General features: G+C 64.2%; 52 protein-coding genes (2 of these 52 running past the window's edge). 27 read left to right on the plus strand and 25 right to left on the minus strand.

All coding sequences use genetic code 11. From position 1 onward, the window contains the following. On the minus strand, positions 1 to 1,276 hold the 5' portion of the coding sequence (locus tag AB4Y34_RS00255; protein ID WP_368714874.1) for a bifunctional sugar phosphate isomerase/epimerase/4-hydroxyphenylpyruvate dioxygenase family protein. Its footprint begins 614 nt before the window's first position; the window shows 1,276 of its 1,890 coding nt (coding positions 1–1,276); it begins with the start codon at positions 1,274 to 1,276; its stop codon lies beyond the left edge, outside the window. 318 nt (positions 1,277 to 1,594) lie between these two features. Between AB4Y34_RS00255 and aroQ the strand changes: the two genes are divergently transcribed. The 3 genes from aroQ to AB4Y34_RS00270 are packed head-to-tail and all read left to right on the plus strand — an operon-like array spanning position 1,595 to position 4,427. Continuing rightward, the gene (gene aroQ, locus AB4Y34_RS00260; protein ID WP_176106530.1) at positions 1,595 to 2,050 is read left to right on the plus strand and encodes a type II 3-dehydroquinate dehydratase; all 456 of its coding nucleotides are present in this window, start codon (positions 1,595 to 1,597) and stop codon (positions 2,048 to 2,050) included. Next, positions 2,047 to 3,009 carry a shikimate dehydrogenase gene (locus AB4Y34_RS00265; RefSeq protein WP_368714875.1) on the plus strand — a complete coding sequence of 321 codons (963 nt, stop codon included), beginning with the start codon at positions 2,047 to 2,049 and terminating at the stop codon, positions 3,007 to 3,009. The genes aroQ and AB4Y34_RS00265 overlap by 4 nt, the downstream gene beginning before the upstream one ends. 50 nt (positions 3,010 to 3,059) lie before the next feature. Continuing rightward, positions 3,060 to 4,427: an MFS transporter gene (locus AB4Y34_RS00270; RefSeq protein ID WP_368591288.1), complete on the plus strand. Its 1,368-nt coding sequence runs from the start codon at positions 3,060 to 3,062 to the stop codon at positions 4,425 to 4,427. Between the two features lie 111 nt (positions 4,428 to 4,538). Here the strand turns inward: AB4Y34_RS00270 and AB4Y34_RS00275 are convergent, their stop codons facing one another. The 3 genes from AB4Y34_RS00275 to AB4Y34_RS00285 form a co-directional block, all read right to left on the minus strand. Then, positions 4,539 to 5,294: a TetR/AcrR family transcriptional regulator gene (locus tag AB4Y34_RS00275; RefSeq protein ID WP_176379355.1), complete on the minus strand. Its 756-nt coding sequence runs from the start codon at positions 5,292 to 5,294 to the stop codon at positions 4,539 to 4,541. Positions 5,295 to 5,399: 105 nt separating this feature from the next. Continuing rightward, complete coding sequence (locus AB4Y34_RS00280; protein WP_176379356.1) at positions 5,400 to 6,689, minus strand: FAD-binding oxidoreductase; 1,290 nt, start codon at positions 6,687 to 6,689, stop codon at positions 5,400 to 5,402. Positions 6,690 to 6,804: 115 nt separating this feature from the next. Continuing rightward, a complete protein-coding gene (locus AB4Y34_RS00285; RefSeq protein WP_176379358.1) occupies positions 6,805 to 7,737 on the minus strand; it encodes a dihydrodipicolinate synthase family protein in 933 nt (310 codons plus the stop codon). 159 nt (positions 7,738 to 7,896) lie between these two features. Here AB4Y34_RS00285 and AB4Y34_RS00290 point away from each other — a divergent pair, with 159 nt between their 5' ends. Next, positions 7,897 to 8,850, plus strand: a complete 954-nt coding sequence (locus tag AB4Y34_RS00290) for a LysR family transcriptional regulator (protein ID WP_176379359.1) — start codon at positions 7,897 to 7,899, stop codon at positions 8,848 to 8,850. 309 nt (positions 8,851 to 9,159) lie between these two features. Then, entirely contained in the window at positions 9,160 to 12,273 is a 3,114-nt protein-coding gene (locus AB4Y34_RS00295) for a transglycosylase domain-containing protein (protein ID WP_368714876.1), read from the plus strand. Positions 12,274 to 12,278: 5 nt separating this feature from the next. On the opposite strand, the gene AB4Y34_RS00300 is transcribed toward AB4Y34_RS00295, so the two are convergent. The 4 genes from AB4Y34_RS00300 to AB4Y34_RS00315 all read right to left on the minus strand — a co-directional run bounded on the left by AB4Y34_RS00300 (position 12,279) and on the right by AB4Y34_RS00315 (position 16,478). After that, positions 12,279 to 13,523, minus strand: a complete 1,245-nt coding sequence (locus AB4Y34_RS00300) for an ROK family transcriptional regulator (protein ID WP_176120224.1) — start codon at positions 13,521 to 13,523, stop codon at positions 12,279 to 12,281. A 42-nt stretch (positions 13,524 to 13,565) separates the two neighbouring features. Further along, complete coding sequence (locus tag AB4Y34_RS00305; RefSeq protein ID WP_176379565.1) at positions 13,566 to 14,333, minus strand: ATP-binding cassette domain-containing protein; 768 nt, start codon at positions 14,331 to 14,333, stop codon at positions 13,566 to 13,568. Between the two features lie 56 nt (positions 14,334 to 14,389). Further along, positions 14,390 to 15,379, minus strand: a complete 990-nt coding sequence (locus AB4Y34_RS00310) for an ABC transporter permease (protein ID WP_176106521.1) — start codon at positions 15,377 to 15,379, stop codon at positions 14,390 to 14,392. Between the two features lie 97 nt (positions 15,380 to 15,476). After that, positions 15,477 to 16,478 carry a sugar ABC transporter substrate-binding protein gene (locus tag AB4Y34_RS00315; RefSeq protein ID WP_176379362.1) on the minus strand — a complete coding sequence of 334 codons (1,002 nt, stop codon included), beginning with the start codon at positions 16,476 to 16,478 and terminating at the stop codon, positions 15,477 to 15,479. Positions 16,479 to 16,927: 449 nt separating this feature from the next. On the opposite strand from AB4Y34_RS00315, the gene AB4Y34_RS00320 reads away from it, so the two are divergent. After that, positions 16,928 to 18,136, plus strand: a complete 1,209-nt coding sequence (locus AB4Y34_RS00320; RefSeq protein ID WP_176379363.1) for an MFS transporter — start codon at positions 16,928 to 16,930, stop codon at positions 18,134 to 18,136. 61 nt (positions 18,137 to 18,197) lie between these two features. Here the strand turns inward: AB4Y34_RS00320 and AB4Y34_RS00325 are convergent, their stop codons facing one another. Next, entirely contained in the window at positions 18,198 to 19,241 is a 1,044-nt protein-coding gene (locus AB4Y34_RS00325) for a LacI family DNA-binding transcriptional regulator (RefSeq protein WP_176379365.1), read from the minus strand. A 194-nt stretch (positions 19,242 to 19,435) separates the two neighbouring features. Between AB4Y34_RS00325 and AB4Y34_RS00330 the strand changes: the two genes are divergently transcribed. The 11 genes from AB4Y34_RS00330 (at position 19,436) to AB4Y34_RS00380 (ending at position 29,379) form a co-directional block, all read left to right on the plus strand. Then, on the plus strand, positions 19,436 to 20,587 hold the full coding sequence (locus AB4Y34_RS00330; RefSeq protein ID WP_176379366.1) for an ABC transporter ATP-binding protein: 1,152 nt from the start codon (positions 19,436 to 19,438) through the stop codon (positions 20,585 to 20,587). Between the two features lie 20 nt (positions 20,588 to 20,607). Further along, the gene (locus AB4Y34_RS00335) at positions 20,608 to 22,584 is read left to right on the plus strand and encodes a beta-galactosidase (protein ID WP_368714877.1); all 1,977 of its coding nucleotides are present in this window, start codon (positions 20,608 to 20,610) and stop codon (positions 22,582 to 22,584) included. An 88-nt stretch (positions 22,585 to 22,672) separates the two neighbouring features. Continuing rightward, on the plus strand, positions 22,673 to 23,926 hold the full coding sequence (locus AB4Y34_RS00340) for an ABC transporter substrate-binding protein (protein ID WP_368714878.1): 1,254 nt from the start codon (positions 22,673 to 22,675) through the stop codon (positions 23,924 to 23,926). 61 nt (positions 23,927 to 23,987) lie between these two features. Continuing rightward, positions 23,988 to 24,968: a carbohydrate ABC transporter permease gene (locus tag AB4Y34_RS00345; protein WP_176379369.1), complete on the plus strand. Its 981-nt coding sequence runs from the start codon at positions 23,988 to 23,990 to the stop codon at positions 24,966 to 24,968. Between the two features lie 10 nt (positions 24,969 to 24,978). After that, entirely contained in the window at positions 24,979 to 25,830 is an 852-nt protein-coding gene (locus AB4Y34_RS00350) for a carbohydrate ABC transporter permease (RefSeq protein WP_368714879.1), read from the plus strand. A gap of 320 nt (positions 25,831 to 26,150) precedes the next feature. After that, positions 26,151 to 26,483, plus strand: a complete 333-nt coding sequence (locus AB4Y34_RS00355) for a DUF2322 family protein (RefSeq protein ID WP_176379372.1) — start codon at positions 26,151 to 26,153, stop codon at positions 26,481 to 26,483. A 246-nt stretch (positions 26,484 to 26,729) separates the two neighbouring features. Next, positions 26,730 to 27,020 (plus strand): hypothetical protein, encoded by a 291-nt coding sequence (locus AB4Y34_RS00360; protein WP_176120235.1) that lies wholly within the window; start codon positions 26,730 to 26,732, stop codon positions 27,018 to 27,020. A 59-nt stretch (positions 27,021 to 27,079) separates the two neighbouring features. Continuing rightward, complete coding sequence (locus AB4Y34_RS00365; RefSeq protein ID WP_368714880.1) at positions 27,080 to 27,223, plus strand: hypothetical protein; 144 nt, start codon at positions 27,080 to 27,082, stop codon at positions 27,221 to 27,223. A 96-nt stretch (positions 27,224 to 27,319) separates the two neighbouring features. Next, a complete protein-coding gene (locus AB4Y34_RS00370) occupies positions 27,320 to 27,547 on the plus strand; it encodes a hypothetical protein (protein ID WP_176106509.1) in 228 nt (75 codons plus the stop codon). A gap of 42 nt (positions 27,548 to 27,589) precedes the next feature. Further along, positions 27,590 to 27,799 (plus strand): hypothetical protein, encoded by a 210-nt coding sequence (locus AB4Y34_RS00375; RefSeq protein ID WP_368714881.1) that lies wholly within the window; start codon positions 27,590 to 27,592, stop codon positions 27,797 to 27,799. Between the two features lie 713 nt (positions 27,800 to 28,512). After that, entirely contained in the window at positions 28,513 to 29,379 is an 867-nt protein-coding gene (locus AB4Y34_RS00380) for a sterol desaturase family protein (RefSeq protein ID WP_368714882.1), read from the plus strand. Positions 29,380 to 29,385: 6 nt separating this feature from the next. Here the strand turns inward: AB4Y34_RS00380 and AB4Y34_RS00385 are convergent, their stop codons facing one another. The 8 genes from AB4Y34_RS00385 to AB4Y34_RS00420 all read right to left on the minus strand — a co-directional run bounded on the left by AB4Y34_RS00385 (position 29,386) and on the right by AB4Y34_RS00420 (position 39,028). Next, positions 29,386 to 30,531, minus strand: coding sequence for an MFS transporter (locus AB4Y34_RS00385; RefSeq protein WP_368714883.1), 1,146 nt, complete (start codon positions 30,529 to 30,531; stop codon positions 29,386 to 29,388). Continuing rightward, complete coding sequence (locus AB4Y34_RS00390; protein ID WP_368714884.1) at positions 30,528 to 31,322, minus strand: DeoR/GlpR family DNA-binding transcription regulator; 795 nt, start codon at positions 31,320 to 31,322, stop codon at positions 30,528 to 30,530. Before AB4Y34_RS00390 ends, AB4Y34_RS00385 begins: the two co-directional genes overlap by 4 nt. 101 nt (positions 31,323 to 31,423) lie before the next feature. Next, entirely contained in the window at positions 31,424 to 32,929 is a 1,506-nt protein-coding gene (locus AB4Y34_RS00395; protein ID WP_368714885.1) for a PepSY-associated TM helix domain-containing protein, read from the minus strand. Positions 32,930 to 32,964: 35 nt separating this feature from the next. Beyond that, positions 32,965 to 35,334 (minus strand): TonB-dependent receptor, encoded by a 2,370-nt coding sequence (locus AB4Y34_RS00400; RefSeq protein WP_368714886.1) that lies wholly within the window; start codon positions 35,332 to 35,334, stop codon positions 32,965 to 32,967. A gap of 82 nt (positions 35,335 to 35,416) precedes the next feature. Beyond that, positions 35,417 to 35,827: a DUF2946 domain-containing protein gene (locus tag AB4Y34_RS00405; protein WP_176120241.1), complete on the minus strand. Its 411-nt coding sequence runs from the start codon at positions 35,825 to 35,827 to the stop codon at positions 35,417 to 35,419. Between the two features lie 182 nt (positions 35,828 to 36,009). Then, positions 36,010 to 36,606 (minus strand): molybdopterin-dependent oxidoreductase, encoded by a 597-nt coding sequence (locus tag AB4Y34_RS00410; RefSeq protein ID WP_368714887.1) that lies wholly within the window; start codon positions 36,604 to 36,606, stop codon positions 36,010 to 36,012. Between the two features lie 416 nt (positions 36,607 to 37,022). Beyond that, positions 37,023 to 38,330, minus strand: coding sequence for a LysR family transcriptional regulator (locus tag AB4Y34_RS00415; RefSeq protein ID WP_176106503.1), 1,308 nt, complete (start codon positions 38,328 to 38,330; stop codon positions 37,023 to 37,025). Next, positions 38,327 to 39,028, minus strand: coding sequence for a GntR family transcriptional regulator (locus tag AB4Y34_RS00420; protein WP_368714888.1), 702 nt, complete (start codon positions 39,026 to 39,028; stop codon positions 38,327 to 38,329). The genes AB4Y34_RS00415 and AB4Y34_RS00420 overlap by 4 nt, the downstream gene beginning before the upstream one ends. A gap of 391 nt (positions 39,029 to 39,419) precedes the next feature. Between AB4Y34_RS00420 and AB4Y34_RS00425 the strand changes: the two genes are divergently transcribed. The 4 genes from AB4Y34_RS00425 (at position 39,420) to AB4Y34_RS00440 (ending at position 42,383) form a co-directional block, all read left to right on the plus strand. Continuing rightward, positions 39,420 to 40,262: a gallate dioxygenase gene (locus AB4Y34_RS00425; protein ID WP_176106501.1), complete on the plus strand. Its 843-nt coding sequence runs from the start codon at positions 39,420 to 39,422 to the stop codon at positions 40,260 to 40,262. After that, complete coding sequence (locus tag AB4Y34_RS00430; RefSeq protein WP_176379385.1) at positions 40,262 to 40,621, plus strand: protocatechuate 3,4-dioxygenase; 360 nt, start codon at positions 40,262 to 40,264, stop codon at positions 40,619 to 40,621. Before AB4Y34_RS00425 ends, AB4Y34_RS00430 begins: the two co-directional genes overlap by 1 nt. A gap of 94 nt (positions 40,622 to 40,715) precedes the next feature. Further along, positions 40,716 to 41,258, plus strand: a complete 543-nt coding sequence (locus tag AB4Y34_RS00435) for a hypothetical protein (RefSeq protein ID WP_176379386.1) — start codon at positions 40,716 to 40,718, stop codon at positions 41,256 to 41,258. A gap of 132 nt (positions 41,259 to 41,390) precedes the next feature. After that, positions 41,391 to 42,383 (plus strand): GNAT family N-acetyltransferase, encoded by a 993-nt coding sequence (locus tag AB4Y34_RS00440; RefSeq protein ID WP_368714889.1) that lies wholly within the window; start codon positions 41,391 to 41,393, stop codon positions 42,381 to 42,383. 30 nt (positions 42,384 to 42,413) lie between these two features. Here the strand turns inward: AB4Y34_RS00440 and AB4Y34_RS00445 are convergent, their stop codons facing one another. The 4 genes from AB4Y34_RS00445 to AB4Y34_RS00460 all read right to left on the minus strand — a co-directional run bounded on the left by AB4Y34_RS00445 (position 42,414) and on the right by AB4Y34_RS00460 (position 46,840). Further along, a complete protein-coding gene (locus AB4Y34_RS00445; RefSeq protein WP_368714890.1) occupies positions 42,414 to 43,049 on the minus strand; it encodes a membrane integrity-associated transporter subunit PqiC in 636 nt (211 codons plus the stop codon). After that, a complete protein-coding gene (locus AB4Y34_RS00450; protein ID WP_368714891.1) occupies positions 43,046 to 44,341 on the minus strand; it encodes an MlaD family protein in 1,296 nt (431 codons plus the stop codon). The genes AB4Y34_RS00445 and AB4Y34_RS00450 overlap by 4 nt, the downstream gene beginning before the upstream one ends. Continuing rightward, positions 44,338 to 45,543 (minus strand): paraquat-inducible protein A, encoded by a 1,206-nt coding sequence (locus tag AB4Y34_RS00455; protein ID WP_176379390.1) that lies wholly within the window; start codon positions 45,541 to 45,543, stop codon positions 44,338 to 44,340. Before AB4Y34_RS00455 ends, AB4Y34_RS00450 begins: the two co-directional genes overlap by 4 nt. Positions 45,544 to 45,718: 175 nt before the next feature. Next, positions 45,719 to 46,840 (minus strand): L-dopachrome tautomerase-related protein, encoded by a 1,122-nt coding sequence (locus tag AB4Y34_RS00460; protein ID WP_368714892.1) that lies wholly within the window; start codon positions 46,838 to 46,840, stop codon positions 45,719 to 45,721. Positions 46,841 to 47,361: 521 nt separating this feature from the next. Here AB4Y34_RS00460 and AB4Y34_RS00465 point away from each other — a divergent pair. Next, on the plus strand, positions 47,362 to 48,144 hold the full coding sequence (locus AB4Y34_RS00465; RefSeq protein ID WP_176379392.1) for a hypothetical protein: 783 nt from the start codon (positions 47,362 to 47,364) through the stop codon (positions 48,142 to 48,144). 102 nt (positions 48,145 to 48,246) lie between these two features. Here AB4Y34_RS00465 and AB4Y34_RS00470 read toward each other — a convergent pair whose 3' ends face one another. Together AB4Y34_RS00470 and AB4Y34_RS00475 are read right to left on the minus strand one after the other, a co-directional pair. Beyond that, positions 48,247 to 48,633 (minus strand): BON domain-containing protein, encoded by a 387-nt coding sequence (locus tag AB4Y34_RS00470; RefSeq protein WP_176120253.1) that lies wholly within the window; start codon positions 48,631 to 48,633, stop codon positions 48,247 to 48,249. Positions 48,634 to 48,674: 41 nt separating this feature from the next. Further along, a complete protein-coding gene (locus AB4Y34_RS00475; protein WP_368714893.1) occupies positions 48,675 to 49,250 on the minus strand; it encodes a cysteine hydrolase family protein in 576 nt (191 codons plus the stop codon). A 193-nt stretch (positions 49,251 to 49,443) separates the two neighbouring features. Here AB4Y34_RS00475 and AB4Y34_RS00480 point away from each other — a divergent pair, with 193 nt between their 5' ends. Further along, positions 49,444 to 49,764 (plus strand): pyrimidine/purine nucleoside phosphorylase, encoded by a 321-nt coding sequence (locus AB4Y34_RS00480; RefSeq protein ID WP_368714894.1) that lies wholly within the window; start codon positions 49,444 to 49,446, stop codon positions 49,762 to 49,764. A 52-nt stretch (positions 49,765 to 49,816) separates the two neighbouring features. Here AB4Y34_RS00480 and AB4Y34_RS00485 read toward each other — a convergent pair whose 3' ends face one another. Together AB4Y34_RS00485 and AB4Y34_RS00490 are read right to left on the minus strand one after the other, a co-directional pair. Further along, positions 49,817 to 50,299, minus strand: coding sequence for a CPBP family glutamic-type intramembrane protease (locus AB4Y34_RS00485; protein WP_368714895.1), 483 nt, complete (start codon positions 50,297 to 50,299; stop codon positions 49,817 to 49,819). A 29-nt stretch (positions 50,300 to 50,328) separates the two neighbouring features. Beyond that, entirely contained in the window at positions 50,329 to 50,976 is a 648-nt protein-coding gene (locus AB4Y34_RS00490; protein ID WP_368714896.1) for a DsbA family oxidoreductase, read from the minus strand. 213 nt (positions 50,977 to 51,189) lie between these two features. On the opposite strand from AB4Y34_RS00490, the gene AB4Y34_RS00495 reads away from it, so the two are divergent. The 4 genes from AB4Y34_RS00495 to AB4Y34_RS00510 form a co-directional block, all read left to right on the plus strand. Beyond that, complete coding sequence (locus AB4Y34_RS00495) at positions 51,190 to 51,918, plus strand: 2OG-Fe(II) oxygenase (protein WP_368714897.1); 729 nt, start codon at positions 51,190 to 51,192, stop codon at positions 51,916 to 51,918. 104 nt (positions 51,919 to 52,022) lie between these two features. Next, the gene (locus AB4Y34_RS00500) at positions 52,023 to 52,925 is read left to right on the plus strand and encodes a LysR family transcriptional regulator (RefSeq protein ID WP_368621680.1); all 903 of its coding nucleotides are present in this window, start codon (positions 52,023 to 52,025) and stop codon (positions 52,923 to 52,925) included. Between the two features lie 132 nt (positions 52,926 to 53,057). Next, positions 53,058 to 55,013 (plus strand): aconitase family protein, encoded by a 1,956-nt coding sequence (locus AB4Y34_RS00505; RefSeq protein ID WP_368714898.1) that lies wholly within the window; start codon positions 53,058 to 53,060, stop codon positions 55,011 to 55,013. 134 nt (positions 55,014 to 55,147) lie between these two features. Then, on the plus strand, positions 55,148 to 56,154 hold the 5' portion of the coding sequence (locus AB4Y34_RS00510) for an MFS transporter (RefSeq protein ID WP_368714899.1). It continues 484 nt past the right edge of the window; the window shows 1,007 of its 1,491 coding nt (coding positions 1–1,007); the start codon lies at positions 55,148 to 55,150; its stop codon lies beyond the right edge, outside the window.

Below are 56,154 nucleotides of genomic sequence, written 5' to 3' on the forward strand. Positions count from 1 at the left end.
AATCAGCCTCGAACAGCGTGGGCTGATCCGGCGTTTCGTCGACGAAATAGTTGAGGCTGCCGTCCGGTGCCTGCACGGCCGGCAGCACGCGCTCGTTCGGCCCGATCTGGCCGGAGAACGGCGAGTAGCCAAAGCCGGCAGCGCGCTCGAACGCCTGGCTCGCGTCGTCGACGCGAAACGCCGATGCGCACAGCGACAAGCCATGCTGCTGAAAAAACGCGTTCGCGAACGAATCCGGCTCCGCGTTCAGCACGATCGATGCCGCGCCGTGCTGATACAGCGTCACGTCCTTGGAACGATGCTGGCCGGCCTGGCGAAAGCGCAGCTTGCCGAGCCAGTCGGCGAGTTGCGCGCGGGTGGCGTGATCGACCGCGAATTCGAGGAACTGGTAGCCGACGTGCGCGGGTGCGGCGGGCGAGCGGTACAGCTCGCCCGTCGTTTTCTGCGGCGGCTGCTCTTCGAGCAGCGCGCGAGTTTGCTCTTCGAGGAACAACAGCGAGCGATGGCCATCGGCGGCCGTAATCGTGGTGGGGGCGGCGCGAAAGCCGTCGTTGAAGATTTCCAGCGAGAGCGGGCCCTTGTAGCCGGCTTTGACGACCTGCGCGGTGAAATTCGCGAGGTCGAAGTCGCCCTGGCCGGGGAAGCAGCGGTAGTGGCGGCTCCATTCGAGCACGTCCATCGCGAGCTTCGGCGCGTCCGCGATCTGCACGAACGCGATGCGCTCGCCGGGGATGTCGGCGATCGCGTCGGGCGCGTCGTTCAGCGAAAGCGTATGAAAGCTGTCGAGCACGAGCCCGAGGCTCGGATGGTTCACGGCGTCGACGAGCTTCCACGCGTGGCGGTAGGTCTTCACGTGCTTGCCCCAGGCGAGCGCCTCGTAACCGGCGATCACGCCGGCCGCTTCGGCCGCGCGCGCCAGCGCGCCCAACTGGTCGATCATCAATGAGTCGTCGCAGATCGTCTCGGGCGACACGTTGCTGCACACGAGGATGCGGTCCGTGCCGAGCTCATGCATCACGTCGAACTTGCGCTTCGCGCGGTCGAGATTGCGCTCGAGCCGCTCGGGACTGACGCCGTCGAAATCGCGAAACGGCTGGAACAGCATGATCTTCAGGCCGAGGTCGTCGGCGATGCGGCGCACGTCGGCCGGCGAGCCGTCGAAATACAGCAGGTCGTTCTCGAAGATTTCGACACCTTCGAAGCCCGCCGCGCGGATCGCGCTCAGCTTCTCGATGAGGGTGCCGCTAATCGACACGGTGGCTATCGAACGTTGCATGAACGGCTCCTGCAAAGACGGACAAACGAAGGGGAAACAAGGAGACAAACCACTGCGGCGCGCCTATGGACGCTTCTTCCCGGGCTTGCTGCAATGCGCAAAATGAGCTACTTCGTTACGCACTGTAGCAAGACGCGGACCAGAATGCCCCACGCTAGCTGGGAGTTTCGACAGTCTATACAAACTAACTAGATGGTACAAATTCGTAGAAACCCCGAATGACGCTGACGGCCGATGAGCGCACACTTCGCCATGCGTCGAAGAACCGTCGCGAGTGCCGCGGTTCGAGTCGCGCTTTATTTTCTGGGAGTCGTTGTCATGAGCTTTGCCTCCGTACTGGTCCTGAACGGACCGAACCTCAATCTGCTGGGCACGCGCGAGCCGGCCATCTATGGCTCGGAAACGCTCGACGACGTCGCGAAGCTGTGCCGCGACGCGGGCGAACGCCTCGACCTCGCGATCGACTTCTGCCAGTCGAACGCCGAGCATCAACTGATCGACTGGCTGCACGCGGCGCGCACCAAGGTCGACGGCATCGTGATCAATCCGGCCGCGTACACGCACACGTCGGTCGCGATCGCCGACGCGCTGACGGCGATCGAAAAGCCCGTCGTCGAGGTGCATATTTCGAACGTGCATCGGCGCGAAGCGTTCCGGCATCACTCGTACGTGTCGGCGGTGGCGGACGCGATCATCGTCGGGTGCGGCACGCAGGGCTATGTGCTCGCGCTGGAACGGATGGCGACGATTCTTAAGAATAGGGCGGCCAAATGAACACTCAAGCGAACACTCAAGCGAACACCCAAGCGAACACTCAGGAAAAGCCCCGGACCGACGCGCAGATCGCCGCGTTGGCCAATGCGCAGGCGAGTTTGCGGGCCACGCCCCAGTCCTTTCTGGTCGGACTGATCGGCTCGGGCATCAGCGGTTCGCTCACGCCCGCAATGCACGAGGAAGAGGGCAGCAAACTCGGTCTGCATTACGTGTACCGACGCATCGATCTCGATGCGCAGAAGCTCGATACCGCCGCGCTGCCGGAGCTGCTGACTGCGGCCGAACGGATGGGTTACAACGGCCTGAACATCACCTATCCGTGCAAGCAGGCGGTGATTCCGCTGCTCGATGAACTGTCCGACGACGCCCGCGCGCTCGGCGCGGTCAACACCGTGCTGTTCAAGGACGGCAAGCGTATCGGTCACAACACCGACTGGTCCGGTTTCGCGCGCGCGTTTCAGCGCGGCCTGCCGGACGTATCGCTGGAACGCGTCGTGCAACTGGGCGCCGGCGGCGCCGGCGCGGCGGTCGCGCACGCGGCGCTGAACATGGGCGCGCAGTCGCTGACGCTGTTCGACGTCGATGCCGCCCGCGCGCAATCGCTCGCCGACGAATTGCAGGCGCGTTTCCCGAAAGCCAAGGTCAGCGCGGGCACCTCGCTCGAAGAATCGCTCGCCGCCGCCCAAGGGCTGATTCACGCGACGCCGACCGGCATGGCTAAAATGCCCGGCCTGCCGCTGCCGGCCGAATTGCTGCACCGCGACCTGTGGGTTGCCGACATCGTCTATTTCCCGATTCGCACGGCGCTGCTGCAGGCAGCCGAGGCGCTCGGCTGCCGCACGCTGAGCGGCGGCGGCATGGCGGTCTACCAGGCGGTCGACGCGATGCGCATTTTTACGGGGCTCGAGCCGGACGCCGAGCGCGTCTACACCCATTTTCAATCGCTGTTGCAACGCTAACCGGCCGCGTAGAGACCGGCATCCAAGCTGATCGAGGAGACCAGTACGACATGACGCAATCGTTCCAATCCAGTTCCGCGGGCTCGCCCGCGCAGAGCAAGTCGGCCAGCCCCGCGCGCCGTTCGAAAGCCCGTTATCAGATCCTCGGACTGCTCGCAGTCGGCACGATGATCAACTATCTCGACCGCACCGTTCTGGGCATCGCGGCGCCGCAGTTGACGAAGGAGCTTGGCATCAACGCCGCGCTGATGGGCCTGCTGTTCTCCGTGTTTTCATGGAGCTACGTGGCTTCGCAGATTCCGGGCGGCCTGTTTCTCGACCGCTTCGGCAGCAAGCTCACGTACTTCCTGTCGATGACGTTCTGGTCCCTGTGCACGCTCGCGCAGGGGCTCGTGGGTGGCATCGCCGGCTTGTTCGCGTTCCGTCTCGGCCTTGGCGTTTCGGAAGCACCGTGCTTCCCGACCAATAGCCGCGTGGTCGCCACGTGGTTTCCCCAAAGCGAACGCGCGATGGCGACCGGCACCTACACGGTCGGCGAATATATCGGCCTCGCGTTTTTCAGCCCGTTCCTGTTCATGCTGATGGGCGCGTTCGGTTGGCGCTCGCTGTTCCTCGTGGTCGGCGGCGTCGGTATCGCGTTTGGCGTGGTGTGGTGGCTGATGTATCGCGAGCCGCGCGATCATCCGTCGGCGAATCAGGAAGAGCTCGACTATATCGAGGCGGGCGGCGGTCTCACGCAACGCCACAAGGATGTCGCGGGTGCGGCCGATACGGCGGCATCGAAGACGAGCGGCTTTCAATGGCGCACGATCGGCCAGCTGCTCAAGCATCGTCAGCTGACCGGCATCTGCCTCGGCCAGTTCGCGGGCAATTCGACGCTGGTATTTTTCCTCACCTGGTTCCCGACCTATCTCGCCACCGAGCGTCACATGGCGTGGCTGAAGATCGGCTTCTTCGCGATCATGCCGTTCATTGCGGCGTCGATCGGCGTGATGTTCGGCGGTGTGTTTTCCGACTGGCTGCTGCGTCGCGGCAAATCGCCGAACGTCGCGCGCAAGCTGCCGATCATCGCCGGTTTGCTGCTCGCATCGACGATCATTCTCGCCAACTATGTCGAGAGCAACGTGGTCGTGATCGCGATTCTGTCGGTGGCGTTCTTCGCGCAAGGTATGGCCGCGCTCGGCTGGACGCTGGTGTCGGATATCGCGCCCGAAGGCCTGCTCGGCGTGACCGGCGGCATCTTCAACTTCGCCGCGAATCTGGCGGGTATCGTGACGCCGTTGGTCGTCGGCCTGATCGTCGCGGCGACCGGTTCGTTCGTCGGTGCGCTGGTGTTCATCGGTGTGATCGCGTTGATCGGCGCGCTGTCGTATATCTTCATCGTCGGCGATATCAAGCGGATCGTGCTGGCGGATTAGGCTTCCTGTTGAGACGTCGCTTCAGGTGACGGGTGTCGAAGCGAAAAAAACGGGATGTGGTGAAAGCCACATCCCGTTTTTCATTTTCAGCCGGTCGCTACGCAACCGGCGTCAATCGTCCTTCTTCACGAACCGCAAGATCGCATCGACGATCATCGCCCGATGCCGCGCGCGCAATCGAGGATGCGACGGATCGCGCCCGAACGCGGTGCCGAACGTATGGCGGTTGCCCACGCGATGAAAGCACAGCGAACTGATCATCAGATGCAGATCGATCGGATCGATGTCGCTGCGGAACTGGCCGGCCGCGATGCCGCGCGCGAGCAGATCTTCGATCGTGTGAATCACAGTGACGTTGCGTCCTTTGAACGTCTTGACCTGCTCGACGTACTTCGCGCCGTGAATGTTTTCGATCGTCACGAGGCGCACGAAGTCGCGCTGCCGGTCGTGGTAGTCGAACGTGAATTCGACCAGCGCGCGCATGCCTTCGACCGGATCGAGTTCGCTGATGTGCAGATCCTGTTCGAGCGCGCGAATGTCTCCATACACCTTTTCCAGCACCGCCTGGTACAACCCTTCCTTGCTGCCGAAGTAGTAGTACAGCATGCGCTTGGTGGTGTTCGTGCGCTCCGCGATCGCGTCGACGCGTGCGCCCGTCAGTCCCATCGCGGAGAACTCCTGGGTCGCGACGTCGAGGATGTTGCGCTTCGTCTGCTCGGGATCGTATTTGCGTGGGGCGTCCGCACGCCGGGCTTCAACACGCCGGGCGTCGGCTCGCTTGGTGTCGGTACGTCGCGCGTCGGCGTGCGGTGCGCCGGACACGATGCCGTTGGTATCAGGCTCGGCGGCCTTGCTTCCCTTTTTCATTGTGGTTTCGAGCGGCAGTGACGGCGCATTCTAGCATGGCGAAATGGGCCTCTGGCGCGGGTCTCGGGCATCGGTGCAGGTATTTCGGAGGGGCCTGGGTGGCGCTTACGCGACCGGTCGCGCGGGCCGGCGGCGCGCGGCGAGGGCGTCGCGTGTTTGCATCGCGGTGTACGTGAGCTGCGCGGCCGCGAGACCGAGCGCGCCGTATGTGCGCGTGAGGCCGAAGCTCGCGAATGCATCGGGCACTGGCCGTTCACCGCAGATCGCCGCGGCCAGCAATTCGCCCGACACCGTGGTCGGCGCCATGCCGTGTCCGCCGAAACCGACCGCGTACCAGACGCCGTCCGTGCTCTGGCCGATCTGCGGCATCTTGTGCCGCGCGTAGCTCATCAGCCCGCCCCACGCATGCCCGATGCGTACGTCGCGCAGCTGCGGATAGACCTTCAGCAGGTCCTGCCGCAGCAGATGCGCGATCGCTTCGGGCTCGCGATTACGCACCGAGATGCGGCCGCCCCACAGGATGCGCGTATCGGGCAGCGGCCGGTAGTAGTCGAATGCGAAGCGGGTGTCGTAGACCGCGGCGCGCGTCGCGATCGCGTCGTGCAAGCGGTCGCCGAGCGGCTCGGTCGCCATCACGTAGGTGGCGATCGGCAGCACCGCGCGCTCGACGCGCGCGTACACGTTGCGCGCATAGCCGCCGCCCGCCATCACGACATGACGCGCGTCGAGCGCGCCTTGCGGTGTTTCTACGACGAAGCCCGCGCCGTCGTGCCGCAAGCCGACGACCGGCGAGCGCTCGTGGATCGTCACGCCCGCTTGCGCGGCCGCCGCGGCGACGCCGAGGACGTACTTGAGCGGATGAAAATGGAACGCGTTGCGCTCGAACAGTCCGCCGTGATAGCGGTTCGTTTTCAGTTGTGCGGCGAGTTCGTCGGCAGCGATGGGTTCCCAGTCGACGCCGAACGAATCGCGCATCAGACGCCGTTGCGCTTCGAGACGTGCTGGTTCGTCGAACCAGTTCGCGAGGATCACCCCGGCATCGGTTGCGTCGCAATCGATCCGATAGCGCGCAATGCGTTTGCGCATCAGCTCGACCGCGTCGGTGGTCAGCGCGTAGAGTTCGCGCGCGCGTGTGGGCCCAAGCGTCTTCAGCAGGTCGGCGCAATCGAGGCTATAGCCGCCGAACACGAAGCCGCCGTTGCGTCCCGATGCGCCAAAGCCGACCTGCTGCGCTTCGAGCACGACGACGTCTTCGACGCCGCGCTCGGCGAGTCCCAACGCAGTGGAGAGCCCCGCGAGTCCGCCGCCGATGATGCAGACGTGCGCGCTGCGTCGGCCGTTGAGGGGCGCATAGGCGGAGGAGCGGGTGACGGTGGCTTCGTAGAAACTTTGCATGGGGCGCGAGCTCGTGGACACGCCCTAGGTTAGCGGCAATCGCGTGTCGCCGTCCAGCCCGCGGAAGCCCGCACGTCGGCGGGCATCCCGCTGCATTTCAACATTTCAACGTGTGTTATCGACCCCAGCGCAACACCAGCGGATCGAGCCGGCGCGCGATCTTCAACAGCCCTTCGCGCGTCGCCGGATGCATCTGCGGCAGCGGATGACGCACCGCGTCCGAAGCGATCACGCCGCCTTCCTTCATCAGCGCCTTGCACGATGCGAGGCCGCCCTGGCGGTTCTCGTAGTTGATCAGCGGCAGCCACTGCTGATAGTGCGCGGCGGCGGCCTCGGTATCGCCTGCCGCATAGGCATCGATGATCAGGCGGATGCCATCCGCATAACCGCCGCCCGTCATCGAGCCAGTCGCGCCAGCATCGAGATCGGCCATCAACGTGATTGCTTCCTCGCCGTCCCACGGACCAACGATCGCGTCGCCGCCCAGTTCGATCAGCTCGCGCAGCTTGTTGGCGGCCTGCGGCGTCTCGATCTTGAAGTACGACACGTTGTCGATCTCGCGCGCCATGCGGGCGAGGAACGGCGCCGGCAACGGCGTGCCGCTGACCGGCGCATCCTGGATCATGATCGGAATCTGGATCGCATCGGACACCGTGCGATAGAACTCGTAGATGCCGCGTTCGCCGATGCGGATCGTCGCGCCGTGATACGGCGGCATCACCATCACCATCGCGGCGCCCGCGGCCTGCGCGGCGCGGCTGCGCTCCGCGCACTGGTACGAACTGAAGTGCGTGGTCGTGACGATCACCGGCACACGGCCCGCGACATGTTCGAGCGAGAGGTGCATCAGTGTGCTGCGCTCGTCGTCGGACAGCGCGAACTGCTCGGAGAAGTTCGCGAGAATGCACAAACCGTTCGATCCGGCGTCGATCATGAAATCGAGGCAGCGCTTCTGGCCTTCGAGGTCGAGGCGGCCGGCGTCGTCGAAGATCGTCGGTACGACGGGGAAGACGCCGCGCAGGGCGGGGGAGTTTGACGCTTGGCTCATGGCGATGTGGTCCGTGCTGGGATGGAAGGATTGCGCTCGAGCCCGCGAACGAGCGGCGCAACTGGATGAATGTCTCCTGCGGCGACTATACGGCGCTTGGCCTCGCAGGTATATTGAATTGTTTCCATATCGTGATCGCTTTTGCGACTCACCCGCCCAATGAAAGACACGCTCAACCTCCTGCTGTCGAAGCTGCGCATGAAGCAGCTGCATCTGCTGATCGCGCTCGACGATCACAAATCGCTGCACAAGGCGGCCGGCGTGATGTCGATGACGCAATCGGCGGCGAGCAAGGCGCTGCAGGAGCTCGAATCGATGCTCGACGCCCCGCTTTTCGAGCGCTCGAAAAGCGGCATGATCCCGAACCAGCTCGGCCATTGCGTGATCCGCTATGCGCGCGTCGTGACGTCGGACCTCACCGCGCTCTGCCAGGACGTCGCGGAAATACGTTCGGGGCGTGGCGGGCGGCTCGCGCTCGGCGCGATCATGGGCGCGATTCCCGACTGCGTGGTGCCCGCGCTGAACCAGTTGCATGCGGCGCAACCGGGTCTGTCGATCGAGGTGGTTGAAGACACCAGCGCGCGGATGCTCGCGCAGCTCGACGACGGCCGGCTCGATCTGGTGGTCGGCCGCGCGGCGGTCGCGGCCGATCCGTCGAAGTATCAGTATCGCCCGCTCGGCGACGAGCCGTTGGCGGTGGTGGTCGGGTATCAGCATGCGCCGTTGCCGCGTCGCGAGATGACGTTGAGCGAGCTCGGCGGGCATCGCTGGGTCATGTATCCGTCACATATGCCGCTGCATGCGCTGCTCGAACGCGAGTTGGATCTCGCCGGCCTCGACATGCCCGACAATCCGATTTCGACGGCTTCCACTTTCGTGACAGTCGCGCTGCTGCAAAGCAGTGCCGAACTCGTTTCGCTGCTGCCGAGCGCGATTGCCGGGCCGTTCGTGCGGCACAAGATGCTGCGCGTCGTGCCGGTCAGGCTCAAATCGCCATCGCAGACTTTCGGCATCGTCACGCGCAAGGGCGGCGTGCTGTCGCCGCCGGCGGAGCGGTTCATCGCGCTGTTGCGCGCGCAGACACAACGGACGCAGACGAAAGCACGAGCTTAGCCGCACCGCCACCGGCTTGCTCGGCCGTTCGCCCGGTCGCCGGTAAGAATGCCAGCCAAAAAGCGACTTTATTTCGGCAAGGGCCGCCAGAAACGGCAAAACCGCCCGAAAAGGCGGTTTGGTATTCGGGTGAAAAGACCTTCAATATCTCATGCCGCTTCGCGTTTTGTCATTCGACGCCAGCGGGTGTTGTAGCCGCGACACTGTCGCGTCAATCTGAGCCGATGACGGTTTCTCGTTCCGAGCTACACTGGTTTATATGAACTGAGCCAGGCTGGACATCCTGGCCATCGCTCGGGGAGAGCAGCCATGAATCGGCCACCGCTTCGGTTTCCGCTTCGCGCGACCAGCACCGTGACCGTGCGGAGTTGGCGTTGGCTCAAATGGGGCCTGGCCGCGTTTTTCCTGCTCGCGATGGCGCTGATTGCGCGGCTCGTGCAGATCGAGATCGAGACCTCGCGGCTGCAGGCGCGCTACCTTTCCGAGCTGACCCGCGACGTCGGTTTCTCGGTCGCCGAGGGTCCCAGTCATTCCATCCGCTTTCCGCAAGCCGACAAGGGCCCGTACGATGCGCGCCTCGGCTACGCGCTGTTGCCTGCCATTCAGCAGCGCCTGTTGGAGCATGGCTTCGAAATCAGCTCGCAGGCGCGCGATTCAGAACGCATGCTGTCGCTGGCCGATGACGGCCTGTTCCTGCCTTACGACGAAAAAGACACGGCAGGCCTGCAATTGTTCGACGGCACTGGCGTGCCGCTATACAGCGCTCAGTTTCCGGGCCGCGTGTACGACAGCTTCGACGCGATTCCGCCGCTCGTCGTGAACTCGCTGCTGTTCATCGAAGACCGCTATCTGCTCGATCCGGGTCAGCCGAACCGCAATCCGGCGATCGACTGGGGGCGCTTCAGCCGCGCGCTCGTCGACCAGGGCGCGCGCGTTTTCAATCGTCATCAGCAGACGCCGGGCGGCAGCACGCTCGCGACGCAGATCGAAAAATTCCGTCACTCGGCGGGCGGCCGCACCGCGACGCCGCCGGAGAAGCTGCGGCAAATCGCGTCTGCGTCGGTGCGCGCGTATCTGAATGGACCGCAAACACTGCCCGCGCGCGAACAGATCGTCGTGCACTATCTGAACTCGGTGCCGCTCGCCGCGCAGCCCGGCGTCGGCGAAATCAACGGGATCGGCGATGGTCTCGCCGCCTGGTATGGGCGCGATTTCCGCGAGACCAACCGTCTGCTGAAGGCGCCGTCGACCGACGCGAATCTGCCCGACCAGGGCCTGGCGTTTCGCGAAGTGCTGTCGCTGATGATTGCGCAGCGCGCGCCGTCGTTTTTCCTGCAGCGCGGCTATCCCGAGCTCGAACGGCTGACCGACAGCTATCTGCGGCTGCTCGCGAGTGGCGGCGTGATCACCGCGCAGTTGCGCGACGCGGCGTTGGCGGCGCATGTCGAACTGCATCGCGCGCCGCGCAGCACGCCGGATCTCGGTTCGTTCGTGTCGCGCAAGGCCTTGACGTCGATGCGCTCGCATCTGCTCGCCGCGCTCGGCGTGCGCAGCTTCTATGAACTGGACCGCCTCGACGTGCAGGCGACGGGCACGCTGAACAATGACGTGCAACAGGCCGTCGCCGAGCGCCTCGCCGCCGCCGCGACCAAGGACGGCGCGAAGGCCGCGGGGCTCGTCGGCTACGAAATGCTGCGCGGGTCCGACGATCCGACGCATATCGCCTACAGCTTCACGCTTTTCGAACGGCACGGCGACGCGAACCTCGTGCGCGTGCAGACCGATAGCGTGAACCAGCCGTTCGACATCAATTCGGGCGCGCGCCTGAACCTGGGTTCGACCGCGAAACTGCGCACCGTCATCACGTATCTGCAGATCGTCACCGATCTGCACACCCGTTACGCCTCGCTGAGCAATGCCGAGCTGAAAGCAGTCACGCCCGATCCGAACGATCGGCTGACGCGCTGGGCGATCGACTATCTGCTGCACACGCGCGATCACTCGCTGCAGCCGATGCTCGACGCCGCCGTCGAGCGTAAATACTCGGCGAGCCCCGGCGAAACGTTCTTTACGGGCGGCGGCGCGCAGACCTTCACGAACTTCGAGTCCGACGACAACAGCCGCATCCTGACCGTGCATCGTGCGTTCCAGCATTCGGTGAACCTCGTGTTCGTGCGCCTGATGCGCGATATCGTGCACTATGAAATGGTGCAGACCACCGGGCCGTCATCGGAATGGCTCGGCGATACAGCGACCCGCAAGATGTATTTGACGCGTTTCGCCGATCAGGAAAGCCGCGTGTATATGAAGCGTTTCTACACGAAGTATCACGGCAAGACGCCCGATCAGCAGATCACGCTGTTGCTGCTCGGCGTACGCAAATCGCCGCCGAAAGTGGCGACCGCTCTGCGCAGCGTCGCGCCGGATCAATCGAACGCCTGGTTCAACAAGATGATGTACGCGGCGCTGAAGAACACGCCGTCGGCTTCGATGCTCGACGACGAAGACCTCGCGAATCTGTACGACAAGTACGGCATCAACCGTTTCAATCTGAACGACCGCGGCTATATCTCCAGCGTGCATCCGCTCGAACTGTGGACGCTGAACTATCTGCGCAAGCATCCCGATGCGACGCTCGCGCAGATCGAAACCGCAAGCCAGGACGTGCGACTGTCCACCTACTCGTGGCTCTTCAAGACGCGCTATCACGCGACTCAGGATCGCCGCATCAAGCGCATGGTCGAGCTGCGCGCGTTCGACGCGATCGGCAAATCGTGGCAGGCGCTCGGTTATCCGTTCGCGTCGTTGACGCCGTCGTATGCTGCGGCGATCGGCGCGTCGGGCGATCGTCCGGCGGCGCTCGCGCAACTGATCGGCGTGATCGCGAACGGCGGCAACAAGGTGCCGACCGAAACGCTGACGCAAATCGACTTCGCGAAGGATACGCCGTACGAAACGCATTTCAGGCGCGCGGTGATCGCGCCGCAGCAGCAGGTGTCGCCGGAGATCGCGAGCGAGGTACGGATGCTGTTGCGTGATGTCGTGACGGGGGGTACCGCGAGGCGCCTCGCGCAAGGTATGACGTTCCCGAACGGCGAAACGCTCGAAGTCTATGGCAAGACCGGCACCGGCGATCAGCGCTTGAACGTGTATGCGAAGGGCGCGCGCTTGATCGAGTCGCGCAAGGTGAATCGCAGCGCGACTTTCGTGTTCGCGCTCGGCGACCGCTTCTACGGCACGCTGACCGCGTGGGTGCACGAGCCCTACGCCGCGCGTTACGACTTCACGAGTGCGCTGGCGGTGCAGTTGCTGAAGTCGATGGCTCCGGCGTTGCAGCCGTTGCTCGATAAGCCGGTTCAGAAAACCGTGACGACGGTGCCGGCGCAAGCGCCGCCAGCAGCGACGAAAGTTGCCGCGCACTGAACCGCTTACCGCTCGTCAAAACCCGCCTCCGACGCCGCCGGCTTCAGAAACAGCTCATGGACCGGTGCGAAATGCCCATAGAGCGGCAGAATCGCACCGCCCATCGCGCGGGCGTCGGCGCCGATCGCGCCTTCCAGCAATTGCGGCCGCACCATCCCTTCCCATTCGAAACGATCGAGCACGCGCTCGGTGCGTCGAATGATCTCGCGCAGCAATAGCCGGTCGAATTCGCCGTCGATCACGACGGCTTCGAGATCGAGCAGAGCGGCCGCGTTGGTTAGCGCGTTTGCGATCGCCGGGCACGCGCTATCGAGCCATTGCTCGGTATGCCGCCACAACTCGGGCGACAGCGCGCGATGATCGTGCGCCGCGGCGGCGGGCGCGCCCGCATCGCTGAACAGTTGTTCGAGCACGAAGCCCGATGCCGCGTGCAGCAACTGCCGCGCGGGTTTGCGTGCGCTGCCCTCGCGCAGCGGGATCGAACCGACCGCGCCGGCGTTGTCGTGCGGACCGCCGTGCAGACGGCCGTCGATCACGAGTCCGCCGCCGATGAACGTGCCGACGAACAGATACAGAAAGTTGTGGATGCCGCGGCCCTGGCCCATCACGAGTTCGGCCGCGCACGCGGCCGTGGTGTCTTTGGCGAACTCGACGGGCAGGCCGGTTATCGTCGCGATGCGCGCGCGCAGATCGATGTCGTTCCAGGCTTCGAGCGCGCCGGGCGGCGCGCCGAGAAAGTCGCGCCAGCCGCCGAGCCACAACGGCGCCGCGACGCCGACGCCAACCACTTTGCCGGCCTTCGCACCGAGCGTCTGGTTCACGCGCGCGAGTTTGCTTTCGAGCGCGGGGAACAGCGTTCGCGGGTCGGGATACGCATACTCGAACACGTCGCGGCACACGATGCGCCCGGCGAAGTCCATCGCGAGCACGTCGAGACTGCGGCGTCCGACCTTGATGCCGATCGTGTACGCGCCGTCCGCGCGCAACGCGATCGGCACCGACGGCTGGCCGATCTTGCCGCGCACGCGCGCCTGTTTTTCGAGCAGGCCGTCGGCGATCAGCCGATCGACGATCATCGACACCGTCTGCATCGAAAGACGCGTGAGGCGGCCGACCTCGGCCTTCGGCAGGGGGCCATGCAAGCGGATCGTTTGCAGCACGATCCGCTCGTTGAATTGCCGCATGCCGACCTGATTCGAGCCGACCGTGCGTTTGACCGGCGAACGCGGGCTGGTGCTGGAAGTGTCCATCGTCGTGTATCGGCCTCGTGGCTCAGCGGGTTGAGCGGCGCGTCACGCGATTGCCTTCACGTCGGCTTCCTTCGCGCCGGTCATGATCGCGACCGCTTCCGACATGTGCACGTCCTTCGTATTGACGAGCGCCGCGCGCCGGCCGAGCCGCTGAATATGGATGCGATCGGCGATCTCGAACACGTGCGGCATGTTGTGGCTGATCAGGATCACCGGCAAACCACGATCGCGCACGCGCCGGATCAGTTCGAGCACCATGTTGCCTTCCTTCACGCCGAGCGCGGCGGTGGGCTCGTCGAGAATCACGACGTGACGCGCGAACGCCGCGCTGCGTGCCACCGCGACGCCCTGGCGCTGACCGCCGGACAGCGTTTCGACCGCCTGGCGCATCGAGCGGATGCCGATTTGCAAGTCTTTCATGGCCGCGGTCGCTTCGTCGAGCATGCGGCGCTTGTCGATCATCTTGAACAGCGAGCCGCGCCAGCCTGGCTTCAGCAATTCGCGCGCGAGAAACAGGTTTTCGGCGATGCTCATCGCCGGTGCGACCGCGAGTTCCTGGTACACGGTCTCGATTCCTTGAGCGCGTGCATCGAGGGGACTGCGGAACTTGACCGGTTTGCCGTCGAGCAGAATCTCGCCTTCGTCGGGCACCGTGGCGCCGGAAAGCGCCTTGATCAGCGACGATTTGCCCGCGCCGTTGTCGCCGATCACCGCGAGGATTTCGCCCGGCAGCACTTCGAAATCGCAACCGTCGAGCGCGGTCACGTTGCCATATCGTTTGACGAGCCCGCGTGCTTGCAGAACCGGCATGCCGGCGGACGTGGAAGGGGAGGTGGAGGTCAGCATGACAAGGCTCCTGTGCGGGATCAACGGCCGCGGTGCGAGAGTTTATCGGCGGCGACCGCGAGAATCACGAGGATGCCGGTGATCAAGACCTGGTACACCGAGGACACACCGATCAGCGTCAGGCCGTTACGGAACACGCCGACGATCAGCGCTCCGAGCAAGGTGCCGACGATCGATCCGCGTCCGCCGAACAGACTCGTGCCGCCGAGCACGACCGCGGTGATGCTGTCGAGGTTCTCGGTTTGCCCGGCCTGCGGGTCGCCGACGCCGGTGCGCGCTACCGACAGCAGCGCGGCGATGCCATAGATCGCGCCGGCGAGCGTGTAGACGATCAGCAGAATCCGCTGCGACGACAGGCCCATCAGCCGCGCGGCCTCGGCGTTGTTGCCGAGCGCGTACAGATGCCTGCCGGGCACTGTGTCGCGCAGCACGAACCACGTGGCCAGATACATCAGCAGCGTCAGCACGGTGCCGTACGTGACTTCCGCCGGTCCGAGCCTGAACGTGCTGCCGAAGAACATGATCGCGTCGGGCAGGTTCGACACGCTTTCCGCGTTCGAGTAGATCTGCGTGAGCGCAAACGCGATGTTCAGCGTACCCAGCGTGACGATGAACGCGGGAAGTTTGATGCGTGTGATCAACAGACCGTTCAGTAAGCCGAACAATGTGCTGGCGCCGATGCCGCATAGGATTGCGAGAATGGGTGGCACGCCGAGCACGACCGCGAACTTGGTCATGATGATCGAGCCGAAGGCCATCACCATGCCGCAGGACAGATCGATGCCACCGGTCAGGACGATCAGCGTCTGGCCGATCGCGATGACCGCGACGACCATCGTCTGTTGCAGGATCAGCGACAGGTTCTGGAACGATAGAAAGCGGCTGCTCTGCGAAATAAAGAATGCACAGGCCAGCACCAGCGCGATCAACGGTCCGATTTCGGTCAGCGATGGCAGATGCTCAGAGAAAGACGGGCGCGGGCGGCCGGCGGGCGCGGAAGGGGTCGACATGATGGCAGTCCTCGGTACATGAGCGTGACCTGAAGGTCACGCGGCGAATCAGATGGCGGCCCGCTACGACGCGCAACGGGCCGCTGTGCAATGCGCGTTACTTGCCCCAGCAGTTATCGAGGCCGAACTTCGTGTCCTTGCTATCGACGCCGGACATCGGTCTATCGGTGATCAGCGTGACGCCGGTGTCCTGATACCCGGAGACCTTCTTGCCGGTCTTCGCGTAATCGACGCCGGCGCTGACGCCGAGCGAGGCCATCTTCAGCGGATACTGCTGCGAGGTCGCCGCGATCGCGCCGGCCTTCACATTGCGCACGCCTTCGCAGCCGCCGTCGATCGACACGATCATCACGCCCTTGTCCTTGCCCGCCGCCTTCAGCGCGCGATACGCGCCGGCCGCGGCCGGTTCGTTGATCGTGTAGACCACGTTGATATCGGGTGCCTTCTGCAGGCAGTTTTCCATCGCGGTCTGGCCTTTCGCCTGATCGCCGCGCGTGTCCTGGCTGCAGACGATCGACGCATCGCCTTCCTTGACACCGAAGCCTTCGAGGAAGCCGTTGTGACGCAGCACGCCGACCGACACGCCTGGTGCGAGATCGAGCGTGGCGATCTTCGCGGGTTTGCCGTTCAGCGCGGCCTTCGCATATTTGCCGATCAGCACGCCGGCCTTGAAGTTGTCGGTCGCGAAGAGGGCGTCGGTCGCGTCCTGCGGATCGGTCGGCGTATCGAGCGCGACAACCATCACGCCGGCCGCGCGCGCCTTCTTGATGCTCGGCACGATCGCCTTGGTGTCGCTCGGCGTGATCAGGATCGCTTTCGCGCCGGCCGTCATCATGTTTTCGATCGCGGTGACCTGGCTCGCGTTGTCGCCGTCGAACTTGCCGGCGGCCGTGATCAGTTTCGCGCCGTCCTTCGACGCGGTCGCGTCCGCGCCTTGGCGCATCTTGACGAAGAACGGGTTCGTATCGGTCTTCGTGATCAGGCCGATGACGGGCTGGTCGGCGGCCTGACTCGCGCTCGCGCACCACAGCGCCGCTGCCGCGGCACACATCGACACGATTGTCCTGACGACAGGACGCCTGTGGGAATTCAGATTCATGAGACGCTCCTCCAGTTATTGGCAACGACGTGTGAGACTGCTGATAGATCGAAACTGCAAAGTTGCTGGGTCGACGTTCGGCGATGACGCTTCGATTCGACGTGGTCCGAAGGAAATCACCTAAATCACTTTGGTTGATTTAGTACAGCAGGCGCGCAACCGATCGTCAAGGAAATGTGAAAGCGGAAAATTGCCGCGCGGCGCCCCGCGTGCAGGCTGTAAGGCGTGCGTGATAAGGCTTTGAGGGCGTGTTGCGGTGCGAAGCAGCGTGTTTGGGCTTCGGGAAAGTCCTGGATCGACTGAAAGCTATTTGAAGCCTGAGCGATGGCTTTTAAACACACTTCGCGGCACGTAACGCGCTTTTTCGGGGTTCGCTGAATCCGGAGGCGCGGTCGCGGCGGAACAGCTCTTGCTCGCGTCGACAGGACGTGAACCTGTCGGAGAGACCCATGCCTTCGCATTGGTGGCAGCGACGACTCGGCTCCCGCGCATCGCTGAGCGCCGCCGCCCTGGTGATCGGCGTTCTGTACGCGGGCAGCACGATGGTCACGCCGCTCTATCCGCTCTATCAACGCCGGTTCGGCTTGTCCGAGCTGACGATCACGCTCGTGTACGCGACCTACGTGATCGGCAACCTCGGCGCGTTGTTTTTATTCGGTCGCGTATCCGACCAGGCCGGCCGTCGATCGGTCACTCTGCTGGTGCTCGCAGCCGCGATCGCGAGCACGATGTGCTTTCTATTCGCCACGCATGCGACATGGCTGTTCGTCGCCCGAGCGGCAAGCGGACTCGCGATCGGCGTCGGTGCCGCCACGGCGACCGCGTGGATCGCGGAATTGCACGCCGGCGCCGACAAGGCGCCCGCCAGCCGTCTTGCCGCGGCGGTCAATCTGGCCGGGCTCGGAGTGGGGCCGCTGCTGACCGGACTGCTCGCGCAGTTCGCGCCCTGGCCGTTGCACACGGTGTTCGTCGTTTATCTGTTGACGCTTCTGGTCACCGCGGCGTTGGCGGCGCTCGCATGCGAAACCGTGCAGGAGCGCGCCCGGACGTTTGCACAGGTGTCGTTCGCGCCGCGCATCGGCGTACCCGCGCGATTGCGCGTGGCATTCGTCGTGCCTGCCGTCACCGCATTCGCGACCTTCGCGCTGCTCGGCTTTTTCGCGGCGCTGCTGCCCAATCTGATCGCGAACAGCATGCATCTGCATAGCCCCGCGCTGAGCGGGGCGCTCGTCGCCGAACTGTTCGCCGCGAGCACGATCACGGTGATGGTCACGTCGAAACTCGCCGCCCGCACCGCGATGTTCGCCGGTCTCTGGCTGTTGCCGCCGAGTCTGGCGTTGCTGCTGTGGGCGCAGGTCGCCGCGTCGATCGTGGTGCTGAGCGCGGCGACGGCGTTGTGTGGCATCGCAGCCGCGCTCGGGTTTCGCGGCAGCTTGCAGGAGGTCAACCGGATCGCGCCCGCGGACCAACGCGCCGAATTGCTATCGGCGTATCTGCTGTGCTGTTACACCGGCAACTCGTTGCCGGCGGTCGGCATAGCGCTGCTGTCGACGCGGGTCGGGCATTTGTGGGCGAACGTCGCGTTCGCGGCGGTGTCCGCGGTATTGGCCTGCATTGCGTTGGCGGTCGGTGCGCGTGTGCCTCGTCACGCGAGTTGATGCGCGGCAAGCCGACTGAGCGTCGGCGACTACACGTTGCGTCGTGGCTGCTACTGCCACATCAACGCGAGCGGGGCGCGGCCGTCGATGCGCGCACGACCAGTTTCGGCTCGGACGAAATCCGCATTGGCACGTGCGCTGGCACGTCCCCCACGGCGCGTCCAGCTTGCCCGTACGACGTCTCGATCAGCTCGCGCAGCAGTTCCACCGCAAGTACCGCTACCTCGACCGTCGGTACTGCCACCGTCGTCAGCGCGGGACGCGACTCGCGCGCGAGCTGGATGTCGGTGATGCCGATTACAGACAGATCGTGCGGCACGCGCAGGCCGAGGTCCGCCGCCGCGTGCATCGCGCCGAGCGCGGGCAGGTCGTTGGTCGCGAAGATCGCGCTCAGCTGCGGATCGGCTTCGAGCAGCGCGCGCGTCGCAAGGTAGCCGCCGTGGATCGTGTCGACCGCGTGCCGCACGCGATTCCTCGTCACGCCGGCCGCACGCAACGCGTCGACGAAACCCTCGTAGCGCGCCGCGTGAATGCCCGACGCCTTGCTGCCGACGATCGCACCAAAGCGCCGATGCCCGAGTTCGAGCAGATGCTCGCCGGCCAGCTTGCCGGCCAGCCTGAAATCGACCGCGACGCACGGCAACCCGGGCGGCTCGCTGGGCCGCTCCCACATGCACAGCACGACTGGTGTGCCGCGCGCTTCGGTCTTGTGCAGATCGGCGAAATCCAGGTTCGCGTTGGTCACGAGCACACCTTCGGAAAGCGTGCCGGCGATCTGGTCGAGGTACGCGCGGCCACTGAGCGGATCCTCGTTGGTATTGCAGATGATCACGAAGTGGCCGCTCGCGCGCGCGGCGCGTTCGACCGCGAGCGCAAACTCGGGATAGAACGGATTCGCGATGCTCGACACCATCAGCGCAAGCGTCGGCGCGCGGCCTTCGGCGAGCGCGCGCGCGGCGAGATGCGGGCGATAGCCGAGCGCCGCGACCGCGTCGAGCACGCGTTGCCGCGTCGTTTCGCCGACGCGGCCGCGATTGCGCAGCACGTTGGACACCGTGGCAGGCGTGACGCCGGCGTGACGCGCGACTTCGCTGAGTGTAGGCATGATAAGGTCAGTATTTGGGATGGCTGTCCGGCATTTGCATCGCGGCGCGAGGCGCGGCAACATCTGCGCTCGAACCAGGTACAAAACGATATCGGAGACAGACCCAACGACCGCCTTGCGGTCGATTTTTTCGGTCACGCTGATTAAGCGCTTAATCTCCGACTTCGCGCCGATTAAATCACGGAGTCGATGCAATGGCGAGCATTTCGTTACGAGGCGTGCAGAAGGCGTATGGCGACGGTGCGCCAGTGATTCGCAACGTCGATCTGGACATCGGTGAAAACGACTTCTGCGTGTTTCTCGGCCCGTCGGGCTGCGGCAAATCCACGCTGCTGCGCATGATCGCCGGACTCGAAGACGTGACCGACGGCGACCTGTCGATCGGCGGAAAGATCGTCAACGACGTGCCGGCCGCGCAACGCGGCGTCGCAATGGTGTTCCAGAGCTATGCGCTGTTTCCGCACATGAGCGTGTTCGAGAACATGGCGTTCGGCCTGAAACTCGCGAAGACCCCGAAAGATGAAATCGAGCGCAAGGTGCATGAAGCCGCGCGCATCCTGCAACTCGAGGCACTGCTCGAGCGCAAGCCGAAGGCGCTGTCGGGCGGGCAGCGGCAGCGCGTCGCGATCGGCCGCGCGATCGTGCGCGAGCCCGGCGTGTTTCTGTTCGACGAACCGCTGTCCAATCTCGATGCAACCTTGCGCGGACAAACGCGCGTCGAGATCGCACGCCTGCATAAGCAGTTCGCGAAGGCGAGCGTGGTCTACGTGACGCACGATCAGATCGAAGCGATGACGCTCGCCGACAAGATCGTGCTGCTGCATTCGGGCAAGGACACCGAGCGCTACGGCAGCATCGCGCAGATCGGCGCGCCGCTCGAGTTGTATCACCGCCCGAAAAGCCGCTTCGTGGCCGGCTTTATCGGCTCGCCGCGAATGAATTTCCTGCCGGGCAAGGTGGCCTCGCTCGATGCGCAAGGCGTGCTCGTCACGCTCGATCACACCGGCGAGGACGTGCGCGTGCCGGTCAGCAGCGCGGGCTTGCAGCAGGCGCAGCCGGTCACGCTCGGCGTGCGTCCCGAGCATCTGGAGTTCGTCGATGCATCGGCCGCGTCGCAAGACGGCGTGCTCGCGCGCACCGTATCGCTCGTCGAGCAGCTTGGCGAACACAGCTACGTGCACCTCGATCAACCCGGCGGGGCCGTGCTGATCGCGAAGGCGCCGGGCAACACGCGCCTCGCCCCAGGCGATCGCGCGAGCCTGCGGGTGCCACGTACCGCCTGTCATCTGTTTACCGAGGACGGCTTCGCGGCCGCGTCGCTCGAATCCGTCGAACACTACGCTTGAAGAACATTGGGGACACAGGGATGCGTTTAGGAGTCTGTTATTACCCGGAGCACTGGCCCGAGTCGATGTGGGAAGACGACGCGCGCCGGATGAAAGCGCTCGGCATCGAGCAGGTGCGAATTGCAGAATTCGCGTGGAGCCGCATCGAGCCGACGCCCGGCGAATACGATTGGGGCTGGCTCGATCGCGCCGTCGACGTGCTCGGCGCGGCTGGCCTGAAGGTCGTCATGTGTACGCCGACCGCGACACCGCCGAAGTGGCTGATCGATCGTCATCCGGATATCCTGCCGGTCGGCGCCGATGGACGCCCACGCGCGTTCGGCTCGCGGCGTCATTACGACTTCTCGTCGCCCGCGTATTTCGAGGCGTCGCGCCGTATCTGCACGGCGGTGGCCGAGCGCTACGGCAAGCATCCGGCGGTCGCTTTCTGGCAGACCGATAACGAATTCGGCTGTCATTACACGGTGGTCAGCTATTCGCCGGCCGCGCTCGCGCGCTTTCGCGAGTGGCTGAAAGCACGTTATCGCACGATCGAGGCGTTGAACGAAGCATGGGGCACGGTGTTCTGGAGCATGGAGTACCGCGGCTTCGAAGAAATCGACGCGCCGGTCGGCACCGTGACCGAGGCGCATCCGTCGCATCGGCTCGACTACCGGCGCTTCGCATCCGACGAAGTGGCGCGCTACAACCGCATGCAGGTCGAGATCATTCGCGCGCATTCGCCGGGCCGGCCGGTCGCGCACAACTTCATGCAGCTCTTCACCGAATTCGATCACTACAAGGTCGCGGCCGATCTCGACGTCGCGACGTGGGACAGCTATCCGCTCGGCGCGCTCGAAGAACAGTGGTTCGCGCCGGAAATCAAGGCGCGCTGGTTGCGTACTGGTCATCCGGATTTCGCGTCGTTCAATCACGACGTGTATCGCGGCATGTCGAAGCGGCCGCTGTGGGTGATGGAGCAGCAGCCGGGGCCGGTGAACTGGGCGCAGTGGAACCCGGCGCCGCTGCCGGGCATGGTGCGGCTGTGGAGCTGGGAAGCGTTCGCGCACGGCGCGGGCTGCGTGTCGTACTTCCGCTGGCGTCAGGCGCCGTTCGCGCAGGAGCAGATGCATGCGGGGCTCAACACGCCCGATAACCGGCTCGACGTCGGCGGCAATGAAGCCTCGCAGGTGGCGTCGGAAATCCACAAGGTGCTCGCGGCAAATGCCGATGCGAATGCGTCGATCCGCTCGAAAGTCGCGCTCGTCTACGACTACGAAGCGAAGTGGCTGTTCGAGATTCATCCGCAGGGCGCGGATTTTCACTATCCGCGCTTCGCGTTCGAGTACTACTCGGCTTTGCGCTCGCTCGGACTCGACGTCGATGTCGTGCCGGCCGATGCATCGTTCGATGGCTATAGCCTCGTCGTCGTGCCGCCGCTGCCGGTGGTGCCCGACGATTTCGCCGAACGTCTCGCGCGCTCGGGCGCGCAGGTCGTGCTCGGCCCGCGCACCGGATCGAAGACGCGCGACCTGCGGATTCCGGCGAATCTGCCGCCTGGCGCATTGACGTCGGTGTTGCCGCTGCGCGTGTGGCGCGTCGAATCGATGCGGCCGAACGTAACCGAAGCGGTAGTGCTCGAACAGCAGGGCGGTGCCGCCGATGGCTTCGCGCGACACTGGCGCGATTTCATCGACAGCGATGCATCATCCTCGTTCGACGTGCGCGCGCGTTTCGCGGACGGTCATCCCGCGTACGTGCGAAGCGGCGCGTTCCACTACCTCGCGAGCCTGTTCGACGACGCGCTAACGGTGCATCTGTTCGCGCAGATCGCACAGGAAGCGGGCCTCGAAACGCAGGCGCTCGGCGACAGCGTGCGCATCAGCCGACGCGGCGCGCTGACCTATGTGTTCAACTATGGCGATCAAGCCCGCACGCTCGACCACATTCCCGACGACGCTTTGGTGATAGGTTCACGCGAGTTGGCGCCGCAAGGTGTAGCGATCTACCGCTCGTAATAGAAGTCCAGTCGTAGCAACTCCACGCAGTCATTCGAAACAGAAGCGACAACGTCGCAAAAACCTTGGCATAAAGGAGACAGTCAGGATGAAACTGAAACCACGCAAGATTCTTTTGGCGCTCGCGCTGGCCGCGGTCGCCGCGGGGACCTCCGTCGTCAGCACCGCACAGGCGGGCACACTCGCGCTGAACATCGCGTACAAGGGCGCGAGCCAGCGCGCGGTGTGGCAGCAGGTGGTCGACGAGTTCAAGAAGGCGCATCCCGATGTCGACGTGAAGGTGTCGTTCATCGACGAGGAGGCCTACAAGGTTCAGTTGCCGGGTTGGCTTTCGACTGTCGCACCCGATATCGTCAACTGGCACGACGGCGAACGGATGGCCTATTACGCGCAGCGTGGTCTGTTCGATGATCTGAGTGGCGACTGGCAGAAGAACGGCTGGAGCGGCATGTATGCGTCGACGAAGGAAGCATCGTCGTACAAGGGCAAGCAGTATGCCGCGCCGACCGTGTACTACTCGTGGGGGATGTTCTATCGCAAGGATCTGTTCGAGAAGGCCGGCATCAAGGGCGAGCCAAAAACATGGGACGAGTTTCTTGACGCCGCGAAAAAGCTCAAGGCCGCCGGCATTACGCCGATCGCGGTGGCGGGCCGCGACGCCTGGACGCTCGCCGGCTGGTTCGACTATCTCGATCTGCGTCTGAACGGCAACGCGTTCCATCAGAAGCTGATGGCCGGCGAGATTCCGTACACCGATCCGCGTGTGAAGAAGGTCTATACGACATGGAAGCAGCTAATCGACGACGGCTACTTCATCAACAATTCACTGTCCTACGATCTCGACGCGGTGCAGCCGTTCCTGTTCCAGGGCAAGGCGGCCATGATGCTGATGGGGACGTTCATTGCGGCCGGTTTTCCGGACAACGTGAAGCCGCAAATGGGCTACTTCCAGTTCCCGATCATCGACTCCAAGGTGCCGACCGCCGAAGATGGGCCGGTCGAATCGCTGCATATTCCGTCGAAGGCGAAGAACAAGACCGATGCGCACACGTTCCTTGCTTTCGTCGCGACGCCCGAGATCGGCGAACAACTCGCAAAGGGGCTCGGCTCGTTGTCGGCGAATAGCAAATCGCCGGAGCCTGAAGAACCGATTTCGAAGATCGGTTTCCAGATCCTGTCGAATACGAAGGGCGGTATCGCGCAGTTCTACGATCGCGACATGACGAAGGAAATGGCCGACGAAGGGATGAAGGGGATGCAGCAGTTCGTCTCCGATCCGTCGAAACTTGACGACATCCTCGCGCAGCTCGAGCAGACGCGTCAGCGTATCTACAAGAAGTGAGCGGCGGCGGCCGCAAGGCCGCTGTCCGACGCATTGCGTTGTATCAGATCGGATCGGGAGATTGATCGTGTCGCATTCCGTCAGCCGTCATAGCGTCGACGGTCCTGTTGAATCCGGTGGGCCGAGCTTGCCGGCGCCGGGCGGCGCGCTTGGCGGCGCACTGGTCGCGTCGCGCCGGCGCGGCCCGACGCCGACCGCGCGGCGGCAGCGGCGCGCCGCGTTCCTGTTTCTCGCGCCGGCCTGCTTCATGGTGGCCGTGTACGTGGTGTGGCCGATTCTCTCGACGATCCGCCTGAGCTTCTTCAACTGGGACGGGATGACCGAGCCGACCTTCATCGGTCTCGCGAACTATATCGAGCTGGTCCATACGCCGACGTTCTATACGGCGCTGAGGAACAACCTGATCTGGCTCGTGCTGTTCCTGCTCGCACCGCCAATGGGGCTCGCCGTCGCGCTGTATCTGAACCAGGCGGTGGCCGGTATCCGCATCGTCAAGTCGCTGTTTTTCGCGCCGTTCGTGTTGTCGGGCGTGGTGGTCGGGCTGATCTTTTCGTGGTTCTACGATCCGACCTTCGGCCTGCTCGCGATGATGCTCGGCCGCGGCGTGCCGGTGCTCGGCGATCCGCGCTATGCGACCTTCGGCATCGTGTTCGCGGCACTGTGGCCGCAAACCGCGTATTGCATGATTCTTTACCTGACCGGCTTGACCACGTTGAACGCCGAGCAGATCGAAGCCGCGCGAATGGAAGGCGCGCAGGGCTGGTCGATGCTGTGGCATGTGATCCTGCCGCAGTTGCGGCCCACGACGTTCATGGCGATCGTCGTGACGATCATCGGCGCGCTGCGCAGCTTCGATCTGATTTCGGTGATGACGGGCGGCGGTCCGTTCGAAAGCTCGACGGTGCTTGCCTATTTCATGTACGACCAGGCAATCAAGTATTACCGCATCGGCTATTCGGCGGCGATCGCGGTGGTGCTGTTCGGCATCATGCTCGTGTACATCGTCTATCACCTGCAGCGGATGCTGCGCGCCGAGCAATAAGGAGCCGCTGATGTTTCCGATTCCGATCGACAAATGGAAGCCGGCCACGCGCCGTGCATACAAACTGACGTTGCCGATTGCACTCCTGATCTGGCTGTTGCCGATGATCGCGGTGCTGGTTACGTCCGTGCGTTCGACCGAAGAACTAAGCGAGGGCAATTACTGGGGATGGCCGAAGCGCTTCGCGATGTTCGACAACTATCGCGAGGCGTTGACGACGTCGCCGATGCTGCATTACTTCTGGAACAGCGTGCTGATCACGGTGCCTTCGGTAGTGGGCTCGATCGCACTCGCGGCGATGGCGGGCTTTGCATTGGCGATCTATCGCTTTCGTGGCAATTCCACGTTGTTCGCGACGTTCGTCGCGGGCAACTTCGTGCCGATCCAGGTGTTGATGATTCCGGTGCGCGATCTGTCGTTGCAACTCGGGCTGTTCAATACCGTGAGCGCGCTGATTCTGTTTCATGTGTCGTTCCAAACCGGCTTTTGCGCGCTGTTTCTGCGCAACTTCATCAAGCAGCTGCCGTTCGAACTGGTCGAGGCGGCGCGCATCGAAGGGGCGAACGAATGGACCGTGTTCTTCAGGATCGTGCTGCCGCTGATTCGTCCGGCGCTCGCGGCGTTGGCGATCCTCGTGTTCACGTTCGTGTGGAACGACTATTTCTGGGCCCTGTGTCTGACGCAAGGCGATGACGCCGCGCCGATCACGGTCGGCGTGGCCGCGCTGAAAGGGCAGTGGACGACCGCGTGGAATCTCGTTTCGGCGGGATCGATTCTGGCGGCGCTGCCATCGGTGATGATGTTCTTCGCGATGCAGAAGCATTTTGTCGCGGGACTGACGTTTGGCGCGACGAAGGGGTAGATGTTGGCGCGTGGCGATGCTGCGCAGAGAAGGGTTGCCCGCGCAAGCGGGCTTTTTTTCGGCGTGCTCGATTGCTGCCCGCCTGCTGGCTTATCAATCAACGCTTTCACGATGCCGCATTGTTCCGACTCGGAGATTCCTTAACAAGGCAACTTCTGCTACCGGTATTGCTGCTACCCCTATCTCTGGTTTGTCGAGGTCATGGCCCGCGCGAAACATTCGCTGGGAAAACCAGGTCGCGGCCGCAGGTTCACCCGCTCGCGGCCCATCGGATAAGATACGGCCCGCCATGCATTTTTAGAACGGAAGGAGTGGTTTCAATGATCGAACCGAGCAACGTTTTCAAGGAAAATCTCGCCAGAATGCCGGCAATCGACGGCATCGCACGCATCGATCTGGTCAACGGCCGCGGTGCCGTGGTCGCTAGCATCGAGAACAAACCGGGCAAGCAGGGCTCGCTCGCGGTGTACAACTACCTGCGCGGCGCGTTCGGCACGCTCGACGCGAAGGCGGCCGAACACGGCCTCGCGCTGTTCGCCGAGCATACGGACGACGCGCGCAACCGTCCGGGCGCCCATCCGAACGTCGATCACCTGCTGGCGATTGCCGCCGGCGGCGAGGCATTGCGCATCGACGTGGTTCCGGCAGCTTAAGGCCGCTCGAGTCTTTTCCGCTTCCACAAGCTAGACGTTTTCCTACCGCTGTCGCAAATTCCGACTCCCCGGCGACGGGATTTGCGGCCTGCCAGTGCTGAGTGCCCGGTAAAAACCCTCGTTTTTCTCGAACCCCCCGGATTAGCTTCAGATTCGGCTTCTGTTCGGCGAATTGAAACGCCGGGGGGCGGCGCACACTGAGTTCGTCCCGTCGCGTATATCGCGCTTTTCCGTCAGGAGCCCCGGATGTCTTCCCGTCACAACAAACCCCGCCGGTTCGACGCCGACCTGCCTGAACTCACCACCTCGGAATGGGATCAGCCGACGCTGGGTCCTGACGACCTCGCAATGCGCGAACTGCAACGCGGTTCCGAAGCCATCCTGCGTCTCGCCACGCAGGCACACGCGGCCGTCGCCCGAAGCGACGAAGCGGGTGCGCAAGCCGCGCGCCAATCGCTCGAAACGCAGCTGACGTTCACCACCGCCCTGATCGATGAGCTGCTGTTCGGTGCGCCCGAGCGCTCCACGCTGCATTGACGGCGAACGCGGCAGCAAACCCAGTACTAACCCGCAGTCCCGAAGTTCCGGAAGCTGACATGAGCGCTTTGACCGTCTTTCTTTGCATCTGGGCCATGATCGCGTTTTGCGCGGTCCTGTTCATCCGCGGCGCGAGTCCGCGCGTCGAGCCTGAGGGACAACAGCCGCGCGCCCGTCCGTCGCGCTATTCGATCGCCGAGTGACGCGCACGTCAGACGACGCGGAATCAACGGGGTAACATGAAGAGCGCCGGCGCCACTGCCGGCCGGCACCGACGATGTTCCCCCGGAGGTTCTCGTATGGACACACATTCGATTCTCGGCATGCTGCATGCCGAAGAGGCTTTGCTGGTCTCCATCGTGCGGTCGCTGCCTGACGACATCAAGCGCAAAATCGCCAACGATTTTCACGAGCAGGCGGAACTCGCCGAAAGCTCGCATCTGAATCCCACCACGAACCGCGAAACGAGCGACGCGTTCAAGGCCCATGTCCGGCGTCTGTCGAACATGCTTGCTTCGTTGTCTTGACCCGGCCGCGATCTGTCGCGCGATCTGAAAGCTGGCGACCGCGTGAGCGCCGTCTTCGACACCAGTAGCGACAACGGCAAAGACGCAGCGCGCGAACCGCTCGCGGTGCGCATCGTAGGGGGCTCGACCGCGCACGACGTGTTCCTTCACAAGAATCCGCAAGGTCAACCGCTCTACTACTCGAAAGACGGCGTCAACACGGGGCCCGCGTTCGAGCGACCTGCCGCAGAAGAAGGCGCTTGCCGCCGATGAATTGCGGCAGTTCGAGTTGCGGGTCGCGCAATTGACCGCGCTGCTGTAAGCCATTTGTCGTCTCAACTTTGCGACGCGCCGGTCCGCCTGACCCAGGTACTCTTTCGTCGCATCGCGCTCCGGCGATTCTGGCCGATACGTGTCGCAAACCTTGACCTGTCAATCCGCGTTCGGGTATTCCCGCGCACGTCGAACGACGTGTGCGAACCAGCACGAGCTCGTCGGAACATTCGCGCGGCGTCTCATTTCCGATGCATCGCGTGCGATCAGGCCCGCTTCGAAGTGCATCGGTACGCATTCGTCCATACCTGGCAACGCTTTGTCCCAGCATGGCATAGCCGTTGCAATAAGTCCGGCACAAGAACTACACATGTTGCAGCCGGAATTTCACGCAGTGAACAAATGCCGACGGCAGCAAACGTCTTCGCGATTCGCGCTCGGGAGCCTGGCGCAACATGCGAAGTACGGCGGGGCCACCACCAAACGGATGTCGACAAACAACGACGACGCAAGCGGACGATACGGCTGTATTTAACGTCCGCTCGCGATCGTGACGGCGTGAAGCGATGACCCCGCCATTTTTTTTGTGCTTGCGGGTGCAGCCGAATGCGCGGCGGCCCGAGCGAAAGGGCGCTTGCGCGCGGACCAGCGGACTGCGAAGATCATGCTAACGCTCCTCTACACGGTATGCAGCCGCTGCATCAGGGAATGCTATGTTAGCGTCGAGCCCGTTTCCGGCATTGCTGCACCACGCGAGCCTGTGGCTGCAAGGCTGTGCGCTCGTGCTGGTCATAATGGGACTCGGCGCGTTGCTCGAGCGCCGCTGGCCGGCCGCATTGCTGCAATCGCGCGCAGGGCAGCGTCTGAACATGGCGTACGCGGGCCTGTATCTGGCGTTGGTTGAAGCCACGAAGCCGCTGACCGCGGCCGCAAGCGTCGCGATCGTGAATGCACTCGGCGGCGGCATGGTGGTGCTGGTGTCGCACGGGTGGGGCGCGCTCGCTTCGTTCGTGATCGTACTGTTGACGATCGATTGCCTCGAATACGCGTTTCATCGCTTGCAGCACACGTGGCCCATCTTGTGGAAGCTGCATTCGCTGCACCATAGCGCGGTGGATTTCAACGTGACGATCACGTTGCGGCATCACTGGATCGAAGTGCTCATCAAGGGCTGCCTGCTTTATCCGCTCGTCGGGGTACTGTTCAAGGTCGAGCCGTGGATCGTCGGTGCGACGTCGATCGTGTTCATGTTCGGCAACTACTTCGCGCATCTAAATTTGCGCGTGGACCTCGGCCGCTACGTCACGTGGGTCAACAATCCGCAGTATCACCGTTTGCATCACTCGATTCGCGCCGAGCATCTCAATCACAACTTCACGCAGCTATTGCCGATGTGGGATCACGTGTTCGGCACGCGCTGGGTGCCCGCGAAACACGAGTGGCCCGCCACCGGTCTCGACGATGGCACGCAGCCGAGCTCACTGCTCGGCGCGTTCAGCTGGCCATTGGGTCAGCATGCAGGACGCGATGCGTTACCCGTTCGCAAGCCGCTTGCCGTGCTCGACAAGAAAGCGAAATAGCACTGGCTAAGCGGGTTGCGCGCCGCGCACCGCCTTGCCGCCCAGCAGCGACACGATCAGCGTGGCCATGACGAGCACACCCAAGGCCGCGCGCAAGCCGAGCACGCCGGCGCCGAAACCGATCAGCGGCGGCCCGACCAGAAAGCCCGCATAGCCGAACGTGGCCGCCATCGACACGCCGATCGCCGGCGTCGCGCTCGAACGACCCGCCGCGCTGAAAATCACCGGAACGATATTCGCGAGACCGATGCCGACCATCGCGAAGCCGACGCAGGCGGTCAGCACCGTCGGCAGGCTCAGCACCAGCGCGAGTCCGGCGAACGCGATCAGACCGCCGAGCGCGACGACCTTGCTCGAGCCGAAGCGCCGCACCGACGCGTCGCCTGCGATCCGGCACGCCGCCATCGAAAACGCGAACGCGGAGTAGCCGATCGCGGCAATGCTCGCTTCCTGGTTCAACGTGGAGCGCAGGTACACCGCGCTCCAGTCGGCCACCGCGCCTTCCACGAGCATGCACATGAACGCGAGCAGCGCCAGTTTCATCACGGCGCTGTCGGGCCACGCGAAGCCGCTCGACGCGGCGGCCGCGCGGGGACCGATATCGCGCAACGCAAACCATGCAGCGAAAATGATCAGGGCCGCGATGAACAGATCGGGGACGAGCAGCCCGCCCAGGACGCCGACGCCGCCTTTCTGCAGCATCGCGCCGCTCGCCGCGCCGAGCAGTCCGCCCGCGCTCCACGCGGCATGAAACGACGACATGATCGGCGCGCGCCAGCGTGTTTCGATCGCGCTCGCATGTCCGTTCATCGACACGTCGAGCGCGCCATTCGACGCGCCGAGCGCAAACAGCACCACGCACAACGTCAGCATGCCGGGCGCGACCGCGGGCAACGGCAGCGCGATCGCGAACGCCGCGCCGAGCAGCGCGGTGGCGCGGCCGCTGCCGACGCGCGGCGCGAGCTGTCCCGCGAGCGGCATCGCAACGATGGCGCCGAGCGCGAAGCAGAAAAGCGCGATGCCGAGCGAGGTGTCGCTGAGCGCCAGGCTTTCCTTGATGCGCGGCACCTCGACCGCCCATGCGCCGATGCCGAAACCGTTGGCGAGAAAGACGGCGAGCGTCGCGATGCGTTCCCTGACGAGTGAGTTCATGGGCGTGCCACCATCACGTTATCGCAGACGGCCTCGAGGCTCGCGATACGCGCGCCCGGTACGTCCGCTTCGACGAACAGATAATCGACCGACGAAGCCGGCGCTACCGCGAACGGCGCCGCGGTAATCAGCTTTTCCGAGGTCAGCGCGATGGCGATCTGGCCGCTCGCTTTGACCATCGCGCGTTTCAGTTCTGCATCTTCAGCGTGGAATGCGGCGACGCCTTCGTCGGGATCGAAGGCGCAGGCGCCGAGAAAACAGAGATCCGCGCGGATCTGCTGGACCTGCAGCAGCGCGGTCGCGCCGAGCGAGCCCGCCGCGCCCCCGGCGATGCGGCCGCCGATCAGTATCACGTCGATCCCCGGTCGGTTCAGCAGCCGCGCGCACGCGTCGGGCGAATTGGTGACGACGGTCAGGCCGGCGTCGTCGGGCAGCGCCGCCGCGATCGCGACGTTCGTCGAACCCGCGTCGAGCAGCACGATCTGCTTCGGACGAACGATCGACACGGCCGCCGCGGCAAGGCGTGCCTTGCGATCGACGGCCTCGTGCATGCGCAGCGCCGCGGGTTTGTCTGCTGGCGACATCAGCAGCGCACCGCCATACACCCGCTTGCAGTGGCCTTGATCCGCGAGATCGCGCAGATGGCGACGCACCGTGTGCTCGGAGACCTGCAGTTCGGCGGCAAGCTCGGCCGCGAGCACGCGACCATGCGTGCGCAATCGCTCCAGAATCAGCGCTTCGCGCTGCTCCGGTAGTAGCCCGTTGATCGCTTCTTCCCGGGTTCGCTGCATGGGTCTCGTCTCCGTTTCGGTGCAAATCGATCATAAACGAGCAAAATGTATCGTAAACGCTCGTGAAGCGCAAGCGCAGCCTCACGCGGCTTGCCCTGGTTTCAGGCGACTTCGTTCAATTTCGGTCGCGAGTCACGGCCGAAAACCAGCCGATCGAGCAGCCACACCGCGACGAGCGTCGCGCCCATCAGCGGGAACACGACGCCGAGCAGCACGAGGCCGGCTTTCCAGCCATGCATGGGCGGCGCGGCGCGCTCGCGCGACGGCGCGCCGAGCGAGCGTTGCGGCCGGCGTTTCCACCACATCACGAAGCCGGTCACAGCGAGCGCGGCAAGGCCGAGCGAAATGGCCGCGCACAGTATCTGATTCGCGACGCCGAAGTAGCGTCCCATATGCAGCGACGTGCCGTACGACACGGCCTTCGCGATCGCCCCGTAATCGCCGTAGCGAATGTCCTTCAGGATCGCGCCGCTGTATTGGTCGACGTACAGCGTGCGTTCGTCTCGCGGATTCGCGGGAAACCAGGAAAGCGTGTAGACGCCGGTTGCGGAATTCGGCAGCACGATGCTGTAGCCGTCCGAGATGCCGAGCGACGCGGCGAGCGCAACGATATGACCGAGCGACAGAGGCTGTGCCGCGTCGCTGTTCGAGGAAGAGGGCACGCTGGAGTTGCCCGCGGCCCACGGCGTCAGCGGCAACGGCAGATCGTCCATCACCATGCCGGGCATCGAGTCCATGTCGGCATGCGTGGCATGCGCGCTCGTGCCGCTCGCGTGGTCGGCCTGTTCTGATTGCGCTCCTGGCACGATGGAGCGCAATGGCAAACCGCCCCACGCGCCCGGCGGCGCGCCCAGCTTCGTCGCGGTCGCAAACGCCTTGAACTGCTTGCCCCATGAGCCGGTCCACGGCAGACCGGTCAATACGAACGCCAGCGCGCCCAGCGCGAGCCAGATGCCGATCACCGCGTGAAGACTTTTCCATAGCGGACGTCCTCTCAGCGCCAGGCGCGGCAGAAGCACAGCGCGCGCGGTCGTTTTGCCGCGCGGCCACCATAGCGCGATGCCGGTGCCGATCATCACGAGCGTCCAGCATGCGGCCAGTTCCATCAGCAGCTCGCCGGGCTTGCCGAGCAGCAGCTTGCGATGAATCAGGCGATCCACCTGCATCAAGCGACGCTCGACGCTCAGCGTGCCCAGCACATCGCCGTTGTATGGATTCAGATAGACGCTCTGCTGCGTGCCGTCCGCGAGCCGAAACACGAATTCGGCGCTGCGTTGCGGATCGCGTGTGATCGCGGCGGTCGTCGCGACCGAGCCGGGCGGCAGCGCCGCGCGCGCTCGCGCGAGCAGCATGCTGTCGGGCAGTCTCGCCACCGCTTGCGGTGCAACGACCATTTGCTGCCGATACAGCAGCGGCTCGATCTGCGGCTGGAAGCAATAGAGCGTGCCGGTGATGGCGAGCACGAGCAGAAACGGCATCACGAACAGGCCCGCATAAAAATGCCAGCGCCACAGTGTTCTATAGCCTGGATGTGCGGGGCCGCTGGCGGCGGCAGCGGCCGTACTGTTCTGCGTACGTACGGGTTCGGCGGTTGGAGTCGTGGACATGAAATCCTCGTCGGGCAAATGGGGCGATGGGTTACTCAGAGACGCAGCTTCGCTTCGACATAAAACGTGCGGCCCGGATACGGGTGGTAGACGAAGTAGCGCCCGTCGAACAGGTTGTCGACGCCGATGCCGAGTTCGCTGAGCTTCGTCGGCTTGAACGTGAACTTCGCGTCGGCGACCGTGTAGGTGCTGGTGCCGCCGAACACGTTCGGGTTCGTGTCGGTATTCGTCAGCGTGTTGTACTGACGGCCCGAGTAACGCGCGGCGAGCGTCAGCGCCGCTCGCGCGTCGAAGTGATACGTCGCGGCAAGATTCGCGCGCCACAGCGGAATGCGGTAAAAGTACTTGCCGACCGAGGCCGGATTCTGAGCGTTTTCGAGGATCTTCGACTGCGTGTACGCGACGCTCGCGAGCAGATCGAGTCCGCGCACGAACACGTCTTCGCCCGAGTAGCTCGTTTCGACGCCGCGCGAGCGAACCTTGCCGATGTTCTGGAAGTTCGTCACGTTCGGGATCACGGTGGTGTCGGTCTGACTGAAGATCGTGTTCTTCACGTCGTCCTGAAACAGCGACAAGCGGAACACGCCATTCCAGTGCGCCCATTCGGCGCTCAGTTCTTTCGACAGATCGTCCTCGGGCTGCAGATGCGGATTGTTGTTCACGATCGCGGAGCCATTGATTTGCCCCTGGAACAGTTCGCTCGCGGTCGGAAAGCGATAAGCGCGACCGATCGACGCGCGTAAGGTCAGATCGTCGCTGACATCGAACGATAGCGACGCCTTCGGCGAAATATGACGCTGGCTGGCGTCGCTGTACGCGATCGTCGTGCCGGGCAGCGACTGCGCGCCGTCGTAGGCTTGCCAGTCTTCATAGCGCACGCCGTAGACGAGCTTCCAGCGCGGCAGAAAGCGCCATGCGTCCTGCGCATAAAGAGCTTGCGTCTGAGTCTTGCCGGTGAACGCGTTGCCGAACGAGGTCGCGTCGCCGTCGCGCCAAGCTAGCGTGTTGTAGGTCTGGTTGTCGACGAAGTAGTTGTCGTAGTGGTAGCCGAAGCTCAGTGCGTGATTGGCCAGCCCCGCCTCGTTTGTCGCGGGCGTGTAGGTGCCGTGCAGGTCCAGCGTCTTCCAGCCGGTGCCGTCGCCGAACAGCACGGTGCCGGGGCCATTGCCCGGGCCGCCGGCATTCGCGATGCGTGCGACGCTATTGCCGATGTCGTAATACGACGCGATCGCCTCGCCGTTCCAACCGGTCGCATTGCGCGTTTTCAGCGACACGCCGTAGAGCCAGTTCTCGCTGTGTCCGAGACTCGGCGCGAACGCTGCCGCTGGAATCGTGTAGTGGTAGCCGTCGATCGATACGTTGCCGCTGTACACCGGGTTGCCGTCCGCGTCGCGCAGGAACGTCGATGTTTCGCTGTCGTAGGTCCGGTGCCAGTAGCCGAGCGTGAAGCCTCCCTGCAGCGTCGGCGTGAAGTCGTACTGCATCTTCAGCTTGAGCTGGTCTTGCACCGTGTGCTCGATGCCTTCGCCGTTCACGCCGAGCACGGCCGTCGGCGTATTGGTCTGGTTGTTGTAGAAATGGGCGCCGGTGACGGGCGTGTCGCCGGCCTTCGCGGGCGTGGTCGATTGCGCGAGCGTCGCGAATTGCAGCGGCTGACTCGTGTTCTCTAGATGATTGACGCCGAGCAGGTACGAAAACTTGCCGATGCGATCGCCGAGCGACGCGCTCGCTTCGCTGCCGTTGAAACTCTGGTTCACGCCGAACAGGCTGAAGTGCTGCGTGAATGCCTTGACGTCGGCTGTGGCCTCGAACTGATTCGGCATGCGCGTGCTGATCAGCACCGTCGCGCCTAAAGAGTTGCCAGGATACAGCGCGGAAAACGGCCCGTAGATTACGTCGACTTGCTGGATTTCGTCGGGAGACACCATCGACCAGCGCGGCGGAAACGAATAGCTATTGCCGAGCAGGTTGCTCAGCAGCAAACCGTCCGCATAGACGAGGCCGCGCGCGCTCTGCGTATTGCTGGTGCCGCGTACCGCGATGATCGAATTCAGGTCGCCGATGAAGCGCTTGCGTACCGCGAGGTTCGGCAGGTACTTGAGCGCGTCCTCGGTGTTGACGACGTTCCAGTTCGCGAACTGATCGCGCGTGATGGTTTCGATGGAGGCGGGCAGGTTCGGGTCGACAGCGCGCGGTGCGGCGCTCGCACTTGCGCTTGCATTGACGCTGACGGCGGGCAGCGTCGCATCCGCGTCGGCGGCCTGCGCGGGTGTTGCAACCAAAGCCGGCACGAAGGCAGGCACGAGCGCGGGCCAACGAACGGAACGGCGAACCGCGCGATGAGCGGAACAAACAGCGTCACGACGGACGCAAAAAGACAGCCTTCGCAGCGCGAAGTTGAACATGAGCGTTTCCTCGATGCATTGAACAGGTGATCGCAGGCTTCGTCGACGTGGGCGACGAAGGCGCGATCAGAACCGGCAGCGATCAGGAAACGACAGGTGGCGCGCGCGGACGTCCCGACGGGAACGCGCCCAGCGGCGTGAAGCGGGTGGACAGTGTGGGCGGCGCGGTGCCGGCCAGCGGCAGCGCGGCCGGCGGCTCGGCGGCGGCGAGCGTCGGCATCGCGACGTGATGTTCGAGCAGATGACAGTAGCCGCAGGCACCGAATGCATCGTCGTGGCTCAGATGCACGGAGGCGGGACTGGTTTGAGCGACGACGCTCGCATCGCTGATATCGCTCGCGCCGCTCGGATGAAGCGCCGAACACAGCACGGCAATCGGCTCGTGGCCGCGGCTCGATTCGAGCAACTGACTGATGAGCGGCGCGAACACGACGAGCCACATGGCGACGAGGCCAAGCCATGCGGTCAGGTGGTTGCGGGAGCGTCGAGTCATGAGTGTCGAAGAAAAGACGGGGGCGATTCTAGCATCACCACGCGATCCTCTCATTCGTAGTGTCAGGTATAGCGCCGTGGTATCCGCACACGCTGCGTCTGTTCCGGCGCGCGCCAGGGGAAGACTGGGCGAGCTCGGTCGAGCGCGTGCGGCAGGCGTGCGTCGAGCTATTCGGCGGCGCGCTATGACGCCTCGGTGAGCTGCATGTGATACAGGCCCCACGGCGACAGTTCGAAGCGGTCCTTCAGCGGCTTGGCCGCGAGTTCGGGAATCTGATCCGCGTCGTAGATCGCCCATAACGGCCCCACGCCACCGAGCGCCAGCGGCTTGCCGTCCATTTGCGTCGCGACGATGAAGTGATACTCGCGCACCTTGTCGAGCGTCGTCTGCACCGCGTAGCCGTCGACCGCGTGCATGACGATTTGCGTGCTGCCTGCATCCGGTGCGCCGATATGCGCGAGCACGTCGGTCAGCAGCGGGCCGCTGAACGTATGCAGGTGCGCATCGTATTCGATCGTCGGATGGATCGTCACGGATTTCATGCTGGCGAGCAACGGCAGATCGACGCCATACGCTTGCGAAAACTTCACCTGGTGCTTCGCCAGCAGTTGATCGAAAGCCGGATTGAGCGCGCCGCGATTGCTGCTCCTGATCGCACCGGAGATCGTCAGGACAACTGGAGACGGCGCGCATTCGGCGTGCTCGCGCTTTGCGCCGAATGCGGGCGCGACCGCCGCGCCCAGCACCGTGGCGCTGGTCAGGAACTGGCGTTTGTTCATTACGTTTTCTCCGGGTGTCGATGAGGCTTGGCGTGGTGACTTGAGCGCTCTTCTATTGTCGGAGAATTGCCGCCGAAGATGATACGGCGATGCTTCATTTACACGTCATTCGCTATGCTCTTTCCGCATGCGATTCACAGCGGAACTGGCACGCTCCGTTGCGCGGTGATCCAGCACGGTGCATGTCTTCGCAGGTTTATGAAGAAGTGCTACTCACGCGCATTTCATTCATCGGCTTCGGCGAAGCGGGCGGCATACTCGGTGCGGTATTGGACGCGAAGGGGGCGCAGGTGTCGATGTTCGACCTGCGGCGCGATGCGCTGCGAGATAAGGCGCGCGCGGCGAAGATCCGCATCGCCGACACGCTGTGGCGCGCGTTTTTCGACAGCCTGCCGGACCCGGACAGATGGCAACGCTCAGGTCGCGCCGATGCTGACCGTGCGCGTCACATCGACGACCGACAGCCGGATCGCGTCGATCAATGCCCGTGCGGCCGGCGATGGCGTACCCGCCGCGCGCATCGTCAGGCCGATCTCCCGCCGCGTGTTGTGCAGCGGTACGTCGAGCACCACCAGTTGCCCGGATTGAACCTCGTGATGCAGCTGCTGCGCCGACAACGCCGCCGCCATGTCGGTGCCGAGCAGCAGCCCGCGAATCACCGCGAGGTCGGCGGTTTCGACGGTCGGCAAAGGCGGCTTCACTTTCATCCGCCTGAATTGCGTTTCGAACAGCGCACGCGCCGGCGCGTTGCTGCGCGGCAGAATCCATTGCGCGTCGCGCAGACCCATGATGGTCAGATTGTGCACTTGAGTCAGCGGGTGACCGCGGCGCACCAGCACCACCATGTTTTCCGACATCAGCCGCTCGTTTTTCAGGCCGCTCGTCGCGTCGTTGTCGCGCAGCGCGCCGAGAATGAAGTCGATGTCGCCGGCGCGCAGACCGGCCACCAGCGTCTCGTACGCGCTTTCGTCGGTGACCACGCGCACGCCCGGATTTTCCGAGGTCATTCGCGCGATGGCTTTCGGCAGGATCAGCGTGCGTCCGAGCGGCAACGCGCCGACCGTCACCGAGCCCTGAATCTTGCCGTGCAATGCGGCGATATCGTCGGGGATGTGCCGTAGTTCGTTCAATGCGCGGCGTACGTGCAGCAGGAACGTTTCACCCTCGGCCGTCAGCAGGATGCCGCGCGGGCTGCGATGGAACAGGCTCAGTCCCGAGCCGCTTTCGAGTACGCGGATCGCGGTGCTCACCGCGGGCTGACTGATGCCGAAGGTTTTTGCCGCGCTCGGCATATGCCGATGCCGCGCGAGCGCCGCGAACAGTTGCAGCCGCCGCGTATTGAGCAGATACGCGGGCAATGCGCCCTCCGATACGGGCCGGCGGCGCGTCTGTCGCGCGGCGCACCATTGCGCGAGCTCTTCGAGTTCGGCGAAGATCCGCTCGCAGCGGTGCAGCACCGCGCGGCCGACCGGCGTGGGCAGCATGCCCGAAGGACCGCGATCGAACAGCGGCACGCCGAGCGCCGACTCGAGTTCCTGCACGGAGCGCGTGACCGCCGACTGTGCGCGAAACAGCGCGGCCGCCGCGCGCGTCGCGCTGCCCATGTCCGCGACGAGCCGGAAGGCGCGCAATTGCGCGAGATTGAGCAGGTCCTTGCTGCTGACCGACAGCGGCGCTTTGGCGGCCGCCTGGCTGGCTTCGGCGGAAAGTGCGTCGTTGCTCATGCCGCGCCCGCGATCAGATGCAACGATGGCAGCGACAAATTCAGACTTTCCTTCGAGATATGCGTGTGCTCCTTCATCAACGCATCGACGCGCGCGCCTTCGCCTTGCTTCAGCGCGTCGACGATCGCGTGATGCTGGCGATGCGCGTACATCAGCATCATGAACTGACGCTCGCGCGCGGCTTCGTCGAACGCGATCGTGAACGGCGACACGAACGGCACCTTGTCGTTCAGGCTGAGCGCGGCCGTGATCGCCTGGTTCTGCGCCGCTTCGACGATCAGCGCATGAAAGCGGCCGTTCATCTGCGCGTAGCGCACGTCGTCTCCTGGCTTCAGATGCTTTTGCTCGAAGATTTCGTCGCCTTCGCGCAGGCATTCGTCGAGCGCGGCGGCGAGCGCCGGGCTCACGCCGTTTTCGGCGACCGAGCGTGCGGCGAGCCCTTCGAGCACGCCGCGCACGTCGATCGCATCGAGGACGTCGCGCACGCTGAAGCGGCGCACCACATAGCCGCGCGAGCCCGAACGATCGAGCAGGCCTTCCGCCGACAGCACGCTCAACGCATAGCGCAGCGGCGTGCGCGACACGCCGAGCCATTGCGCAAGCTGCGCTTCGACGAGCCGCTGCCCGGGCGACAATTCGCCCGACAGGATCTTCTCGCGTAAGGTCTGCACAATCGCTTGCTGGGTCGTCTCGTTCATCGTTTCGTCGCTCGTCGGAAGCACCGCAGTATAGCCACGCGTGCAGCACCGCTCCAAGCCTTGAAAAAGTGCGTTGCGAGTTGTTTTCCGGGTCATCTGTTTTATTTATCGCGTGCCGGAGCGAGAGGAGGCCGCGGAAGGCACGCCGCGCGGGCTTGGGATACCGAGGGAGCCCTGCGCGGCGTGGGTCGCGGCGGGGTTCATCGGCTCGCCGGGTGCCCGCATACCGGGTTTTTACCCATCATTCCGGCACAACTCGAGGTATACCCGTACTTCACGTATCGAGGCACAATTTCTATCTTTGTATCCCAAGACGGTCGCGGTGACTAGCGCGGTAAGCCAGGCGACCTATCCGATTGGCAGCAGCACGAAGTGACGGAAGAGAACGAATATGGCAAGGATCATTGGTGGTATCGGCACGTCCCATGTACCCACGATCGGGTTGGCGTACGACAAGGGCAAGCAGAATGAACCGGCATGGGCGCCGATGTTCAAGGGTTATGAACCGGTGGCGCAGTGGCTGGCCGAGCAGAAGCCGGACGTGATGGTGATGTTCTACAACGATCACGCGAACAGCTTTTTCTTCGATTGCTATCCGACCTTCGCGCTCGGCGTGTCGCCCAACCACGAATTCGCCGATGAAGGCGCGGGCAAGCGTCCGCTGCCGGACATCGCCGGCCACCCGGATCTGGCGATCCATATCGTCGAGCAACTGGTCGCCGACGAGTTCGATCTGACCGTCTTCCAGGACCGCGCGCTCGATCACGGCGTCAATTCGCCGCTCTCGCTGATGCTGCCGCATCAGGGCGGCTGGCCGCTGTCGCTGGTGCCGCTCGAAGTCAACGTGCTGCAGTATCCGCTGCCCACCGCGAATCGCTGCTACCGGCTCGGCCAGGCGCTGCGTCGCGCGATCGAATCGTTCGAACAGGATCTGAAGGTCGTGGTGGTCGGCACGGGCGGGCTGTCGCACCAGGTGCATGGCGAGCGCAGCGGCTTCAACAACACCGAATGGGACATGGAGTTCCTCGACCTGATCGTCAACGATCCGGAGCGTCTTGCCAGGATGAAGCACGTCGACTACGTGCGCCTCGGCGGCGCGGAAAGCGTCGAGACGATCATGTGGCTCGCGATGCGCGGCGCGCTCGGCCAGAAGGTCCGCGAGTTGCATCGCAGCTACTACCTTGCGACCAGCACCGCGATGGCCGTGACGATCTACGAAGGAGAGGTGGCGTAATGAATCCGCAACTGGTTGGCGTCGAAGAATTGACCGGCACGTATCCGTTCGATATCCGCCAGAGCATGAAGGCGATGCGCCTGAACCGCTTTTTCTGGCAGATGCGCGAAGCGTCGACGCGCGCGCTGTGGCTCGAAAATCGCACCGCCGCTTACGATGCGGCCGGCCTGACGCCGGAAGAGCGCGCGCTGGTCGACAACACCGACTGGATCGGTCTGATCCGCTATGGGGTGTCTTTCTTCGTGCTCGAGAAGTTCGCGCGCGTGGTGAAGATCACCAATCTCGGCGTGTACGCGAGCATGCGTGGCGAAACGCTCGAAGAGTTTCTGAAGACCCGCCAGGTACCCGACGCCGTTTAAAGGCCGGGCATCGAAGGCGCGCAACGAAGCAGCACTGTCCGCTGGGCATTCCGATTTGAAGTTCCGATGTGAAGTCCATTCGAGGAGAGTAGAGATGGTCGGCAAGTTCGGCATCAGCGAAGGGGATTTGGACCGGCGGCCAAGACTCGCGGAGTCCGGTGCACTCGAACGCGGGGCGATGTTGCGCGCCGGCGTGATCGGCGGCCTGGTCGGCGCCGTGGTGATCTGGATTTACGAAGCGCTCGTCTGGGTCGGCGCTCAGCATTTGATGCCGCTTGCCGGCATTCCGCGCAATGCGACGGGGCTCGTGTTCGGCAAAGACGTGCAGGCGTCGCTCGGCATCTGGGCGTATATCGTCGGCACCGGCATTCACTTTTTCTTCGCGATCGCGTGGGGCGTGCTGTTCGCCGCGATCTGGCCGTACTTCCGGCGGCGCGGCTATGAAGCGACGCTGGTTGCGCTGTTCTATGCGGTATTTGCGTGGATCGTCATGCATGCCGCGATCATGATCGCGTCGGATAACCATCCGGATTATTTCGACCCGGCCGTAATTATCGGCGGGTTCATGTCGCACATCTTTTTCACCGTGCCGTTGGCGTTGACCGTCAAGCGGTTGATGGAAGAGCGGCGCTATTGATGAGGTTGTAGGCAAAAGCAAGCCGGGTTCGATGCTGCGTTGCAACGCTTCCGATTGCAACTTAGCGTTTGCTTAAGTTGCGGGATCGCAACTATATTGATTGCGCAACGCAACTGATAGGTGAGCGCCATCATGGATCTGATCGAAGCCCCCGCCAAGCCTCGCGATACGACGATTCTCGAACTGCGCGAGTTTTCCCGCCGCCTGGTTCGCGAACTCGGTTTCATGCGCGCGACGCTCGCCGACAGCGATCTGGCGCCCTCGGCCGTGCATGCGGTAATCGAGATCGGCATGTCGCCGGGCATCAGCGCCAAAGATCTCGCGACCATCCTGCGGCTCGACAAATCGAATACGAGCCGGCAGATCGCAAAGCTCGAGGCGAGCGGACTGGTCGAGCGTACGGTCTGCGCCGACGATGCCCGTTCTTCCGAGTTGTACCTGACGGCCGAAGGTCAGAAGCTGCGCAAGAAGATCGACCGGTTCGCGACCGATCGCGTGTCCGGCGCGCTGCGGCGCATGGTTCCCGCCGACCAGCAGGCGCTGGTCCGTTCTCTCGCGCTTTATGCGGACGCCCTCGCGCATGGCGAGGTCAGCAAGCTTCCTGCGACGGAAGCTGGGTCCGCGGGAATCGTGGAAGGCTACAAACCCGGCTGTATCGGCGATATCGCGAGTCTGCACGGGCGCTATTACGCGCAGCACTGGGGTTTCGGCGCATTCTTCGAAAAGAAGGTCGCGACGGAACTGGCGGAGTTCGCGGGCGCATTGCCGGCAGAAGGGAAAGGGCTTTGGCTTTACGTCGAAAACGGCCGCACGCTCGCGTCTGTCGTGATCGATGGGGATGGCGGCACCCGTGTCGCGCATTTGCGCTGGTTCATCGTCGACGATTCTTTGCGCGGTTCCGGGATCGGGCGGCAATTGCTGGCGCATGCGATGCGTTTCGTCGACGAGCGCTTTGACGAAACCTATTTATGGACTTTCCAGGGGCTCGACGCGGCGCGTCATCTGTACGAGTCGTTCGGCTTTCGGCTGAGCGACGAATCGGAAGGGGAGCAATGGGGAACACGCGTCGTCGAGCAGCGTTTCGATCGGATTTCCGCAATGAAAGGCGGTACCGGTACCCAGTGATCGACCGAGAAGCGAACTAGACCGCTTCGCTCAATGCGCGACGACCGACGCCGCGATCCGGTCGGCCAGGTCGCCGAGAATGCGGCTCAACGCGGCCGCCTGCGCGAGCGCATCGTGTCCGTCGATCGCAGAATCGAGCGTCACTTGCTGCCGCAGCGGCGCCTGATCCGAATGCCCGTTCAACAGGGTCCACTCCGCCTGCAAGGTCAGCGTGCCGCTCGCGTTGGCCGTCGCGTTCAACACGGTGACGACCAGCCTGCGCGTGCCTGGTGGCGCGGGCGCATCCGGCACGACGAACGACCCGGCGGGCAGCCGCGTGAGCAAGTCCTCGGCAAGCGTTTTGCGCATCATTTGAGCGAGCGGTGCGCCCCACCGGTCGCTATCGTCGATCGTGAGACGGTTCTGCGAAGCCAGCGTGACGACTTCGAGCCGATCGAGCACTGCGGGAATATGCACGGCGGTCAGTTGAATCGGCGGCATCGGCGCCGTGGCTGGCGGCGCGTCGGCGGGCATCGGGTTCAACGTCACATAGCGCGTCGGCATGCTGTGCCCGCATCCGGCGAGCGTCATCGCGGCGACGCAGACGACAAGCGCCGCCGTCCAGACGCTCGTCGTGAGCGATGCCACGACGGCGCGTCCGATGCGAAGCGTGAACCTCGTCATCATTGAGTCTCCTGCTGCCTGCCGTGGATCAGCGCCTCCGGATGGCGGTCCAGATAGTCGGCCAGTGCCCGAATCGAGCGCGCGGTGTCCGTTAGCTCCTGCATCGCGGCAGGCAGATCGTTCTGACTCGACGCATCGCCGCCTAGCGTACGGTTCGCCGCGGCAACGGTGCGATCCGCCGCGTTCGCCGTGTCGCGCAGTTGCGCGACGAGCGGACCGATCTGCGGCGAGACCTGCTGCAACGTGTGATCGATCTGCGCGACGGAGTGGTCGATGTGCGTCAGGCTGTCCTTGATTTGCGGCGAGGAACTGAGCGCGTTGATATGCGCGGCGATACTGCGCACCTGTTCGCCGGTTTGTCGGATCGGAAGATCGTCGATTTTCTGGATCACCTCGTTGGCCTTCGCCATCGTCGTGTCGAGATTCGCGGCGGCGACACTCGGAATGACGGGCAGACCGTCCTCGCTGGCGAGCGTCGCGACCGGCGCGCCTTGCACGAAGTCGAGGGTGATCTTGTCCGCGCCGACGACCGGCGGATCCTGCGACAGGTGCGCGCGCAAGCCCGTGGCGACGAGACGGGCGAGCATGCCGTCGACGAGCGGGCGCCAGTCGCCGTTGGCCGGCGGCGGCGCGCCGACGATGCCGAGCTGCGACGGGTTCAGCGCGATCTGCACCGGGGTGCTCAGCGCGCCCGTGCGTGCGTCGTAGTTCAGGCGCACGCTGGTGACGGTGCCCACGTCGAAACCGCGCAATTGCACGTCGGCACCACTCTTCAGGTCGCCCACCGCACCGTCGAAGCGCACCAGATAAGTGACGACCGGGCCGTGTCCCGGTGCGAGCGCTGGGCGCCGATCGACTCCGTCGAACCGCGACGCCGGTTTGCCGGGTCCGGGCTCGATCACGATCTCGGGGCCGGACAGCACGCCTTTGAGCGACGCTGGGTCGTTGAGGTCCACGTGGGCTCCGCGCAGAAAAAACTTCGTCTCGCTGCGCAGATACTTTTTTTCGGCGCGATCTATCTTGAGCTCGGCTTGCACGTGCTGGCCATCGGGCGCGAGCGTGATCTCCGAGACGGCGCCGACCTTCACGCCGCGCAGCGTGACGATCGTATCGTCGGGCTTCATGCCGTATGCGTTGTCGAAGATGACCGTGACCGTCTCGTCCTGATGCGTCAGCGCGCGAACGCCGAGCCATCCGGCCATCGCGAAGGCTGCGATCGGCACCGCCCAGATCCAGCCGGGCCACGGGCTGCGCCGCACCTGCGCTTGCGAACGACGGGGACGCGTGCCGCTCATCGCTTGCTCCGCGGGTGGACGTCCCACATCAGACGCGGGTCGAATGCGCGCGAAGCGGCCATCGTCAGGAACACGACCAGCGCGAACGCGGTGGCGCCGATGGCCGGTCTGGCCGACGCGATGCCGTCGAACTGGATCAGCGGCACGAACGCGGCAATCGTGAACACGTCGACGAACGACCAACGTCCGAGTTCGTCGATCAGGCGATACAGATGCGCCTTGACCCGCAGATGCCGGCGCGAACGGCGCCGCACGGAGACGATGAACCAGCCCATGCCGACGATCTTCGCCACCGGAATGACGATGCTCGTGCAGATGATCAGGATGCCGAGCGGCCACAGGCCCACGTGGAACAGCTGGTAGACGCCGTCGATGACCCTGGTTGACTCGATGTGTCCGAGTTGCATCGAACTGGTCATCGGAAAGACGTTGGCCGGGATCGTCAGTACGAGCGCGGCGAGCGACAGCGCAGCGGCGCGAACGACGGCGTCGGTTTTGCGAGCGCGCAACGTCAGCGCGCAACGCGGGCAGGGACGCCCCTCCTGCGACATCGGCACGACCAGATCGCAAACCGTGCAGGACAGCGGCGCTTCGTGTTCCGGCAACTCGTTGTCCGTGGCAATCGCGCGCCACACGGTTCTTCGATCGAGCGCCGCGCGCGTGAGCATCGACAATAGCGCCGCGGCGATGAAACAGTAGCCACCCGGGGCGATCGTGCCGGTCAGATTCTGCGTCACGCGCGCGTAGCCGACGAAGCAGCCGACCAGATAGACGTCGGGCATGGCCCAGATATCGAGCGAGGTGGTCCAGCGAAACAGCGCGCCGATTGCCCTGGTACGCCAGCCGACTTGTAGCGCGACGAGGACGGCCACGAGGCCGCCAAAGCGTACGAATGGCAGCACGATGCCGAAGGTGCCGAGCAGTACCGCGAGAATGAACCAGCCGTCGTTCCACATCTGCACGATGCCCGACGACAGCACTGACGAGTGCTCGACGCCGAGCATGTGCACGTACATCAGCGGCGCGAGATTGGCCGGAAACAGCAGCACGAAGGTTGCGCTCGCGCACGCGAGCGCCGCGGTCTGGCTTCGGCCGTTACGCCGCTCGAGCGGAAAGTGACAGGCGCGGCAACGCGCGTAGGTATGTGCGGCGAGCGGCGGGATGTCTTCGAGCGCGCCGCATTCGGGGCAGCCGATCGTCATGCGACGTTCTCCATCGGCTGTCCGATTTCAGGCGGGCAGTGCGTTGCGAATGAGGTTTCGCCGATCATCCCTCGACCCCCGGCGCCAGTTGGCGCGTGAATGCACGGCAGGCGCGCTGGCACGCGCCAGCTCCATTTCCTCCACTAGCATTGCGCGTGCCCGGTTTGGCGTCCGGCTACACTGAGGGAGCGACGTCGGCGATGATCAGCAACCTCGAAGGCAGCGCGTCCGGATGGCCCGGCTTGAACCAGTTCATCTCGGGGATGCGCGAATCGGTCAGGTAGATCGTGCCGTCCGGCCCTTCGGCGAACGTATCCGGCCAGCGCAGGCCGCGTTCGTGCAGGAGCGTCGTCAAGGTCGTACCGTCCCATACCTTCACCGCGTGTTCCTCCACCGCGGTAATCAGCAGGCGTCCCGCGCGGTCGATATGCAGCCCGTCGGCGGGGCGATGCTCGAGCACTTTCTCGACGCGGTTGCCGACATCGTCGGCCGCCAGCGCGGTATCGCGAAGCGCCTCGGTGGGGACGCGGTAAAGCGTTTTGCCCTTCAAGGCCTGCCAGTACAGATACAGTCCATCGCGAGTCAGCGCGATGCCGTCGGCCGAAAATTCGACGCCGCGTCCATCGGGACGCCGCAATGGTGCGCCGCCTGCATGCACGGTGACGCTCGGGTCCATTTGCGTCGATGGATGCCCGTCGAGCACGCGGCGCGCTTGACCGGTGCCGAGATCGACCACCACGATCGCGCCGCGAGTTCCGGAGTCCGTGATGTAGGCGAACCGGCCGTCGGGACTGATGCGCACGTCATTCAGATAACTGCCCTGCGGCGCGATCTCGGGCGTGAACGCAATGCAGCCGACGACGCTATCGGTCGCAAGATCGATGCGGACCAGTTTGGGGGCGCCCGGCACGACGAAGGACTGGGCCGGCGCGCCGGGGTCGAGTACCCACAGGTTGTTTTGCGAATCGCACAGCATTGCCTGCACGCAGACCCAGCGATCCTGCGGGTTCAACTCGTCACGTCTGGCGTTGCGCCAGCCGTTCCAGCGATCGTCGGGGTAAGGACGAACGTCGCCATCGGGCGTGAGTACGCCGACGGAGATCGGCGCGTCCTCTGTCCAGCGCGGGAAGTTGACGAAGATGCGTCCGTCCGCGGCGACGGCCACCCCGGTCACCTGATGCCCGAACGACGCAATCTCGCGCAGATGCGGCCGCGAGCCCTCGTCACCGGTGCTCGATGCAGGCGCGGCGGTCAGCGGAACCCGATCCGCGGCGGGTGGCGTGACGGAGTCTTTCATGGGCTGCCTCCGGGGCAGAGTGGAAATGTCCGTACTCAGCAAAGCGAATGCCGCGTGCAACGATAAAGTAGATCGTAATCCGCGAATCTTTCGGAAGGTATTCAACTTGAATTTGCGGATCGTTCTTTATGCATATTGTTTGAATTTCGCGCGAGCAGAGAACGGCAGGTCGCGCAATAGGGAAAGCCGAGTCGTCGCGCAGTGCTCGATGCGGGCTGGCGCGTTAAAAGGCCGTGTAGGTGCCACGTGATTCATGGCAAAAAGAATTGCTTCGCGGCAGCATGCGGAGTCGCCGTAGCAGGCAGTCCATTTCGGCAACTTTGACTCTCAGGGTTTGTCCTGCCTCGCATTGGGAACCGCCGTGTCAGTCGTGCGCTACACCGCTCGTTTGCAAAGAAAAAATAATGCCGGCATCAAAGGAATGTGCTAGAAAATAACAATTGCACGCGCAGAGAAATAGCCACGCCTGCAAGTAAAAAGTTCGGCTTTCAATACACTCTTAATCGGCCGCGAGGTGGATCATGAGAACAAGTGCGCTTTGGGGGCTCGGGGTGACGACGGTCGCTTCGGTGCTAACGCTGCAGTGTTATCCAGCGTGGGCCGACGGACCCGAAGCGGCGTATGCGTCCGACGACGCGGTGCCGGCCGGCTCGCTCAGTCCGAACGAGTACAAAGTCAATGCGGACGGCATGAAAGAAGATCCGAATGCGAAGATGTCTGACGTGGCCCGCGCATATCGCAACGGTTATATCAATCGCGGCAAGCAGGATCAGGCCGACTACCAGGCAATGATCGATTCGCACAATCATGGTCAGCGGCAACCCGTGAAGACCGACGTCGCGCGGGTCGACGTGCCGCCGCTGCCGCCGGGCGTCCCCGAAGACGACAACTCGAAGTACACGAGCATTCCGCCGCAGCCTCAGAAGCCGCAGCCGGTCCAGTACGCGCAGCGTCAGGTGCCGCAACCGCCGCCGCCGCAACAGCAATATCAGCAGGTCTACCAGCAGCCGCAATACGCGCCGCCGCCAATGCAATACCAGCAGGCGCCGGCCTACGCGCAGATGCAACCGGTCTACGACAACCCGCCGGTGTATGTGCGGCAGGACTATCCGCAGCCACCCGTGCAGTACGTGCCGGTTTATCCGCAGGCACAATACGAAGAAATGCCTCAGGTCGTCGAAACGGTGATTCAACCGGTCGCGCCTGTCGCTTATCAGGTTTATCATCCGCCGGTCTATTGGGCGCAGCCGCGCGTTTATGCGTATCGCGCGCCGCCGGTGTATGGCTATCGTATGTGGCGTTGAGCTATTGCGGCGAATACTCGCGCATCGATTGAATGGTCGATACAAAGTACTCGGCCCGGCGCATTCGTGCCGGGCCGAGTACTTTCTTTTATTCGCTTTGTGCTAGTGACCGCTGGCTCCTCGGGTGCGCACATTCAGATGGTTGATCACCTGCCGGACTCCGCGCACCGATCTCGCGACACTGCCCGCGCGTTGCACCTGGGCGCGCTGCGGTACCCAACCAGTCAGCGTCACGATACCGCGGCGCGCCTGCACGTGAATCGCCGTCGCATGCAGGTTCGGTGTGCGTGCGAGAGCGCGCCGCACGTCGCGCGCGAGTTCGCTATCGGGTCGGTTGCGAGCCGGCGACGCCGCGATGGATTGGCTTTGCGCGGAAGCATCGTTCGGCATGCCGCCACCAGTTTGTGCATTCGCACAGGTCGCAGTGCCGATCGCAATCGCTGCCGCGGCAATTGCGCCCATTATGCTGTTCACGCTGACTTTACTCACATCTCCTCCTGTACCGGAAATTGGCCGTTTATGGGTTCCGGCTAATGCGGTTGCCGGTTGTCCAATAGCGCGTCCGTGGTGACGACCGTGCAGTACTCTTGATCGAGATTCGCCAGCGACATCGCATGGACGTCGTCGGCACTGCGCAGCGTTCCGTTCCAGTCCGCCCGTGCAAAAGTGAAACAGCCGTCGGCCACGAGATAGGTATCGAAGCCGAGATTGCCGGCCATCCGCACCGTGGCCTCGACCGAGTTGTTGGTGATGACACCCGCCACGATCAGGGTCGTGTGGCCGGCGGCGCGCAGGCGGTCTTCCAATCCGGTGCCGATGAACGCGTTATTGGTGCGTTTCGCGATCACCGGCTCGCCGGGCAACGGCACGTTCGACGCCTTGAATTCGTGTCCCGGCTGACCCGGCCGATAGTGCGACCCAGGCTCCGTCGAGTCGTGCCGCACATGCCACACCGGCCAACTCCGGCTGCGCCAATGCGCGAGCAGGCGGCTCACCTGTTTCTCGGCTGCGGGATTGTTGCGTTCGCCCCAACTCGGATGATCGATCGCGCGTTGCAGATCGATCAGCAACAGTACGGCGCCGGCGGAAGGAGGGGAAGAGCGCATGGGTCGAATGAGTCTGTGGTGTCGATATGCTTCTGGCAGACTTTACCGTATTGGCGCCATCAATAGCCTGTATGATGGCGGGCTCGCGCCCGGACCGGAGCGTCGCGCGGGCGGCTTGCGCGGACCGCGCGCCGTCTGCCGCGCCCAGCCGGCCGCAACGCATCCATTCACGATGAACCAGAGGAAGACCGCCATGACGGCTGCAATGCAATTCGACCAGGTTTCTGTTGTCAAACGAGCCAATGTGTACTTCGACGGCAAGTGCGTGTCGCACACCGTGCTGTTCGCCGACGGCACGCGCAAGACGCTCGGCGTGATCCTGCCCGGCACGCTGAACTTCGGCACCGACGCGCCGGAACTGATGGAAGTGCAGGCGGGCAAGTGCCGTATCCGTCTCGACGGCAGCGACGAGTGGAAGACCTATGGCGCGGGCGAATCCTTCTCGGTGCCGGGCAAGAGCCGCTTCGATATCGATGTGGTCGAAACGCTCGACTACGTTTGCAGCTATCTGTAAACGGTTTTAGGCGCGCGTGATGGCTTGGGCAATGGGCCCGAGCCATCCCTGCTCAAATGTGTTGAAGCGACAACACGCAAGCATTCGCGAGTGCATGCGTGAGCCAGGTGCACAGAACGGGCCGTCCCTTACGCTTCGCTTCGACGATGAACACCGCCGCCAGCACCACCGCACCCAATAGAATCGACACGACCGCACGATCGACGTAACCGTGCATCAGCGTGAACAACGCAATCGACCCCACCGCGGCAACCCGCCGCGACAAACGAAAAACGCCGTTAATGAGCCGAATGGGCAGCCATTGTCCGACGATCGTCTCCAACAACGGCATCAGGACCACGATAAAAAACAGCTGAACCAGGATCGGTTTATCGGCGAGCGGGATTCTATGCGGCGCCGGCGCGCCCCACAGCGCGTATTGAGCGAATAGCAGCGCGATCTGCCCGAAAAACATGATTGCCGCGCCGCCGATTATCAGCCCCCATCGAGGCACCTCGTTCCAGCTTCTTTTTGTTAAAGCCGTCAGCGCGTGCAATGTGCGCTCCATTCGCAATTGGCAGGATCTCAGGCCGTCTCTTTTGCCAGAATCTCCTCGATCACCTGCACGAATTGCTCGACCGGTTGGCCGCCCGTCACCAGATAGCGGCGGTTGAAAATGATCGACGGCACCGATTGAATGCCCATTTCCTGATTGTTCTTTTCCGCTTCGCGAACTTCAGTGGCATACGCGCCGCTCGTCAGCACTTCGCGCGCTTCACTGGCGTCGAGTCCGACCGACTGTGCCGCCTCGACCAGCACGTCATGATTGCCCGGATTCTTGCCGTCGGTGTGATACGCGCGCAATAGCGCGAGCTTTAGCGGCAACTGTTGGCCCTTCAGGCCGGCCCAATGCAGCAGGCGGTGCGCATCGAACGTGTTGTAGGTACGGGTGCGCGGACCGAAATCGAAGCCGACGCTCGCGCCGCGTTCGCGGATCATCGCTTGCGTTTCGGCGATCTGCGCGGCCGTGCGGCCGTATTTCTTGCCGAGATACTCGACGATATCTTCGCCGTCCGGTCCCATCTGCGGATTCAGTTCGAACGGATGCACGACGATGCGCGCGTCGATCTTGTCCTGAAGCCGCGCGAGCGCGAGTTGCAGCGACGACAGGCCGATCGCGCACCACGGGCAGGCGATGTCGGAAACGAAATCGATGGTGAGCTGCTGTTTCATGGTTGTCCCTGGAGATAAAGAATCGTGTTGCGGCCGTGCGAATGCGGCTGCAACGATACCGACAGCGTAGCGTGAATCGTGCACCCGTGCAGTGCTGCCGAATTTGACCGCAAGACCCGGAGTGTTTTCCCGCCGCCACGCTCGTACACTAAGCTCATCGAGCTATCTACTTTCACGGCGCGGGTAACGAGCCCCGCCGCCCACTCATCGACGATGAACGCAATCGCTCCCACCCAAACGATCGACCAACGCGTCGACGCCCTCGACTGGCCGCGGATCGAACACGAGCTGGATCAATACGGCTGCGCCGCCGTGCCGCAACTGTTGACTCCGCGCGAATGCGACGCGCTGAGCGCGCTTTATCCACGCGATGCGCTGTTTCGCAGCCGCATCGTAATGGCGCGCCACGGCTTCGGCCGCGGCGAATACAAGTACTTCGCATATCCGCTGCCGCCGCTCGTCGACGGCTTGCGCGGCGCGCTGTATCCGCACCTCGTGCCGGTCGCGAACCGCTGGAATAGGGCGATGGGCATCGACGTGCGCTATCCGCCGAAGCACGCGGAATTCATTCGACGCTGCCATGACGCCGGCCAGGTGCGTCCGACGCCGCTGATCCTTCGATACGGCGAGGGCGATTACAACTGCCTGCATCAGGATTTGTACGGCGAACACGTGTTCCCGCTACAGGTCGCGGTGCTGCTGTCGGAGCCGGGGCGCGACTTCACGGGCGGCGAGTTCGTGATGACCGAGCAGCGTCCGCGCATGCAGTCGCGCGCCGAAGTCGTGCCGCTCGCGAAGGGCGACGCGGTCGTGTTCACCGTGAACAGCCGGCCAGTGCAGGGCACGCGCGGGCCGTATCGCGTGAATCTGCGGCATGGCGTGAGCCGCCTGCGTTCGGGGCATCGGCATACGGTCGGCATCATCTTTCATGATGCGCTGTGAGGATGGAAGCCGGCGCAATGGCGCAACACTGCGCGCCGTGAGACGATAAGGTCCACGATTCCGGCGATCCGCCGCCATTGTCGTAAGGCCCGTGACCTCGTCCCATGGAAAACCTGCTCAAGAAACTCGATCTCACTTCGCTGCGTCTGTTCGTCGCCGTTTGCCAGGAGCGCAATATCGCGCGCGCGGCGGAGCGCGAGTTCATCGCGTCGTCGGCGGTGAGCCGGCGCATCGCCGAGATCGAGGCGCTGATCGGCCTGCCGGTGATTCAGCGGCAGTCGCGCGGCATTACCGTGACGCCGGTCGGCGAGACCGTGCTGCGCTACGCGCTCGCGATCATTGGCAATATCGAGCAGATGAGCGCGGAGTTGTCGCGCTTTTCGACGGGCGTCAAAGGGCGTGTGAGGGTGGTCGCGAATCTGTCGTCGATCGTGCAGTTTCTGCCCGAAGACGTCGCCGCGTTCGGCCGCGCGTTCCCGGATGTATCGATCGAACTCGAAGAGGAAAACAGCGCGGACGTGCTGCGTATCGTCGACGAACATGGCGCGGACTTCGGCATCTGCAATCCGGTCGCGGGCAGCGAGGCGTTCGAGCAGGTGCCGTACCGGCAGGACCGGCTCGCGGTGCTCGTGCCGGGCGGGCATCGGCTCGCTAGCGCCGCACGGGTGAGCTTCGACGATCTGTTGCACGACAGCTTCGTCGGCTTGCGCAGCGAAAGCGCGCTCACGCGCTTGCTCGCGCAGCAGGCGGCGAGCGCGGGGCGGCAGCTCGACGTGCGGATGCGCGTGAGCAGTCTCGATGCGCTGTGCCGGATGGTGCATGCGGGGCTCGGCATCGCGATCGTGCCCGAGCCAGTCGGGCTGCTCTACGTGAACACGCTCGACGTGCGGCTGCTGCCGCTTGCCGATGCTTGGGCCGAGCGCCATCTGATCATCATCTTCAAGGCGCGCGAGCAGTTGAGCGCGAGCGCGGCCGCGCTGGTGTCGTTCCTCGGCAATCAGCCTTAGATAATCCCTCGCACGCACGCCGCGCCGCGGCTCCACAGTCGAGCATTCGCGAAACGAGACGGCAGGGTTGCCGCACCGGCACTTCGGCATCGGCGTTGCGCGCCGTATAGTGGGCGCAAGGAGAATGCACTGATGAGCGATACGATTCGTTTGGACGGCCGCGTGCTGTACCTGTCGCAAGACCCGGCCGTGATGGAGGCGCAACTGGCCGGCGAAAACTTCACGCGCGAGACGGCGGGGCCGTTGCGCAACAACGTGTCGACCGACGAGATCACGCCGGTCACCGTGATGCTCACCTACGACGAGCGCCTTGGCCGGTACCCGTACGTCGGCTTCAAGGCGGGCGAACGTCTGCCGATCGGCCGCAACGCGGTGAAGGACGGCGGCTTTCGCGTGACGGTGGCGGGCAAGCGCTACGGCAAGGGCTCGTCGCGCGAATCGAGCCCGCTCGCGGAATTGTCCGCAGGTATTCGACTTATCGTTGCCGAAAGCTTCGAGCGTATCTATCAGCAGAACTGCGACAACATCGGCATTCTGACCACGACGGATTTTTCCGTGCTGGATCGCCTGCTCGCGGGCGAAGCGGTGCCGATCGACGAATTCCTGAAGGGCCGCGACGCGCTCACCCAGCAAATCATCCGCAGCGGCGGCTTGCTCGCGTATAGCAAGTTCGCGGACTGGCCCGCGCCGGGAGAGCGTGCGAGCGCTGCCCCGAACGACGCGCCGGGCGCCGAGCCGAAAACGCTGGTCGAGAAAATCATCGACCGTCATCTGCATCCCGGCACCGCGAGCGCGCAGCGCGGCGACGGCGTGTTCATCGCAGCCGACTGGCGCTTCAGCCACGACTATTTCACCGGCATGTGCGCGCATTTGATGCATCGCGCGTTCGGCAAGCCCGCGCCGCTGCATGCGCCCGATCACATCATCGCGTTCCAGGACCATCTGGTGCTCGCGCCGCAGAGCATCCCGCACGTGCGCGACGGTCTGCTGCCGGGCGTCGCGAATCTGATGGAAGGCCACACGTCGTTTTCGCGCGACTATCCGGTGCGCTCGCACGGCGCGCTCGATGGCGTGCCCGGCTCCGAGGGCATCTGTCATGCGTTGATGGCCGAGCAATACGCGCTGCCGGGGCAGGTCGCGTGCGGCACCGATTCGCACACGCCGCATTCGGGCGCGCTCGGCTGCCTCGCGTTCGGCGCGGGCGCGACCGAAATCGCCAATAGCTGGGTCACCGGCTACGTGCGCTGCAAGGTGCCGGAGACGCTGCGCATCGAAATCGACGGCCAGTTGCGCGACGGCGTGACCGCGAAGGACGTCGTGCTGCATCTGCTACGGATGGACGCGATCCGCTCGGGCGGCGCGATCGGCCTCGTATTCGAATACGGCGGCGCGGCGGTGCGCGCGATGTCGATCGACGAACGCGCGACGCTGACCAACATGGTCGCGGAGCTCGGCGGCTTCACCGGCATCGTCGAGCCGGACGAGCGCACGGTCGCGTTTCTGAAGGAGCGGCGCGGCGTCGATTTCGTGCTGGAAGACTGGATGAAAAGCGATGCCGGCGCGACCTATCGCGACACGATCCATATCGATGCGAACACGATCGAACCGATGCTCGCGCGGCCGGGCGACCCCGGCAACGGCGTGCCGGCGCCGCGGCTCGAACAGGACGTCGCGATCGATATCGCGTACGGCGGCTCGTGCACCGCGGGCAAGCGCGAGGACTTCGATTTCTATCACGAGGTGCTGCGCTGGGGCGTCGAGCACGGCCTGCGCGTGCCCCAGCGCACGCGTCTGTATCTGCAATTCGGCACGATGGCGGTGCGCGCGTATTGCGAGGAGCAGGGCTATCTGCCGGTGTTCGAGCGCGCGGGCGTGACGCTCGTGATGCCTGGCTGCGGCTCGTGTGCGAACTGCGGACCGGGACAATCGGCCAACGCGAACGATGTGACGATCAGCGCGATCAACCGTAATTTCCCCGGCCGTTCGGGCCCGGGCGACGTGTGGCTCGCGAGCCCGTACACGGTCGCGGCGAGCGCGCTGGCCGGGAAAATCACCACGTTCGAACAATTGCAGCACGCGCACGGCTAGAATGCTGGCCGAACTCCGGCCGGGGCAACGTGGCGCGTGCGATGCGCGACCAAACACAAGGCCGGCATCGGACCGGCCGCGGCGAGCGATCAGCGTTGCCGCAAAAGCAGTCGCAACAGAAGGAGACAGACAACATGGCATCCCCCGATCACGCGGGGTCCGTCGCGCGCAGCGGCGGCAACGCGGCGCATTCCACCGACGCGGCCCGCAGCGCCGCCCGCAGCACCGCCGCTCAGGCGACGGGCTATGCAGCGCTCGACGCCGGCAGCATTTCGGCGCGCCTCGACCGCTTGCCCGCCACGCGCTCCATCTGGAAGCTCGTGGTGCTGCTGAGCCTTGGCTTCTTCTTCGAACTCTACGATCTGCTGTACTCCGGCTATGTCGCGCCGGGCCTCGTGAAAAGCGGCCTGCTGAGCGCGACCACGCGCGGCCTGTTCGGCTCGACGGGCGTCGCGAGTTTCATCGCCGCGCTGTTTAGCGGCCTGTTTATCGGCACGATCGCGTGCGGTTTCCTCGCGGATCGCTTCGGGCGGCGCGCGGTGTTCACCTGGTCGCTGCTTTGGTATACCGCGGCGAACGTGGTGATGGCGTTCCAGGAGACCGCGGCGGGCCTCAATTTCTGGCGCTTCGTCGCCGGTGTCGGCATCGGCGTCGAGCTGGTGACGATCGGCACTTACATCTCCGAGCTGGTGCCCAAGCAGATTCGCGGCCGCGCGTTCGCGTGCGAGCAGGCGGTCGGCTTCACGGCGGTGCGGGTGGTCGCGTTTCTGTCGTTTCTGCTGGTGCCGCGCGCGCTGTTCGGTCTGGACGGCTGGCGCTGGGTCGTGCTGATCGGCGCGCACGGCGCGCTATTCGTCTGGTGGATTCGCCGCGCGTTGCCGGAAAGCCCGCGTTGGCTCGCGCAGCAAGGACGTCTCGCCGAAGCCGACCGCGTGATGAACGCGCTCGAGGCGAAGGTGCGCCACGAATACGGCCGCGAGTTGCCGCCGCCGGCGCCGCCGGTGGCGGTCGCACCGCGCGGCAGTTTCCGCGACATGTGGGTGCCGCCGTACCGCAGCCGCACGCTGATGATGACGATCTTCAATGTCTTTCAGACGGTCGGTTTCTATGGCTTCGCGAACTGGGTGCCGACGCTGCTGAT

It is taken from the genome of Paraburkholderia sp. BR10954, assembly GCF_040965775.1.
Taxonomy (GTDB): Bacteria; Pseudomonadota; Gammaproteobacteria; order Burkholderiales; family Burkholderiaceae; genus Paraburkholderia; species Paraburkholderia youngii.

What these genes read in the sequence shown, in the direction of transcription:
- aroQ (WP_176106530.1), top strand. Translation starts at nt 1,595, where the DNA reads ATGAGCTTTGCCTCCGTACTGGTCCTGAACGGACCGAACCTCAATCTG.
- AB4Y34_RS00265 (WP_368714875.1), top strand. Translation starts at nt 2,047, where the DNA reads ATGAACACTCAAGCGAACACTCAAGCGAACACCCAAGCGAACACTCAG.
- AB4Y34_RS00270 (WP_368591288.1), top strand. Translation starts at nt 3,060, where the DNA reads ATGACGCAATCGTTCCAATCCAGTTCCGCGGGCTCGCCCGCGCAGAGC.
- AB4Y34_RS00275 (WP_176379355.1), bottom strand. Translation starts at nt 5,294, where the DNA reads ATGAAAAAGGGAAGCAAGGCCGCCGAGCCTGATACCAACGGCATCGTG.
- AB4Y34_RS00280 (WP_176379356.1), bottom strand. Translation starts at nt 6,689, where the DNA reads ATGCAAAGTTTCTACGAAGCCACCGTCACCCGCTCCTCCGCCTATGCG.
- AB4Y34_RS00285 (WP_176379358.1), bottom strand. Translation starts at nt 7,737, where the DNA reads ATGAGCCAAGCGTCAAACTCCCCCGCCCTGCGCGGCGTCTTCCCCGTC.
- AB4Y34_RS00290 (WP_176379359.1), top strand. Translation starts at nt 7,897, where the DNA reads ATGAAAGACACGCTCAACCTCCTGCTGTCGAAGCTGCGCATGAAGCAG.
- AB4Y34_RS00295 (WP_368714876.1), top strand. Translation starts at nt 9,160, where the DNA reads ATGAATCGGCCACCGCTTCGGTTTCCGCTTCGCGCGACCAGCACCGTG.
- AB4Y34_RS00300 (WP_176120224.1), bottom strand. Translation starts at nt 13,523, where the DNA reads ATGGACACTTCCAGCACCAGCCCGCGTTCGCCGGTCAAACGCACGGTC.
- AB4Y34_RS00305 (WP_176379565.1), bottom strand. Translation starts at nt 14,333, where the DNA reads ATGCCGGTTCTGCAAGCACGCGGGCTCGTCAAACGATATGGCAACGTG.
- AB4Y34_RS00310 (WP_176106521.1), bottom strand. Translation starts at nt 15,379, where the DNA reads ATGTCGACCCCTTCCGCGCCCGCCGGCCGCCCGCGCCCGTCTTTCTCT.
- AB4Y34_RS00315 (WP_176379362.1), bottom strand. Translation starts at nt 16,478, where the DNA reads ATGAATCTGAATTCCCACAGGCGTCCTGTCGTCAGGACAATCGTGTCG.
- AB4Y34_RS00320 (WP_176379363.1), top strand. Translation starts at nt 16,928, where the DNA reads ATGCCTTCGCATTGGTGGCAGCGACGACTCGGCTCCCGCGCATCGCTG.
- AB4Y34_RS00325 (WP_176379365.1), bottom strand. Translation starts at nt 19,241, where the DNA reads ATGCCTACACTCAGCGAAGTCGCGCGTCACGCCGGCGTCACGCCTGCC.
- AB4Y34_RS00330 (WP_176379366.1), top strand. Translation starts at nt 19,436, where the DNA reads ATGGCGAGCATTTCGTTACGAGGCGTGCAGAAGGCGTATGGCGACGGT.
- AB4Y34_RS00335 (WP_368714877.1), top strand. Translation starts at nt 20,608, where the DNA reads ATGCGTTTAGGAGTCTGTTATTACCCGGAGCACTGGCCCGAGTCGATG.
- AB4Y34_RS00340 (WP_368714878.1), top strand. Translation starts at nt 22,673, where the DNA reads ATGAAACTGAAACCACGCAAGATTCTTTTGGCGCTCGCGCTGGCCGCG.
- AB4Y34_RS00350 (WP_368714879.1), top strand. Translation starts at nt 24,979, where the DNA reads ATGTTTCCGATTCCGATCGACAAATGGAAGCCGGCCACGCGCCGTGCA.
- AB4Y34_RS00355 (WP_176379372.1), top strand. Translation starts at nt 26,151, where the DNA reads ATGATCGAACCGAGCAACGTTTTCAAGGAAAATCTCGCCAGAATGCCG.
- AB4Y34_RS00360 (WP_176120235.1), top strand. Translation starts at nt 26,730, where the DNA reads ATGTCTTCCCGTCACAACAAACCCCGCCGGTTCGACGCCGACCTGCCT.
- AB4Y34_RS00365 (WP_368714880.1), top strand. Translation starts at nt 27,080, where the DNA reads ATGAGCGCTTTGACCGTCTTTCTTTGCATCTGGGCCATGATCGCGTTT.
- AB4Y34_RS00370 (WP_176106509.1), top strand. Translation starts at nt 27,320, where the DNA reads ATGGACACACATTCGATTCTCGGCATGCTGCATGCCGAAGAGGCTTTG.
- AB4Y34_RS00380 (WP_368714882.1), top strand. Translation starts at nt 28,513, where the DNA reads ATGTTAGCGTCGAGCCCGTTTCCGGCATTGCTGCACCACGCGAGCCTG.
- AB4Y34_RS00385 (WP_368714883.1), bottom strand. Translation starts at nt 30,531, where the DNA reads ATGAACTCACTCGTCAGGGAACGCATCGCGACGCTCGCCGTCTTTCTC.
- AB4Y34_RS00390 (WP_368714884.1), bottom strand. Translation starts at nt 31,322, where the DNA reads ATGCAGCGAACCCGGGAAGAAGCGATCAACGGGCTACTACCGGAGCAG.
- AB4Y34_RS00395 (WP_368714885.1), bottom strand. Translation starts at nt 32,929, where the DNA reads ATGTCCACGACTCCAACCGCCGAACCCGTACGTACGCAGAACAGTACG.
- AB4Y34_RS00400 (WP_368714886.1), bottom strand. Translation starts at nt 35,334, where the DNA reads ATGTTCAACTTCGCGCTGCGAAGGCTGTCTTTTTGCGTCCGTCGTGAC.
- AB4Y34_RS00405 (WP_176120241.1), bottom strand. Translation starts at nt 35,827, where the DNA reads ATGACTCGACGCTCCCGCAACCACCTGACCGCATGGCTTGGCCTCGTC.
- AB4Y34_RS00410 (WP_368714887.1), bottom strand. Translation starts at nt 36,606, where the DNA reads ATGAACAAACGCCAGTTCCTGACCAGCGCCACGGTGCTGGGCGCGGCG.
- AB4Y34_RS00415 (WP_176106503.1), bottom strand. Translation starts at nt 38,330, where the DNA reads ATGAGCAACGACGCACTTTCCGCCGAAGCCAGCCAGGCGGCCGCCAAA.
- AB4Y34_RS00420 (WP_368714888.1), bottom strand. Translation starts at nt 39,028, where the DNA reads ATGAACGAGACGACCCAGCAAGCGATTGTGCAGACCTTACGCGAGAAG.
- AB4Y34_RS00425 (WP_176106501.1), top strand. Translation starts at nt 39,420, where the DNA reads ATGGCAAGGATCATTGGTGGTATCGGCACGTCCCATGTACCCACGATC.
- AB4Y34_RS00430 (WP_176379385.1), top strand. Translation starts at nt 40,262, where the DNA reads ATGAATCCGCAACTGGTTGGCGTCGAAGAATTGACCGGCACGTATCCG.
- AB4Y34_RS00435 (WP_176379386.1), top strand. Translation starts at nt 40,716, where the DNA reads ATGGTCGGCAAGTTCGGCATCAGCGAAGGGGATTTGGACCGGCGGCCA.
- AB4Y34_RS00440 (WP_368714889.1), top strand. Translation starts at nt 41,391, where the DNA reads ATGGATCTGATCGAAGCCCCCGCCAAGCCTCGCGATACGACGATTCTC.
- AB4Y34_RS00445 (WP_368714890.1), bottom strand. Translation starts at nt 43,049, where the DNA reads ATGATGACGAGGTTCACGCTTCGCATCGGACGCGCCGTCGTGGCATCG.
- AB4Y34_RS00450 (WP_368714891.1), bottom strand. Translation starts at nt 44,341, where the DNA reads ATGAGCGGCACGCGTCCCCGTCGTTCGCAAGCGCAGGTGCGGCGCAGC.
- AB4Y34_RS00455 (WP_176379390.1), bottom strand. Translation starts at nt 45,543, where the DNA reads ATGACGATCGGCTGCCCCGAATGCGGCGCGCTCGAAGACATCCCGCCG.
- AB4Y34_RS00460 (WP_368714892.1), bottom strand. Translation starts at nt 46,840, where the DNA reads ATGAAAGACTCCGTCACGCCACCCGCCGCGGATCGGGTTCCGCTGACC.
- AB4Y34_RS00465 (WP_176379392.1), top strand. Translation starts at nt 47,362, where the DNA reads ATGAGAACAAGTGCGCTTTGGGGGCTCGGGGTGACGACGGTCGCTTCG.
- AB4Y34_RS00475 (WP_368714893.1), bottom strand. Translation starts at nt 49,250, where the DNA reads ATGCGCTCTTCCCCTCCTTCCGCCGGCGCCGTACTGTTGCTGATCGAT.
- AB4Y34_RS00480 (WP_368714894.1), top strand. Translation starts at nt 49,444, where the DNA reads ATGACGGCTGCAATGCAATTCGACCAGGTTTCTGTTGTCAAACGAGCC.
- AB4Y34_RS00490 (WP_368714896.1), bottom strand. Translation starts at nt 50,976, where the DNA reads ATGAAACAGCAGCTCACCATCGATTTCGTTTCCGACATCGCCTGCCCG.
- AB4Y34_RS00495 (WP_368714897.1), top strand. Translation starts at nt 51,190, where the DNA reads ATGAACGCAATCGCTCCCACCCAAACGATCGACCAACGCGTCGACGCC.
- AB4Y34_RS00500 (WP_368621680.1), top strand. Translation starts at nt 52,023, where the DNA reads ATGGAAAACCTGCTCAAGAAACTCGATCTCACTTCGCTGCGTCTGTTC.
- AB4Y34_RS00505 (WP_368714898.1), top strand. Translation starts at nt 53,058, where the DNA reads ATGAGCGATACGATTCGTTTGGACGGCCGCGTGCTGTACCTGTCGCAA.